This window comes from Vibrio phycocola, assembly GCF_053850235.1.
In genome coordinates this window covers 1-57,671 of the sequence record NZ_JBSQDJ010000006.1, presented here as the reverse complement: position 1 = coordinate 57,671, position 57,671 = coordinate 1, and the positions used below count along the sequence as shown (strand labels likewise).

Annotated in this window: 52 protein-coding genes (1 of these 52 running past the window's edge); 26 read left to right on the top strand and 26 right to left on the bottom strand. The window is 41.5% G+C overall.

Annotated features, from left to right (window positions below):
* Window positions 1-408, top strand: partial view of a carbohydrate kinase family protein gene (locus ACWU4D_RS09175; RefSeq protein WP_456051118.1) — the end only. It extends 483 nt beyond the left edge of the window; 408 of the gene's 891 nt are visible here — the last part of the coding sequence; its start codon lies beyond the left edge, outside the window; the stop codon is at window positions 406-408.
* 15 nt (window positions 409-423) lie between these two features.
* The gene (locus tag ACWU4D_RS09170; RefSeq protein ID WP_456051117.1) at window positions 424-2,379 is read left to right on the top strand and encodes an alpha-amylase family protein; all 1,956 of its coding nucleotides are present in this window, start codon (window positions 424-426) and stop codon (window positions 2,377-2,379) included.
* Between the two features lie 46 nt (window positions 2,380-2,425).
* Here the strand turns inward: ACWU4D_RS09170 and ACWU4D_RS09165 are convergent, their stop codons facing one another.
* The 3 genes from ACWU4D_RS09165 to ACWU4D_RS09155 form a co-directional block, all read right to left on the bottom strand.
* Window positions 2,426-2,905, bottom strand: coding sequence for a peptide-methionine (S)-S-oxide reductase (locus ACWU4D_RS09165; protein ID WP_456051533.1), 480 nt, complete (start codon window positions 2,903-2,905; stop codon window positions 2,426-2,428).
* Window positions 2,906-2,931: 26 nt separating this feature from the next.
* Complete coding sequence (locus ACWU4D_RS09160; RefSeq protein ID WP_456051116.1) at window positions 2,932-3,828, bottom strand: HAD family hydrolase; 897 nt, start codon at window positions 3,826-3,828, stop codon at window positions 2,932-2,934.
* 88 nt (window positions 3,829-3,916) lie between these two features.
* Window positions 3,917-5,317: an MATE family efflux transporter gene (locus tag ACWU4D_RS09155; protein ID WP_456051115.1), complete on the bottom strand. Its 1,401-nt coding sequence runs from the start codon at window positions 5,315-5,317 to the stop codon at window positions 3,917-3,919.
* A gap of 99 nt (window positions 5,318-5,416) precedes the next feature.
* Here ACWU4D_RS09155 and ACWU4D_RS09150 point away from each other — a divergent pair, with 99 nt between their 5' ends.
* The 3 genes from ACWU4D_RS09150 to ACWU4D_RS09140 all read left to right on the top strand — a co-directional run bounded on the left by ACWU4D_RS09150 (window position 5,417) and on the right by ACWU4D_RS09140 (window position 8,281).
* Window positions 5,417-6,286, top strand: a complete 870-nt coding sequence (locus ACWU4D_RS09150; protein WP_456051114.1) for a LysR family transcriptional regulator — start codon at window positions 5,417-5,419, stop codon at window positions 6,284-6,286.
* A 155-nt stretch (window positions 6,287-6,441) separates the two neighbouring features.
* On the top strand, window positions 6,442-6,861 hold the full coding sequence (gene zntR, locus ACWU4D_RS09145; RefSeq protein ID WP_456051113.1) for a Zn(2+)-responsive transcriptional regulator: 420 nt from the start codon (window positions 6,442-6,444) through the stop codon (window positions 6,859-6,861).
* Between the two features lies 1 nt (window position 6,862).
* Entirely contained in the window at window positions 6,863-8,281 is a 1,419-nt protein-coding gene (locus ACWU4D_RS09140; RefSeq protein ID WP_456051112.1) for an SO_0444 family Cu/Zn efflux transporter, read from the top strand.
* 79 nt (window positions 8,282-8,360) lie between these two features.
* Here the strand turns inward: ACWU4D_RS09140 and ACWU4D_RS09135 are convergent, their stop codons facing one another.
* The 3 genes from ACWU4D_RS09135 to ACWU4D_RS09125 all read right to left on the bottom strand — a co-directional run bounded on the left by ACWU4D_RS09135 (window position 8,361) and on the right by ACWU4D_RS09125 (window position 12,088).
* Window positions 8,361-8,879 (bottom strand): ankyrin repeat domain-containing protein, encoded by a 519-nt coding sequence (locus tag ACWU4D_RS09135; protein WP_456051111.1) that lies wholly within the window; start codon window positions 8,877-8,879, stop codon window positions 8,361-8,363.
* A gap of 75 nt (window positions 8,880-8,954) precedes the next feature.
* Complete coding sequence (locus ACWU4D_RS09130) at window positions 8,955-10,412, bottom strand: catalase (protein WP_456051110.1); 1,458 nt, start codon at window positions 10,410-10,412, stop codon at window positions 8,955-8,957.
* A 101-nt stretch (window positions 10,413-10,513) separates the two neighbouring features.
* Window positions 10,514-12,088: a putative bifunctional diguanylate cyclase/phosphodiesterase gene (locus tag ACWU4D_RS09125; protein ID WP_456051109.1), complete on the bottom strand. Its 1,575-nt coding sequence runs from the start codon at window positions 12,086-12,088 to the stop codon at window positions 10,514-10,516.
* A gap of 334 nt (window positions 12,089-12,422) precedes the next feature.
* On the opposite strand from ACWU4D_RS09125, the gene ACWU4D_RS09120 reads away from it, so the two are divergent.
* The 3 genes from ACWU4D_RS09120 (at window position 12,423) to ACWU4D_RS09110 (ending at window position 16,185) form a co-directional block, all read left to right on the top strand.
* Window positions 12,423-13,751 (top strand): anaerobic C4-dicarboxylate transporter, encoded by a 1,329-nt coding sequence (locus tag ACWU4D_RS09120; RefSeq protein WP_456051108.1) that lies wholly within the window; start codon window positions 12,423-12,425, stop codon window positions 13,749-13,751.
* A gap of 150 nt (window positions 13,752-13,901) precedes the next feature.
* On the top strand, window positions 13,902-15,506 hold the full coding sequence (locus ACWU4D_RS09115) for an ATP-binding protein (protein WP_456051107.1): 1,605 nt from the start codon (window positions 13,902-13,904) through the stop codon (window positions 15,504-15,506).
* The gene (locus tag ACWU4D_RS09110) at window positions 15,499-16,185 is read left to right on the top strand and encodes a response regulator (protein ID WP_456051106.1); all 687 of its coding nucleotides are present in this window, start codon (window positions 15,499-15,501) and stop codon (window positions 16,183-16,185) included. Before ACWU4D_RS09115 ends, ACWU4D_RS09110 begins: the two co-directional genes overlap by 8 nt.
* Before the next feature lie 57 nt (window positions 16,186-16,242).
* Here the strand turns inward: ACWU4D_RS09110 and cynS are convergent, their stop codons facing one another.
* Complete coding sequence (gene cynS / locus ACWU4D_RS09105) at window positions 16,243-16,683, bottom strand: cyanase (protein WP_456051105.1); 441 nt, start codon at window positions 16,681-16,683, stop codon at window positions 16,243-16,245.
* Window positions 16,684-17,011: 328 nt separating this feature from the next.
* Between cynS and ACWU4D_RS09100 the strand changes: the two genes are divergently transcribed.
* The 8 genes from ACWU4D_RS09100 to ACWU4D_RS09065 all read left to right on the top strand — a co-directional run bounded on the left by ACWU4D_RS09100 (window position 17,012) and on the right by ACWU4D_RS09065 (window position 22,937).
* The gene (locus ACWU4D_RS09100) at window positions 17,012-17,575 is read left to right on the top strand and encodes an isochorismatase family protein (protein ID WP_456051104.1); all 564 of its coding nucleotides are present in this window, start codon (window positions 17,012-17,014) and stop codon (window positions 17,573-17,575) included.
* Window positions 17,576-17,825: 250 nt separating this feature from the next.
* On the top strand, window positions 17,826-18,227 hold the full coding sequence (locus ACWU4D_RS09095; RefSeq protein ID WP_456051103.1) for a DUF2170 family protein: 402 nt from the start codon (window positions 17,826-17,828) through the stop codon (window positions 18,225-18,227).
* On the top strand, window positions 18,224-18,907 hold the full coding sequence (locus tag ACWU4D_RS09090) for a PspA/IM30 family protein (RefSeq protein ID WP_456051102.1): 684 nt from the start codon (window positions 18,224-18,226) through the stop codon (window positions 18,905-18,907). The genes ACWU4D_RS09095 and ACWU4D_RS09090 overlap by 4 nt, the downstream gene beginning before the upstream one ends.
* A gap of 103 nt (window positions 18,908-19,010) precedes the next feature.
* Window positions 19,011-20,036 (top strand): potassium channel family protein, encoded by a 1,026-nt coding sequence (locus ACWU4D_RS09085; RefSeq protein ID WP_456051101.1) that lies wholly within the window; start codon window positions 19,011-19,013, stop codon window positions 20,034-20,036.
* A gap of 8 nt (window positions 20,037-20,044) precedes the next feature.
* Window positions 20,045-20,677 carry a YjfK family protein gene (locus ACWU4D_RS09080; protein ID WP_456051100.1) on the top strand — a complete coding sequence of 211 codons (633 nt, stop codon included), beginning with the start codon at window positions 20,045-20,047 and terminating at the stop codon, window positions 20,675-20,677.
* Between the two features lie 42 nt (window positions 20,678-20,719).
* Window positions 20,720-21,136, top strand: coding sequence for a DUF350 domain-containing protein (locus ACWU4D_RS09075; RefSeq protein WP_456051099.1), 417 nt, complete (start codon window positions 20,720-20,722; stop codon window positions 21,134-21,136).
* A gap of 16 nt (window positions 21,137-21,152) precedes the next feature.
* Window positions 21,153-21,767, top strand: coding sequence for a DUF1190 family protein (locus ACWU4D_RS09070; protein WP_456051098.1), 615 nt, complete (start codon window positions 21,153-21,155; stop codon window positions 21,765-21,767).
* A gap of 3 nt (window positions 21,768-21,770) precedes the next feature.
* The gene (locus tag ACWU4D_RS09065) at window positions 21,771-22,937 is read left to right on the top strand and encodes a glutathionylspermidine synthase family protein (RefSeq protein ID WP_456051097.1); all 1,167 of its coding nucleotides are present in this window, start codon (window positions 21,771-21,773) and stop codon (window positions 22,935-22,937) included.
* A 131-nt stretch (window positions 22,938-23,068) separates the two neighbouring features.
* On the opposite strand, the gene ACWU4D_RS09060 is transcribed toward ACWU4D_RS09065, so the two are convergent.
* On the bottom strand, window positions 23,069-23,617 hold the full coding sequence (locus ACWU4D_RS09060) for a hypothetical protein (RefSeq protein WP_456051096.1): 549 nt from the start codon (window positions 23,615-23,617) through the stop codon (window positions 23,069-23,071).
* Window positions 23,618-23,857: 240 nt separating this feature from the next.
* Here ACWU4D_RS09060 and ACWU4D_RS09055 point away from each other — a divergent pair, with 240 nt between their 5' ends.
* Window positions 23,858-24,112 carry an AbrB/MazE/SpoVT family DNA-binding domain-containing protein gene (locus tag ACWU4D_RS09055; protein ID WP_456051095.1) on the top strand — a complete coding sequence of 85 codons (255 nt, stop codon included), beginning with the start codon at window positions 23,858-23,860 and terminating at the stop codon, window positions 24,110-24,112.
* Window positions 24,113-24,469, top strand: coding sequence for a type II toxin-antitoxin system PemK/MazF family toxin (locus ACWU4D_RS09050; protein WP_456051094.1), 357 nt, complete (start codon window positions 24,113-24,115; stop codon window positions 24,467-24,469).
* Between the two features lie 622 nt (window positions 24,470-25,091).
* Here ACWU4D_RS09050 and ACWU4D_RS09045 read toward each other — a convergent pair.
* The 3 genes from ACWU4D_RS09045 to dmeF all read right to left on the bottom strand — a co-directional run bounded on the left by ACWU4D_RS09045 (window position 25,092) and on the right by dmeF (window position 26,559).
* Window positions 25,092-25,202 carry a TMEM165/GDT1 family protein gene (locus ACWU4D_RS09045; RefSeq protein WP_456051532.1) on the bottom strand — a complete coding sequence of 37 codons (111 nt, stop codon included), beginning with the start codon at window positions 25,200-25,202 and terminating at the stop codon, window positions 25,092-25,094.
* A gap of 62 nt (window positions 25,203-25,264) precedes the next feature.
* Complete coding sequence (locus ACWU4D_RS09040) at window positions 25,265-25,681, bottom strand: MarR family winged helix-turn-helix transcriptional regulator (RefSeq protein WP_456051093.1); 417 nt, start codon at window positions 25,679-25,681, stop codon at window positions 25,265-25,267.
* Entirely contained in the window at window positions 25,678-26,559 is an 882-nt protein-coding gene (dmeF, locus tag ACWU4D_RS09035) for a CDF family Co(II)/Ni(II) efflux transporter DmeF (RefSeq protein ID WP_456051092.1), read from the bottom strand. Before dmeF ends, ACWU4D_RS09040 begins: the two co-directional genes overlap by 4 nt.
* A 904-nt stretch (window positions 26,560-27,463) precedes the next feature.
* On the opposite strand from dmeF, the gene ACWU4D_RS09030 reads away from it, so the two are divergent.
* Window positions 27,464-27,907 (top strand): MerR family transcriptional regulator, encoded by a 444-nt coding sequence (locus tag ACWU4D_RS09030; RefSeq protein WP_456051091.1) that lies wholly within the window; start codon window positions 27,464-27,466, stop codon window positions 27,905-27,907.
* Window positions 27,904-30,624, top strand: a complete 2,721-nt coding sequence (locus ACWU4D_RS09025) for a heavy metal translocating P-type ATPase (protein WP_456051090.1) — start codon at window positions 27,904-27,906, stop codon at window positions 30,622-30,624. The genes ACWU4D_RS09030 and ACWU4D_RS09025 overlap by 4 nt, the downstream gene beginning before the upstream one ends.
* A gap of 131 nt (window positions 30,625-30,755) precedes the next feature.
* Here ACWU4D_RS09025 and ACWU4D_RS09020 read toward each other — a convergent pair whose 3' ends face one another.
* The 12 genes from ACWU4D_RS09020 to ACWU4D_RS08965 form a co-directional block, all read right to left on the bottom strand.
* Window positions 30,756-31,388: a DUF2231 domain-containing protein gene (locus ACWU4D_RS09020; RefSeq protein ID WP_456051089.1), complete on the bottom strand. Its 633-nt coding sequence runs from the start codon at window positions 31,386-31,388 to the stop codon at window positions 30,756-30,758.
* A 19-nt stretch (window positions 31,389-31,407) separates the two neighbouring features.
* Entirely contained in the window at window positions 31,408-31,848 is a 441-nt protein-coding gene (locus ACWU4D_RS09015) for a DUF411 domain-containing protein (RefSeq protein WP_456051088.1), read from the bottom strand.
* A gap of 150 nt (window positions 31,849-31,998) precedes the next feature.
* Window positions 31,999-32,493 carry a copper-resistant cuproprotein CopI gene (copI, locus tag ACWU4D_RS09010; protein WP_456051087.1) on the bottom strand — a complete coding sequence of 165 codons (495 nt, stop codon included), beginning with the start codon at window positions 32,491-32,493 and terminating at the stop codon, window positions 31,999-32,001.
* 66 nt (window positions 32,494-32,559) lie between these two features.
* A complete protein-coding gene (locus ACWU4D_RS09005) occupies window positions 32,560-35,685 on the bottom strand; it encodes an efflux RND transporter permease subunit (protein WP_456051086.1) in 3,126 nt (1,041 codons plus the stop codon).
* Complete coding sequence (locus ACWU4D_RS09000; protein ID WP_456051085.1) at window positions 35,682-37,385, bottom strand: efflux RND transporter periplasmic adaptor subunit; 1,704 nt, start codon at window positions 37,383-37,385, stop codon at window positions 35,682-35,684. Before ACWU4D_RS09000 ends, ACWU4D_RS09005 begins: the two co-directional genes overlap by 4 nt.
* The gene (locus ACWU4D_RS08995; RefSeq protein ID WP_456051531.1) at window positions 37,382-38,716 is read right to left on the bottom strand and encodes a TolC family protein; all 1,335 of its coding nucleotides are present in this window, start codon (window positions 38,714-38,716) and stop codon (window positions 37,382-37,384) included. The genes ACWU4D_RS09000 and ACWU4D_RS08995 overlap by 4 nt, the downstream gene beginning before the upstream one ends.
* A 128-nt stretch (window positions 38,717-38,844) precedes the next feature.
* The gene (locus ACWU4D_RS08990; RefSeq protein ID WP_456051084.1) at window positions 38,845-39,225 is read right to left on the bottom strand and encodes a hypothetical protein; all 381 of its coding nucleotides are present in this window, start codon (window positions 39,223-39,225) and stop codon (window positions 38,845-38,847) included.
* 240 nt (window positions 39,226-39,465) lie between these two features.
* Entirely contained in the window at window positions 39,466-40,725 is a 1,260-nt protein-coding gene (locus ACWU4D_RS08985; RefSeq protein WP_456051083.1) for a sensor histidine kinase, read from the bottom strand.
* Window positions 40,725-41,399, bottom strand: coding sequence for a response regulator transcription factor (locus ACWU4D_RS08980; RefSeq protein ID WP_456051082.1), 675 nt, complete (start codon window positions 41,397-41,399; stop codon window positions 40,725-40,727). Before ACWU4D_RS08980 ends, ACWU4D_RS08985 begins: the two co-directional genes overlap by 1 nt.
* 183 nt (window positions 41,400-41,582) lie before the next feature.
* Window positions 41,583-43,568 carry an LTA synthase family protein gene (locus ACWU4D_RS08975; protein ID WP_456051081.1) on the bottom strand — a complete coding sequence of 662 codons (1,986 nt, stop codon included), beginning with the start codon at window positions 43,566-43,568 and terminating at the stop codon, window positions 41,583-41,585.
* Window positions 43,556-43,930 (bottom strand): diacylglycerol kinase, encoded by a 375-nt coding sequence (locus ACWU4D_RS08970; protein WP_456051080.1) that lies wholly within the window; start codon window positions 43,928-43,930, stop codon window positions 43,556-43,558. Before ACWU4D_RS08970 ends, ACWU4D_RS08975 begins: the two co-directional genes overlap by 13 nt.
* Window positions 43,931-43,953: 23 nt before the next feature.
* The gene (locus ACWU4D_RS08965; RefSeq protein WP_456051079.1) at window positions 43,954-45,552 is read right to left on the bottom strand and encodes a phosphoethanolamine transferase; all 1,599 of its coding nucleotides are present in this window, start codon (window positions 45,550-45,552) and stop codon (window positions 43,954-43,956) included.
* Between the two features lie 480 nt (window positions 45,553-46,032).
* Between ACWU4D_RS08965 and ACWU4D_RS08960 the strand changes: the two genes are divergently transcribed.
* Genes ACWU4D_RS08960 through cas6f form a run of 4 tightly spaced genes read left to right on the top strand, consistent with a single transcriptional unit; the run spans window position 46,033 to window position 50,780 of the window.
* On the top strand, window positions 46,033-47,217 hold the full coding sequence (locus tag ACWU4D_RS08960) for a TniQ family protein (RefSeq protein WP_456051078.1): 1,185 nt from the start codon (window positions 46,033-46,035) through the stop codon (window positions 47,215-47,217).
* Between the two features lie 5 nt (window positions 47,218-47,222).
* Complete coding sequence (locus ACWU4D_RS08955; protein WP_456051077.1) at window positions 47,223-49,121, top strand: type I-F CRISPR-associated protein Csy2; 1,899 nt, start codon at window positions 47,223-47,225, stop codon at window positions 49,119-49,121.
* Window positions 49,118-50,179: a type I-F CRISPR-associated protein Csy3 gene (gene csy3 / locus ACWU4D_RS08950; RefSeq protein WP_456051076.1), complete on the top strand. Its 1,062-nt coding sequence runs from the start codon at window positions 49,118-49,120 to the stop codon at window positions 50,177-50,179. Before ACWU4D_RS08955 ends, csy3 begins: the two co-directional genes overlap by 4 nt.
* 1 nt (window position 50,180) lies before the next feature.
* Window positions 50,181-50,780 (top strand): type I-F CRISPR-associated endoribonuclease Cas6/Csy4, encoded by a 600-nt coding sequence (gene cas6f, locus ACWU4D_RS08945; RefSeq protein ID WP_456051075.1) that lies wholly within the window; start codon window positions 50,181-50,183, stop codon window positions 50,778-50,780.
* A 436-nt stretch (window positions 50,781-51,216) separates the two neighbouring features.
* On the opposite strand, the gene ACWU4D_RS08940 is transcribed toward cas6f, so the two are convergent.
* Window positions 51,217-51,423, bottom strand: coding sequence for a helix-turn-helix domain-containing protein (locus ACWU4D_RS08940; RefSeq protein ID WP_456051074.1), 207 nt, complete (start codon window positions 51,421-51,423; stop codon window positions 51,217-51,219).
* Window positions 51,424-51,593: 170 nt separating this feature from the next.
* Between ACWU4D_RS08940 and ACWU4D_RS08935 the strand changes: the two genes are divergently transcribed.
* On the top strand, window positions 51,594-52,085 hold the full coding sequence (locus ACWU4D_RS08935) for a hypothetical protein (RefSeq protein WP_456051073.1): 492 nt from the start codon (window positions 51,594-51,596) through the stop codon (window positions 52,083-52,085).
* A complete protein-coding gene (locus tag ACWU4D_RS08930; RefSeq protein ID WP_456051072.1) occupies window positions 52,079-53,458 on the top strand; it encodes a DEAD/DEAH box helicase in 1,380 nt (459 codons plus the stop codon). Before ACWU4D_RS08935 ends, ACWU4D_RS08930 begins: the two co-directional genes overlap by 7 nt.
* Window positions 53,459-53,672: 214 nt before the next feature.
* Here the strand turns inward: ACWU4D_RS08930 and ACWU4D_RS08925 are convergent, their stop codons facing one another.
* Both ACWU4D_RS08925 and ACWU4D_RS08920 read right to left on the bottom strand, forming a co-directional pair.
* Window positions 53,673-56,501: a hypothetical protein gene (locus ACWU4D_RS08925; RefSeq protein WP_456051071.1), complete on the bottom strand. Its 2,829-nt coding sequence runs from the start codon at window positions 56,499-56,501 to the stop codon at window positions 53,673-53,675.
* Window positions 56,494-57,414 (bottom strand): SIR2 family protein, encoded by a 921-nt coding sequence (locus tag ACWU4D_RS08920; RefSeq protein ID WP_456051070.1) that lies wholly within the window; start codon window positions 57,412-57,414, stop codon window positions 56,494-56,496. The genes ACWU4D_RS08925 and ACWU4D_RS08920 overlap by 8 nt, the downstream gene beginning before the upstream one ends.
* Window positions 57,415-57,671: the final 257 nt, after the last annotated feature.

Genomic DNA, 57,671 nt, shown 5'->3' with positions numbered 1-57,671 from the left:
AGCTCGTTGCATTACGGACTGTTGGTGAAGTTGAGCCTTGAAGAGTTATATATATTGAGTGATGAGCCCGACCTTCCATGGGATGAGCAAGCGCTTCAATTAAAACGTTCTCTCGATATCGTCAACATCCTCATTACCCGAGGTGGTGATGGTGCCACATTATTTGATGCGACTGGCGAACGCCATGATACAACCAGCGACACTCAGATAGTAAGAACCATCAATAGTACTGTCGGCGCTGGAGACGCATTTACCTCAGTCATTATTCTCGGCATGCTGAATAATTGGTCATGGCATTATACTATCGAGTGTGCCCACCAATTTGCTGGGTATATCGTGACTCAGCAAGGTGCGATTGTTGAAGACATTACCATCTATCAAGATTTTATTAACTTATGGAATATCTAAGGAGGGGCTGAATCTATGTATGAACAAGTATCTCATACGATCCTTAACAAGATCCTCGATGACCTAGCTCCTTCGATTAAGAACAAACACCTACGTTTTTTCTATAGTCGATTAGGCGCAAACTTCTACGCTATTCACTCGCTATTTGAACGTCTGTATGGGGATAGAGAAGATTTCTACCCACAACTCAGCCGTTTGGTCGAAGTCCTTGCGATTAACTATATCAATCGTGATGTCTCTCTACGAGAAAAAGACCGACTACGTGAAGAAAACCACGAATGGTTCCTCGACCAAAATTGGGTCGGTATGGCACTTTACGCCAATGGTTTTGCGGGCGATCTAAAAGGGCTTAAGAAAAAGATAAATTACTTTAGCGAAATCGGTGTCAATCTGGTTCATATCCTACCCATTATGGAGTGTCCGATGGGCAAAAGTGATGGCGGCTACGCGGTGAGTGATTTCCGTAAAGTCGACAGTCGGGTCGGTAAAAACGAAGAACTTGAAGCTATTATCGACGAACTGGGCAAACAAGATTCTCTCATTGCGTTAGATATGGTGGTTAACCACACCTCAGATCAACACGAATGGGCGAAACGTGCTTTAGCGGGTGAAAAAGAATATCAAGATTGCTTCTATATGTTTGATAATCGAGATATTCCCGATATGTTCGAATACGCGATGCCCGACATATTCCCAGAGCAAGATCCAGGCAACTTTACCTACAACGAAGAAATGAACAAATGGGTAATGACCGTTTTTCATTCCTATCAATGGGATCTGAACTACACCAACCCTGCTGTATTTATCGAAATGCTCGAGAATATCTTCTTCTGGGCAAACAAAGGTGTCGATATCTTACGCCTTGATGCGGTCGCTTTTTTATGGAAAAAAATGGGAACCGCCTGTCAAAACGAAGACGAAGCACACTTGATTCTGCAACTGTTTAAAGATTGCTGTCAGGTCGTTTCACCTGGCTTACTCTTTATTGCAGAAGCGATTGTTGCCCCATCTGAAATCATTAAATATTTTGGTGAAGATGCCGTTGTCGCAAAAGAGTGTGAAATCGCCTACAACGCGACTTACATGGCTTTGATGTGGGATGCAGTAGCCACCAAGAATGCGAAGTTACTTAACCAAGGGATAAAAAATCTTCCTGGAAAATTGGATCGCGCGACTTGGTTAAACTATTTACGATGCCACGATGATATAGGTTTTGGCTTTGATGATAACGATATTCAATGGGTTGGCTATGACGCTCCGTCCCACCGACGTTTTCTAAAAGATTACTTTATTGGTAATCACGATACCTCAATTGCAACTGGACAAGTCTTTGGCCAAAACGACAAAACCGGTGATGCTCGTATTTCTGGGTCGTTAGCGTCTTTAGTGGGATTAGAGAAAGCTCTCGAGCTTGATGACAAAAAACTCATTGATGGTTGTTGCAACCACATTGTTTTATTGCATAGCTTAATCATGTCATTTGGTGGTATTCCACTGCTGTATTACGGTGACGAAATCGGAATGCTAAACGACTATTCCTTTGAGCTAGACGAACAGAAAAAGCAGGATTCACGCTGGTTACACCGCCCTACCTTTGACTGGGATGAGATGGAAGCAAGACGTCAACAAGGGTCAATTCAACATCAGATTTTCAGTGAAATACAGAAATTAATCTCCATTCGTAAAGAGACGCCCGCCTTTGCCGATTTTAACAACCGAGAAGTGATGGAGCTGGATAATGATGCTATGTTTGGCTTTATTCGCTATGACGTCGTCAATCCATCGAAAAAGGTGTTTGTGGTCGCGAATATGTCACCAGATCCGCAAAAAATTCCGCTTGAAAAAATCACTCAAAGTAGCTTTATACGTCCAACTGATCTCATTGACCTGTGGAGTGGTGGTTCACCCACCGCCTATGGTGATGAAATTATTGTTCGTGGGTTCCAGTTCTACTGGTTGACTCAAGAATAACCCAATGAGCGCCACGCAAGTTTGTTACTTACGTGGCGCTCATTGATTATGGTGATTTGTATTTGTGCAGAAGATTGATTGGGATATGACAATAATCATTCGGTGAATTGGTGAGTCTATCTTGGTGCTCATCGTCACTTTTTACGTAGTTCACAAGCGGAAGTACCTCGACGACAATCTTACTTGCATCCTCTCTTTGCTCGATGAATTGCTTAGCTTCAGTAAGGTCATCCGCTATTTTACTGTAAACACCTGTTCGGTATTTCCGACCGACATCTTCACCTTGCTTATTCACGCTGTAAGGATCGATGATCTCAAAAAAGTAGGTCATCAACTGCTCGATACTGACAAAATCTGAATCGTATTGTGTACGTACACATTCAGAGTAGTCGTCGTAATCGCCTTGGGTGGATGTGTTACAGGTGCCATTTGCCCGGCCTGCTTCTGTTGAGATAACACCCGGCAAATGTTTCATAAACTCCTGAACGCCCCACAGGCATCCTCCCGCAAAATAGATTTCCTTTATCATGCCTTCCACTTCTTATTACTTACTTAGTTCAGCATCCTATTTGGCGGAACATAATTTGTTAGCCAAGTGCTTTCTGAAACATGGGTTTCTGAAGCATGACTTTCTGATAAATGACCATCTGACAGCTGAATATCAACCTGCTTAGCTTCGAACCTATGAACTTCCGGTCGTTTAGTCTCGAATCTGTGTGTCTCTGCTCTGAGCGTATCAGGAAGATAAACTGGCGTTCTCGCAGATTCTGGATTCACAAACCGTTCGATATTCATTAATGATTCCGCTTGATGCTGAGCTCTTGGATCAGAGTTTCGTACCAATATTGCCGGCAGCCCCATCTCTTCAGCACCTTTAATATCGGTACCGTAGCTGTCACCTATCATCCACGCCGCATCATAACGCCCTATGAGCGATAATGCTCGATAAAAGCTGTTGTTATTTGGCTTTTCAAATCCGACATGAGCGGATGTGATGATCTCTTTAAAGTGATGCGCTAAACCAAGGTTAGACACGATAGACGACAGCTCTGGAACATTATTAGAAAAAATAAAATGGGTCCAGCCACTTTGAGTTAGTTCGGCTAACGTTTCTTCTACATCATCGTAAACAGACCAACGAGAAGGCTCAATATAAGCGTCACGTACTTTACTGGCTAATTTCATCGCTGAAGTGTCATCAAGACCGATCCCGCAAAAGGCGTTTGCAAAAATTGGGTGCAGTTCGGTCCACCATTGATCACTTCCCTTCACTCCATGAGTCACCTCTGGAGAGTGCCACGGAAAGCCACTTTGTAAATATAAGCTTAACGTCTTTCTATCTATTCCCGGCAAAGGACAATAGGTTTGCAACACGTCATACAACGCCCCAGACCACATCCCTTTTCGGTACGCTAAAGTCCCATCAAAATCCCATAGTAATGCTTTCATTTCTTATATACCTTTATCCTTATGCTCGTGATAGCGGTGCCATCATCTCAAAACGGTTTACGTCATTTAGTGAATAAGAGTTAATGAGCTAAGCCAGTATTTTCTCTTCATCATCTGACGCTTGATGATTCTTTTCATCTTCCTTTTTCAACATCGGTGGGACGACCCACATGAAATACGCGATCGCAAAAATAAGCGTGATCGAATTGGAGAAAAACATGGTGTACCAAATCCCATATTCAGCTACTGAAGGAATAAAATAGTAGAACATTAAAATACCCGGAATTCGCAATCCCCAAAGGCGAACAATCGTGATAGCAAACGAGAACATCGTTTTCTGAAAACTGTCAAAAATAGCTTGTAAGGTGTGAAAAATAGACCACGCAATAACAGTCCAACCCACAAGAGAAACATAGTTAATGACGTTGGCGTAGGTTTCTGGATCATCCGGTGTAAGGAAGCTTGCAATCGGGTATTTGATCAATTGAATCACAATCGCTGCAAAGGCTCCGAAGATAAGTGAGTAGATCAGACCCAATTTAATGGCTTCGCGTACTCGATCAATCGCTCCGCGGCCCCAGTTTTGCGCAAGTAATGGAATTAAGCCTGCTCCAATTTCTTTAGCTGGGAAAAAAAGCAAAGAGTGAATTCGATTACCAATCGCAAAGGCTGCAACCGCTTGGTGCCCATATTGGACGATAAAAATATTCAATACGAGAAACCCGAAATGCGTGCTGGCTTGAGAAAATGACAAAGGTAATCCAACTTTGAGAAGCTTCTTATGAATCGCCAATTTGGAAAATGTTTTTGAGGTGCTCCACTCCAACTTAAACTCATGGTTTTCTCGTTGGTACAAGAAAATCACAATCGCCAGCTGGATAAAATAAGTGACCAAAGTGGCATAAGCCAACCCATCGATGTCGTAATGGAATCCATAGATAAACACTGCGTTCATCACCGCGTTACATACGACACCTAAAATAGATATCTTAGAGACGATTTTCATCTTGCCTTGAGATTTAAAGAAACTCATATAGAGCTGAAATAACAAGACCAATGGAATCGATAGAAATAAAATCCGCGAATAGACAAGCGACTGTTGATATAGCTCGGAGGAAATACCCACGGCGCCAAGTATTGCAGGCAACAATATTATTCCTGGGACAACGAATACCACAGATAAAAATAGGATTAACAACCGTAACTGCGTGGCGTAAGCCGTTGCTTCCTCGGGTTTGTTCTGACCGAGTAAGGTGGCGATGATACTGATTCCACCGCGAATCACACCTACAGCAAGTGCTTGAAGCATAACGAATAACGGAGTTACAAATGCAACAGAAGCCACTTCAACACTTCCTAAGCGTGAAGCAAACACCATATCGATAAACCCATATGATGTTGTGACAAAGCCTGCCAACATTACAGGCGCAGTCATTTTATAGATAAGATCTTTTATCGGCTCATTATGTAAATCGACCTGTGGCTTCACTTTTTTTCCTATTATTTGTCTTCCTCTTAAGTATTATATTTATTTACACAATAATGATAATCTACCAAAAAAGTAAATTACTTTTACCAGGTGGTAATAATGAAATGGCAAGGAATTAATGAATTTGTATCGGTCGCAGAAACTCATAGTTTCTCGCAGGCAGCAAAGCATCTTGGGATATCGACTGCTCAGGTAAGTCGTCAAATTACCGCACTGGAAAAGCGCCTAAAGGTGAAACTGTTTTATCGCACCACCCGTCATGTTTCTCTCACCGCCGAAGCCGAACCGTTTTATCGACATTGTCGACAAATCTTAGACGAGTTAGATATGGCCGAACAAACCATTACAAATCTCCAAAGTCGACCGCAAGGCAAGATCAAACTGACTGCGCCTCCCAATTATGGCGAGCTAAAAGTCTTACCGTTAATCAACGATTTCGTTGTGAAATATAACGACATAGAAATTACAACCGAGTTAACCAACCGCGCTGGTGACTTAGTCGAAAACGGCTTTGACTTGGCTATTCGATTGGGAGTTCATTTGCAAGATTCCAGTTTGATCGCGAAAAAGCTTAGTAAGCGTTCAACCTTTTTATGTGCTTCACCAAACTATTTAAAAAAGCACGGCTACCCTCAAACATTAGCCGATCTTAAACATCACAATTGCCTGCGAGGATCGAGAGATTATTGGCGCTTTAAAGAAAATGGAAAAGAGAAGCTCATCAAAATCAAAGGCAGTTTATGCAGCAATAGTGGTGTCGGTTTAGCGGATGCAGCGATGAAAGATATTGGTATCGTGCAATTATCTGATTCGTACATACGTCCCTTTATTGAGTCAGGACAATTAGTCACCCTTCTCAATGACTTTTGGCAGCCAGAAGAAAATGTGTGGGCTGTTTATCCGCAAAATAAGTATCTTTCACCTAAGATTCGCTTATTGATCGATTATTTAGCCGAACATTTAAACTAAGCCTCTCACCATTGGTTAAAAAGTCGATGCAGTTTCTCGCCTGAAAAAACGGGAGTGGAACCATCAAATTTCGACTGTTTACATTCAACTCTTGACCCTGTAGTAATCTACAAGGTTTATAGTATATTGAGAATAGTGAGTAGAAGGAGTTGTCGATGGCGAATTTCACGCGGGGACAGTTGGCAAAACACTTTGGTATGACTACAGAAGCAATACGTTTCTATGAGCAACAAGAATTGCTCAAGCCTCATCGTGCAGAAAATGGGTATCGTCAGTACGACCAAGATTGTGTCAATAAGCTTGAGTTTATCCTCCATGCGAAAGAGCTCGGCTTTTCTCTCAGTGATATCCATGAATTGTTGTCGATTCGAATTAGCCCTGAACAGCACACTTGCCAAGAAGTTAAAGATATTGCGCAAACAAAGTTACGGGATATCGAACAACGAATAACGCAGTTACAGCACATGCATGAAGCGTTAAAAGTTGTCAATGAGCGTTGTTGCGGTGGCTCGCACTCTGCTGAGCATTGCACCATTCTTACTGCTTTAACCGACACGCAACAGAAGGAGGGCTAAGATGGAATTAGTCACCACATTTTTTAGTTCATTGCTTAGCCTCTGGCTCGACGCGGCATTTTGGATCATTTTTGGCTTAATCGTTTCTGGCATTTTGAAAGCCACACTTAGCAGTGACAAACTGGGTCGTCACTTTAGAGGATCTGGGCCTTTACCTGCGATTAAAGCCGCGTTAATGGGGATTCCACTACCTTTATGTTCATGCGGTGTTATTCCAGCTGCGGTAGGTTTACGACGTGCCGGAGCCTCTAAGAGTGCGACAACCGCTTTCTTAATATCCACGCCAGAAACTGGTGTCGATTCTATTGCGATTTCATACGCACTATTAGGCCCATTTATGGCGGTTATTCGACCTATAGCGGCCACCACCTCGGCCATTACTGCCGCGATGCTTGTCCTCGTTTCGGATAAAGAAGAGACTGAAAAGAAAAGCACTTCCGAGAAAGCAGCGAGTTGCTGCGGCAGCAAGCAAGAAAAGGACACGGTGGTAGAAACTCCAAAAACGACTGCATCAAGCAACTGTTGTTCAAGTAACAAAGAAAAAGCCACTTTAGAAGCGACTCCTCAAACAGCCCCGAGTAAAACAAGCAGTTGTTGCTCAAGTAACAAAGAAAAAGCCATTGTAGAAGCGGTACCTCAAGCGTCGCCGACTAAAACAAGTAGTTGCTGTTCAAGTAAAAATGAAGCAACAGCGGTAAATCTAGTAACTGCAACTAAACCAGCAGCATCACTAAACCTTGCCAGCTCACCAAGTTCAATGGGTGAAATAAAATCGGTCAAAACAGAAGAGACCTTAGATGAAGCCGTCGAAAAAGAATCGTGGATTCAAAAATTATGGCAAGGTCAACGTTTTGCGTTTACCAATTTGATTACATCACTATCTATGTGGTTAATCATCGGTCTTGTTATGTCGGCACTCGTGGTTACCTTTATTCCACCTGAAACATTAGCGGACATCAGTCGAGGCCCAATGGCTATGTTCCTTATGGCCATCATCGGGGTACCAATGTACATCTGTGCGTCAGCTTCAACGCCGCTGGCTGCTGGGTTTATGCTGGCTGGAGTCTCTCCGGGTGCTGTATTGGTGTTCTTATTAGCAGGTCCCGCATCGAATATGGCAACATTAGGTATCGTACAAAAAGAACTCGGAACGCGTTCTCTGATTAGCTATTTGGTCGGTGTCGTTGGTATCGCGATTCTATTTGGTTACCTAACCAATTTCCTCGTTGATCATTATGGCATCAACATCGACACTCAGTTAGCAAATGGAGGCGAGTTTGTTCCTTCTCCTTTAGCTTGGATTTCTGGTATCGTGTTAGCCGCATTGATTGCCTGGGATCTATTCAAAAAGTATCGTGCTCGTCCGTCAAAACCGTCTCCTGCACCAACATCAAGTTGTTGCAAAAGCAAAAGTGCCTAACCATCACTAGGGTATTGAAACTGAGATATAGAAAAGGGAAGTCATCACTTCCCTTTTTTAATGAGATTATTGGGTATGTTCAGTTGGTTGTCGGTTTTTTGTCCGCGTTTTTTGTTCGAAATAATAAAAAGCTCAACTTAATAAACCTAAGTATGTTAGTTAATCGAGAAGAGACTGCAATATTAAACGAGTTTTCATCGAGATACTGAACGACCTCTTTACGACCAAACATCTGAGCCCAATCTCGAACATTCATATTTGAATGGTTTTTGGCGTCTGTCTTCGCACCCCACTCTAATAACAGTTGGAGTATCTCAACATTTCCCTTAAACGCGGATGCCATTAGGACGGTGTTACCCATAAAATCCATCGAGTCTACATTGGCACCAAGCCGTAAAAGCGCTTCGCAATAGTCTTTCTCACCATTGTAAACCGCCAGCATTAGTGCTGAATAACCTCGAGCATTTCTCGCATCGAGATCGATATTAGGATCTTGCTCAACAATTGAAACCAATCCTCTCAAATCCCCATCCCGGGCATAATCGATAAGATCAGCTTCACTACGAAATGTCGTTTTATAGTCGCTCCAAGTTCTCATAACCTTGCTACTCCGTAAATTAAGTGAAAAAAATGCGGACACACAATAAGTGTCCGCACTTCCTATACAACTAAACTACAGCGCGACATCGGCTAAGTTAACACCAAGCGCTTTTGCAACGCCTTCGGCGTAAGCTGGGGATGCTTTATGACAATTAGAAATGTGGCGATGTTGTACTTCAATCGATGCACCACCGACACTTCGAGCCGTATTCTCAAATAGCACCTGTTGTTGTTCAGGTGTCATTAGATTAAACAGATCACGTGGTTGAGAGTAGTAATCACTGTCATCTTCACGGTAATCATAGTTATACGCATCGCCTTCAAGTTTCAATGCTGGTTCTTTTGCACTAGGTTGTTCCTGCCACAGACCCAAGCTATTTGGCTCGTAAGCTTTCGTGCTTCCGTAGTTCCCGTCAACACGCATCGCACCGTCGCGATGGTATGAATTTACAGGGCAACGAGGTTGGTTTACTGGGATGTGTGAGTGATTCACGCCCAGTCGATATCGTTGAGCATCGCCATAAGAGAATAAACGCCCTTGCAACATTCTATCTGGAGAGAATCCAATCCCAGGAACAATATTGGCAGGATTAAACGCAGCTTGTTCAACTTCAGCAAAGTAATTATCCGGGTTACGATTTAGCTCCATGACACCGACATCGATCAACGGGAAATCGGCATGTGGCCATATTTTACTCAGGTCAAATGGGTTGTACGACACTTCTCTTGCTTGCTGTTCGGTCATGATTTGAACTTTTACATTCCAGCGTGGGAAATCCCCTGCTTCGATCGACTCATACAGATCTTGTTGATGACTTTCACGATTTTTACCCACTAAAACTTCGGCTTCTTGATCGGTTAAGTTTTCAATACCTTGCTGAGTTTCTAGGTGGAATTTAACCCACGAACGCTCATTATCCGAGTTGATGAAACTGAATGTGTGACTTCCAAATCCGTGCATGTGACGGTAAGTACGTGGAATACCACGGTCACTCATTACAATTGTGATTTGGTGAAGCGCTTCGGGTAAAAGTGTCCAAAAATCCCAGTTTGTATTGGCACAACGTAAGTTAGTACGAGGATCGCGTTTCACTGCGTGGTTTAGATCTGGGAATTTAAGTGGATCTCGAAGGAAGAATACTGGCGTGTTATTACCCACTAAATCCCAGTTACCTTCTTCAGTGTAGAACTTAATCGCAAAACCACGGATATCACGTTCGGCATCAGCGGCACCACGCTCACCGGCTACTGTAGAGAAACGGACAAATAGATCGGTTTTCTTACCCACTTCAGAGAAAATATTCGCTTTAGTGAATTCAGAAATATCGTGAGTTACGGTGAAAGTACCATATGCACCCGAGCCTTTCGCATGCATACGACGCTCTGGGATCACTTCTCTATCAAAGTGTGCGAGTTTTTCAAGAAACCAAGCATCCTGCAGAAGCATTGGACCACGAGGGCCCGCGGTTTGTACGTTTTGGTTATCAGCGACAGGGCAACCATTTGCTGTGGTTAATTTATGTTTTGTCATAATGTTATCCAACAATTGAGGTAAAAGGCACTAATCATGCTACGTGATTGCTTTCTAATACAAAATTACTCTCTAACAATTAATTCAATCGGTAAATCCTATTAATCTCCTCGTTCATTCATATTAGAAAGAATAATTTTATCCGTTGAGAGTTGATCTTTCTTTAATGGTTTTTGAATCAGATACCCTTGCGTTAGCATTGGAGGGAATTGTCGCAGATACTTAAGTTGTTCTTTAGTTTCAATCCCTTCGGCAACAATTTCAATTTCTAAAGTGTTAGCAAGAGCGATCATACTTTCAAAAATTTTAGCCCCTTTATCATTGACCATGGCGTCAGATAAGAAGGATTTATCAATCTTTAGTTTGTCTATATCCAAGTCCCGCAATCGACCTAATGATGAATACCCAGTGCCAAAGTCATCGATCATTACATAGACACCCTTGAGCCTTAACTGATGAATTCTAATGGCCACTTTTTCAAAATCTTTAAGAATTGTACTTTCCGTAATTTCAAGATGAATAATTCTACCTTTCATCTTTTGGATGGTATTCATCATTGTTCTTAAAAAGTGATTCGATAGAAATTGCCGTATGGTGACGTTGACAGAAACAAACTGGTTAGGAGATTGAAAACTCTCACTTTCATCGGCAACGGCTTGCAATAACCATTGGAAAAATGCATCTGAAAGGCCCATATTTTCGGCAAGACTAATAATAAGTTCTGGATCGACATACTCTCCATCCAACTCCCATCGTATCAATGCCTCATATCCTACGACCTGGCTGTTATGAGTATTAACAATGGGTTGAAAAACTAAGTGGAATTCGTTGTTGAACAGCGCGTGCTTTAGGTTTGTAGATAAGCGCATGTGCTTTTTATGTCGTTCACCAACATCATCATTATAGTAAAATACAGGGGTGCTTTTGTTGGATTTCGCCTCATACATCGCCATGTCGGCGGCCACCAACAGTTCACTAATTGATTCACCATGATCTGGCGAAAGTGCAACGCCAATACTAAAGCCTACATTGACTGATTTTTCATATATATCAAAAGGTTCTTTTATACAAACTTGAATACGGTTAATAATTCTTTCGAGAGCATTTTCAGCATCGGCTCTTTCAACAATGACTAAAAATTCATCTCCTCCCAAACGTGCAGCCACCTCTTCACTTCGCACGATTGACGAAAGACGTTGACCCACTTGCTCCAAAAGTCGATCCCCATGGTCATGACCAAAAGAGTCATTCACAATCTTAAAATCATTCAAATCGAGAAAAATAACACCCACTGAGTAATTGTAACGTTTAGCTCGATGTAACATTTGAGTAAGTAAGAATTGAACAAAATCCCGATTTGGTAAGCCGGTTAAAGAATCGTGATTTGCATTGTATTCATTGCTCTTATTGAGATTGTTAATATCGATAATTCGTCGAATAGAATAGATACTCGCAACAACTGCTATCCATAAGAAACTAAAAATTATCTCGTCCAATTCCCAGTCTTCATGTGCACGAGTAAAGTCGTACAACGTTTCTACAAACTCGACCTCAAATGCTAACGAAAGAGCAATCAAAATCAATACAATGGTAATGGCATAAACTAATTCGACCATCGCGCGGCGTTTTCGCCAACGATGCAGGTTAAATCGAAAGTTGTAAAACCAATTAGTCATTAAATACCGCAGCCTTTGTAAACGAGATTTTTACACCAGTACTTAATATAGTTCAGTTTCGAATAACTCGTACCAAGATAACGAAATAAATACGACCAAGAGTTAATCTAGCAAATCTCCAGAATCACTAAGCCAACGACTCTGCTTTTCGTCACAACAGACTTCGCATGTGTACAAAAGTTACAAAACATTCAAAACTTACAATATTTTTCCACGCTCATTCTGTAATTCTAAGAATTGTTACACTGAAAACCATGAAACCTATGAGCTTTCACAGAAGCCATTTGGAAGACTGTCGTTTACAGCGAATCACAATAAAGGTGAGGGAAAAATCATGCTATACCTCGAGTTTCTGTTTCTATTAGTCATGCTCTATATGGGCTCGCGTTATGGTGGCATTGGGTTAGGTGTCGTCTCAGGTATTGGCTTAGTCGTGGAAGTATTTATCTTCCGAATGCCACCAACTTCCCCTCCTGTTACAGTGATGCTGATCATTCTCGCAGTAGTCACTTGTGCTTCAATTCTTGAAGCGGCAGGTGGACTGAAGTTCATGCTTCAAGTCGCTGAACGAATACTCCGAAAAAACCCAAAAAACGTTACGCTCATTGCACCGTTTGTCACCTACACCATGACGTTTATGTTGGGTACTGGTCACGCGGTGTATTCGATTATGCCGATTATTGGAGATGTCGCACTGAAGAATGGGATTCGACCTGAACGTCCGATGGCAGCCGCTTCTGTGGCATCGCAAATCGCCATTTCTGCCTCTCCTATATCTGCTGCAGTGGTATATTACCTTGCTCAACTCTCTAATATTCAAATGGATATTACACTGGTATCGATATTAATGGTCACGATTCCTTCTACATTGATAGGAACCTTATTGATGGCGCTTTATAGCGTTCGAAGAGGCAAAGAACTCGACGATGACCCAGAATATCAGCGTCGTTTAAAAGATCCGGTTTGGCGTGAGAAAATTCTAAAAACGACCGCGACAACACTGGATGAAACATTACCAGCCTCAGCGAGAAACTCAGTGCTTATTTTCATTACAGCGCTATTAGTCATCGTCGCAATTGCAATGATACCGGAAATTAGAACCGTGGTAGATGGCGGAAAGCCAATCAAGATGTCAGTAATCATTCAGATGATGATGCTCTGTTTTGGCGGAATTATCTTGTTAGCGACTAAAACCGACCCTCGCAAAGTACCAGAAGGCGTTGTGTTTAAATCGGGCATGGTCGCCGCCATCGCCATCTTTGGGATTGCTTGGATGTCTGATACCTACTTTAAGTTTGCACTTCCACAATTCAAAGAAGGCATCATTGGCATGGTAACCGACTACCCATGGTCATTTGCGTTGGCACTCTTTATTGTGTCGGTTGTGGTTAACTCTCAAGCCGCAACTGCTCGTATGATGTTGCCTGTTGGTATCGGCTTAGGGTTAGAGCCTGCATTACTGATTGGGATCATGCCTGCAATCTACGGCTACTTCTTTATTCCGAACTACCCTTCTGATATCGCAACCGTTAACTTCGACTCTTCAGGCACAACAAAAATCGGCAAATGGTACTTTAATCACTCGTTTATGTCGGTTGGTATTATTGGCGTCGTTTCCGCCTGTATTGTCGGTTATTTACTTGGACAACTATTCCTCGCGTAATCTTTGTTCCATTTCTCGATTTAGGGCTCATTTTGAGCCCTTTTTTTATGAAAATTCCTGATTCAAAGCAAACTGCGGCCCAAATAAATCCAGATATACTGTGTGAGCTCGTTACCATCAATTGAGTGACGCTACCGATTGAGATCGCACATGAAATTAAAAAGTTATCTGGCAATCACGACCATTTCAACCTCCACTTTTATGGGGCTCATCGTCACCCTTGCGATTCTAGTGTTACTTCAAAGCTCTCATCAAGACGGTTTTAAAGCTCGAGGACTCGAATTGGCACGAGTTCTCGCTCACAATCCGATTGTCATTAACGCAGTTAACGCTAAAAACCACAATCAGCCATATGCGCTACAAGACTACATAGAAAACATCCGAAAGAGCACCGATGCCTCTTACATCGTTGTGGTTGATAAAAACGCCATGAGATTGAGCCACCCCGTCATTGAGCGGTTGGGTAAACACTTTATTGGTGACGACATTTATCCCGCGTTAGAAAACGGAGACGAATACAGTAGCCTAGCATCGGGGTCACTAGGGGAAGCAATACGGAACTTTTCTCCCATTCGATTAAATGGCGAAGTGATCGGTGCCATTTGTATCGGCTATTTATCCCAAAAAACGTCGAGCCTACTGTGGCAGAAATTCAGTGATGTTGGCTTGCTGATTGGAGCAGTGTTTTTACTGGGACTAGCCACGATCATCGCCTTCGTTTACAAAATTAAGCGCACATTTTTAGACTACGAACCCGAATTTATCGTCAACAAGTTTCGTGAGCATGAGATGATCTTCGACAGTATTCGCGATGCGATGATAGCCGTCGATAGTGATATGAACATCACCACCATCAATGACAGCGCAATACAACGACTATCGATGGGAGTATCCGACCGCTATCATTACGTTAATCACCCTTTGTCTCGTTATTCTGCTGCGTTAAGCCACTTAGTATTATCAAAACAGCACCAGTTTCACCAAGGAGATTTCTCAATTGGTAAATTTTCTTATCAAGCCAATATCTATCCAATTGATACACCAAAAGGCCATCTGGGACACGCTATTGTTTTTTTCCCAAACCTCAAGCAAAACGAGCTAGAGAGAGAAATAAACTCACTTAAAAGTTATACCGAGATTCTGCGCAGTAAAACCCATGAATACTCGAATAAACTAAATGTTATTTCAGGGTTACTTCAAACTCACAAATACGATGCCGCCATCGACTATATCCAAATGGAAACCGACCGCTATCAACATGTCCTTGGAAGTATCGTCCTTTCAATTACCGATAGTACAGTGGCGAGCTTACTGCTAGCGAAGTTTAATAAAGCATCGGAAATCGGAGTTCGATACACCATTGATGGCGATTCGACACTCTCAAACTATGAAAAAGACACATCCGAAAAGCTCGTCACCATCATCGGCAATCTGGTCGATAATGCAATCTTAGCAGCGTGGCAAAATCGAGAAACATCAAGCCCAGAGGTCAATATTTACCTGAGCGACCGAAGTAGCCAGCTAATTATTGAAGTTCAAGACAGTGGTTGTGGAATAAGTTCCACCATCGCTGAACATATTTTGGAGTTTGGCGTCAGTTCAAAAACAGAAGATGGACAATGTGGTATAGGGTTGTACTTAGTTAAACAACTTGTTGACTACTTCAAGGGAAGCATTGAGTGGGAACGAACGGAAAACCAAACTACCCTTTTCAGTATTTATCTAAATAAGAGTGATGTTGAAAACCATGAATAAATACACAGTAATGATTCTAGAAGATGATGTTCGAGCCAGCTATACCCTCGAATCGACCATCAATCAACACGCGGAATTTCGAGTGGTTGCAATCAGTGAGCGCTGTTTTGAAGCTCTAGAGCAATTTAAGCTTTATCAACCTGATTTGGTTTTTATCGACATCACCTTACCCGATGGAAATGGCATTGATGTGATGCGCACACTTCGTGAACAGAATGCGGCATGCGACTTTATTATGACAACAGCAGAACGAGACACCGCTGTCATCGAACAGGCCGTTCACCTAGGAGTAAATGACTACCTAGTCAAACCCATACGAATGTCTCGTGTGCATCATGCATTAGATAATTTTTACCAATACAAACAACGCTTGACCACATCTGAAGCCCCTGATCAGGGCGCGATCGATCAAATTTTGGGGAAAGTTCCTGTAAGTTCTACCCGAACCACCCCAAAGGGCATCGACGCAACCACACTGGCATCAATGAGAACAATCATTAATAGTGAACAATTGGAAGAATTTTCTGCCAGTGACATTGGAGAACAAATGAATGTGAGTCGAGTTACGGCTAGGCGGTATCTAGAATTCTTAGAATCGCAAGGCGAAATTCAATTAGTCTTAAAATACAACACGGGCGGGCGTCCACAAAGGCTGTATCTGCCAACAGTACGATATTGACCTTTAAAGTGGTATGACTGCTCACACGCTACAGTCATACCAATACATTACGCTCAGTTACCACGCTTTGTAGGGTAGGAATTTACCGTTCATGGTAATCACAACACGATCACCTTTTGGGTCTTCAACTTTATCTACATCCATACTAAAATCGATTGCACTCATGATACCGTCGCCAAACTGCTCTTGAATAACTTCTTTTAAGGTATCACCATACACGCCAACGACTTCATATAGTCGGTATATCAATGGATCTTGTGGCACAGATTGATCCCAAGTCTTCGTTGGGTAAGCAGTAAGTGCTGCATTCGCTCCCTCCGGTAATTCAAGAAAAGCACAAAGCTTATCTGCAATATCCTTCGGCATACTATTCATTCCTAAGCACGCTGAAGTCACCCATACACATCCCATACCCAATTCATCAGAGATTGCTTGCCATGATAAGTTGCGCTCATGTTTAGCTATTACTATTGCCTCTACGACTTCTTCCTTTTTCATTTCATCTCCTTATGTATCAATACACTGATATCTAGTACCACCAAAAACCGAAGCAAACCACGTGCCATTTATAGGATAATAAAAGCTATAAATAACAACATGTTACATAGCAATAATGTGTCGTTTTGAATGAAAATTCAGAAGTTGGGCAATATTGCACTTTTATGGTCACAACGCGGTATAATATATTGCCAACGCGCCATGACAATGTGCTCTATTTATGGGCTAATCCTTCTCATGAAAAGTATGAGCTAGAGTCTATTAGTGAGGAGTTGGTTCCATCAAGCAACACCAATCAGGATATTCCTCAACTTCGGAAAAAACAGCGATGTTAGAAATTATGAAAGAAGAAAAAGAAGTCTTATTAATTATCGATATGCAAGTCGGATGTTTTAAAACGCCAAGGTACGACAGTGATGGGGTTATTTCTAGAATCAATCAAGTTTCGCAATATTTCCGACTAAACAATATTCCTGTCGTTTTTATCCAACACAATGGCGTTAAAGAAGACTATTTGTTGCCTGGAACAAACGACTTTGACATCGTTAAAGAACTCGTTATTGATTCCAAAGATTATATTATTGAGAAGAAAGCCAACGGTGCATTTTACAAAACAAAGTTAAAAGAGCTACTCGATGAACTCGATGTCAGTATGCTTTATATTACTGGACTAGCGACTGATTTTTGCGTCAATGCAACGATTCATTCCGCACTGGTAAGTGACTATAATATCGTTGTTATTTCCGACTGCCACACCACGGCAGACAAAATCGACTTTCAAGCCCGTGATATTATTCGTTATCACAATTTCATTTGGTCAAACCTCACGCCAACGCAAGGAACGATCCAATTAAAAAATCATCTCGACGTAATCTCTGCCTTAACTATTTGAGATTCGGTTAGCAACATTTCGTCATTTTCTTGCTCCATTTAGTTCACACGAATGAACCTGACATCGAAGCACATCTGTTTTAGAGGACAGTGATATTAGTAACTTAATAAGATTAGATATACCAGAGAACTAAGAACGAGATAAATCTGTTATAGGTAAGACAATTTCGACCTACAAGCTTGAATTTCCAACCTAAAATAACTATTTTATTTCAATAACGTACGTTTTTCACAATAGATATGGTGCAACTATGATTTGTCAATCTCCAGATCTAATCTCAGCGCTTAGTGAGCATGATGGTTGGGTAGTTAAAGAAAACGAAAATACAGTCGTCATTACCAACGAAGATAACATCGAGGCTTTCCTCGCCATATCAGGTGAGCAGATTCTCGTTGAGGTTCTTTTATTTGGTAAAGACCAAGTGAACAACCCTCAAGCACTTAACGATTACGTGCTAAAGACACATAAAATGTTCCCTCTTACCACCGTCGGCATCAACGAAATTGGAGGTGATGAATACTATGTTGCTTTTGGATCTCTTTCCTCTCAATCCAAACTAGAAAGTGTCGTAATTGAAGTCGCCACCTTGTTTCGTAACGTCGAAGCATTCATTGAATTATATCAAGAGTTTTTAACGGAGAGCGGGCAATGAGCGTTTGGAAAAAACTATTCTCTGCGGTAAAAGGCGGAGCAAATGAAGCAGCAGAATCGATAGCGGATAACCAAGCATTGCGTATTCTCGACCAAGAGATTCGAGAAGCAAAATCAGAGTTACGACGTTCAGATGAAGCTTTAGTTAGCATTATTGCTAAGCGTAAATTATCACAAAATAAAGTAGACGCGTTTACTCAAAGTATTACTGAATACGAAAACCACACCCGCTCAGCGATGGAAAAAGGTCAACAAGAACTGGCGTTAGAGTGTGCGCAAAAAGTGGCTAACTTAAAGAATGAACAAGAAGCCGAAAATACGTACTTAGAGCAGTTCAAGGCGTCCGCTGCCAGCATGAGTTCAAATATTGCACAAGCAAAAGATAAGCTGCGTCAATTAGAACAACAGGTTGATGTCGTCAAAGCAAACGAAGCGGTTCAGAAAGCTCAATCTGCGGTTTCCGCAACCAATGTGGGCGCGAATGCGAAAATGCACACAGCCGTAGAATCTCTAGATCGAATCAAGAAGCGTCAGGAAGAACGGTCAGCGCAACTTGAGGCCGCAGCTGAAATGGCCGACGAAGCCTCTGGCAGTTCTTTAGACAAGAAACTAGCAGAAGCGGGGATCACATCGAGTTCATCATCAGCAGAAGATGAGTTAGCTCGTATTCTTGGAAAATAAACTGCCGTTTGAGAAATGAGAGCGCCTAAACAGGTGCTTTCATTGATTCTACACATGCCATAAAAATGTTCCTATCGAGCGTTTTTTACAAGAGGGAACGGATATGTCGCTATGGTTGGCTGTTCGCCAATGGACGGTTCGTCACTTAGGTCAATTAACAGGAAAAAACCTTGTTATCTTGCTCGTGAGCTATATCTCTGCAAGTTGGGGATTACTGTACCTCACTGGAGAGTCAGACCTTACTCATTCATTCAGTGTTTTCATCTATTATTTAGTCGTAACGGCTTCTACGGTTGGGTATGGCGATTTTTCTCCCACCACCGACATGGGCAAATGGGTCACATTGCTCTTTGTTATCCCTGTCGGATTAGGAATATTTGCGATAGTTGTTGGTCAAGTTGCTAGTGTGTTAGTGGAGTCTTGGCGAAAAGGAATCAAAGGTAAGCGGAGCCTTAAAATGAAAGATCACATATTGGTACTTGGGTGGAACGAGAAGCGCACATTAAACATGCTCGACATGTTATTGCATGAAGAAAAAAATAAACGCCCGATAGTATTGTGCACCAACGCAGAAATAGAAAACCCGCTACCTGGTGTCATTGAATTTGTCTCTGTCCCAAGTTATGTCGATAGCACAGAAATGGCACGTTCAGGCATCGCTCACGCCAGTGTTATCATTATCGACACCCCTGAAGACGATGTAACATTGAGCGCTGCGTTATTTGTGAGCGGACAAAATACCAATGCCCATATCTTGGCATACTTCAACAACGAAGAGCTAAGTAATCTGCTCAAAACCCATTGTCCAAATGTAGAATGTATTCCTTCAGTATCAGTAGAGATGCTCGCTAAATCTGCGATTGACCCCGGGTCTAGCTCTCTTCATCAAGAGCTACTCAGTACGACGACCGGCATGACTCAATATTCAGTGGTTTATCCTGATAATGGTTCAACTACCTTCGACATTCTGTTCCATGCTTTTAAGAAGCAACATGACGCGATCCTCATTGCTGTAGATGGTGGGAATGGCCTTCAAATCAACCCTGGTTTAAGTACTGAGGTTAACCAAGGTATGACTCTATTTTATATCTCGGATGAACGTATTGCTGATGTCAATTGGCCGAAGTAGGAAAGACAATGTTTGATTGGTTGAAAAAGAAAGAACAGAAAACTCAGCCCGAAAGCGCGCCTGAAGTGCTCGGGATGCGTTTAGGTGGCGCGATTGAGCTCGACGATTTGAAATTTCGTCTTATTGAGGACTCATTAACGATTGAAGGTGCGGCTCGAACTCAGATAATTAAAGCCGTGGGCGTTGTCGAACTCGACGGGCAAACTCGGTTACTGCGTTATTATACTGATGACGATGGCTATTTTCAGGTTTTGCAAAACGGTACAACCGACGCTGATATCGTTGAAGTGAAATTGGTTTATTTTTACGAAACCAAGCCTATCGACACCGATACTCAGTGGGAAGCTTGGCTATCCACCCATTTAGTGGCTGCCAACCAATCTCTGGATGACCAAGTATTTTACAAAGCTTGGGATAATGAACGCCCTGTCGCGATGACAGAAAAAACATGGTTTGAAGATGGAAGCATAAGCGCCACCGATCAATTTGCAATGGTATATGAAAGAGAAGTTACCCCAGAGTTGTTTGAAGGGTTGCAAGTCATCGCTGAAGAAAAAGTTGAAAATAATCAATTACAAAGGAGCATCGTACTGAGCACAAGTATCGATGTTTCCCCAACAGATTTCAGAGTCATTGGTTAATAATGATTTTAGATTAAGACTACATTTATCAAAGGAGTTAGCATGCAATTACTCATAGATTCTATTGGGAACATCGGAGCATTTTTACTCTACTTTATTGTCTCATTGGGATTTTTATTACTCTTTAAAGTCGTTTACGTTCGCATCACACCGTACGATGAATGGGCACTGATTAAAGATGGAAAAAATATCTCAGCTGCCATTGCACTTGGTGGTTCGATCTTAGGCTATTGTTTGGCCATTTCTGGTGCCGCAAGTAACTCGGTCAATATTGTTGATTTTGCCGTCTGGGGTGTTGTGGCCTTACTGGCTCAAATTATGGCGTTCTTCATCGTTCGCTTTACGTTTATGCCTAAGATCTCTGAACGAATTGAATTAGGTGAAATCCCGGCGGGTATCGTCATGGCTGCGACATCAGTGTCGGTTGGATTATTGAACGCCGCCTGCATGACTTACTAATAGGGAGATTGTGAGGATGAAAAAAACCAAACACATTTCTCTCGATAGAATGCGCAAAACATGGCGTCCTTTCGCGCAGAACACACTGTCTGTCGCAGTTGTATCTGCAATGATCGCTGGTTGTGGTGACTCTGAAGAAGCAGTGATTTACCAACATGTCGATGATTGTATTAGTGATAACCCTGATTTTGCTCAACAATGTAAAGCAGCTTACGAATACGCGTTAGAAGAAGCCAGCCGAACTGGGCCAAAATACAATACTGAAAACGAATGTATTCAAGAATTTGGCAACAACTCTTGTGTTCAAGTTAACAACTCGAGTTGGTTCATGCCAGCCATGACCGGCTTTATGTTTGCTCGTATGATGAACAATAATCGCCCATATTACTCACAGCCGATGTATTACTCACGTTATCCCGGCAGTATTTTTTATGATCGCTGGGTCACGTCTGATGGATACGATTACGGCTCGAGTAAATCTCGCCGCTCGACCATTAAAATTGGCAAAGATCAGATTAAGCCTAAACCAACCACTACCCGAACCATGTCTCGTGGTGGATTTGGTTCAACGGTATCGGCGAAATCAAGTTGGAGCAGCAGTAAGTCGAAGAGCAAAAGTTGGGGTGGTTAATTTATGCTGAGAGTTAGCGCAAAAGAGAGAAAGCACTGGAAAGCGCTAGCCAAGGAGTATGGGTTTGGTTTTCATTCTGTTTACGAAGACCCATATTGGGATGAAACGGCCTACTATCAGTTTACGCTCGAACAAATCGAGAAAGACATTGAAGATCCAACTGAAGAAATCCACCAAATGTGCTTACAAGTGGTGGATAAAGTGGTCTCCGATGACTATTGGTTACAAAAATTCCAAATTCCAGAACCCATGTGGGAAAATGTCTTAACGTCGTGGAAACAAAAAGAGTCATCATTATATTCACGACTGGATTTTGCCTATGATGGAAAAGGCGCAGCAAAGTTATATGAAAATAACGCCGATACGCCGACCTCTTTATATGAAACTGGATTTTGGCAATGGCTGTGGCTTGAAGATATGGTCGACAGTCAGCAAATTAGGCGCGATGCTGACCAATTTAATTTGCTTCAAGAACTACTCATCGAACGTTTCCATAAGCTCGCACTGCAACAACCAGGTCAAACCCTACACTTTAGTTGCTGTAAAGATACCGTCGAAGACAGGGGCACAGTGCAATACATCGAAGACTGTGCCTTGGAAGCAGGCTTATCAACCGCTTTTGTGTTTACTGAAGATATCGGCCTCAATAATAAAAATGAATTTGTTGATTTGAATGATCATGCGATTCGTTGGATGTTTAAGCTCTATCCGTGGGAGTTTATGTTCAGGGAGCAATATGCATCGAACTTGAAAGAAGCCAAAGTCAATTGGCTCGAACCAATGTGGAAATCCATCATCAGTAATAAGGCGCTACTGCCGTTACTATGGAAAATGTTTCCAAATCACCCGAATTTAATTCCCGCCTTCTTCCCTGATGACAAGCAAATTAGCACCTTAGGTGACTATGTCATTAAACCACTTTTCGCACGTGAAGGGGCCAATATTTCAATTGTGGAAAAAGGAAAGAAAACGCTGGAAACCGATGGTCCATACGGTGAAGAAGGTGTGATCTATCAGGCATATCATCCATTACCAAAATTTGGCGACAGCTATACGTTAATCGGCAGTTGGTTAGTCAACGATAGACCAGCAGGAATGTCGATCCGAGAAGACACATCAAGAGTCACACAAGATCTGTCGCGTTATATTCCGCATATTATTTTAGATTAATGCTATCTCAGAGCATTCAATGTCGTTGAGTCCGAGAAAAATAAAGTTGGTTATTGATTTTAGTCGATTACCACAATGACCAACTTCACGGCTCAAATATAGTGTTCTCGTTAAGTGCCATGCTTTTTAGGTCACTCTTGAAGTGTCTTCTTAACGTAGATAGCGTATCCCCATGCTAAACTGCAAACCGAAAAAAACACAATTACTATCCAAGCAATAACGATGTGTCTACCAAAAGCGATCATCCACACTCCGCTCATCACAAACAATAAACATGCCACGTATCCAAGTACCAACATCGAAGTCTGATGTCGTTTGGCACCACTAACAAAAAAAGCACGAAACCTCAGGCGATCTGATTGGTTCAAATTGACTAAGTCTTTTCGAAGCGCAAAGTAACTCACACACCAACTCACAAGGGCCAGCAGTACCAAATACCCACATAACCAGGCGGCGTTGTTTTTCATTTCTGGGATAAGAGAAAAAAGAAAAGGTTGTCCGACGATAAGTGCGCTGAAAAAAATTCGATTCTTCCAAAGTTGTTTCTGGAATAGGCGCTTTTCGGTTACCACATCCGGTACAATGTAAGGTCGTGACCACGGGCCACTACAATAAAACAAACGTTTCCCATCTGGAGATTCGCCGAATGCTTGTTCAGTAATATAGGTAAAGTAACTCATTACACTTTCCTTTGATGGTCAACACCGAGTCGATGTTCTACCAACTTGATTGTTCATAAACTATCACAACCATATGAAAATAAAAGCACATAAAAGAGAAGTATATCTCTATGCTTACAGAAAATCGAGCGGTTGCAATTAGAAGTCTCATCGACTGTCGAACCAGCTCAGCATTATTGACACCTTATCGAATCAGCGTACAACTATCGTTATAACAATGTACCCACTCCAAGGTAATGTATGCGCACACAAATTAGAAAAATAGGAAATAGCTTAGGCAACATCATTCCTGCGGCTCTTATTCGTCATTTAAACCTTGAAGAAGGCACAGAGATTAATGTCATAGAGCAAAACGGTAAGATTGTTATCGAACCCATTAAAACCAAGAAAAAGCGCTTTCCATTCAGCGAAGCAGAATTGACGGCCGAAATGACGTCGTACACTGTTCATGCCGACGAACTAGCCGCGATTTCTAGTAAAGAGCTCGGTGAATAAATGGTAAAACAGTATACACCTGAACGAAATGATATTGTTTGGATCGATTTTGAGCCAACCAAAGATAAAGAGATTGGTAAATATCGACCAGCTTTAGTGTTATCCGGTAAGGACTATAATAAGAAAAGCGGATTGCTAATCTGTTGTCCCATAAGTATCAGCATTCGCGGTACAGTAACAGAAGTTGAAGTCGACAATCTCGATAAACCATCTGTAGTCGCCGCCAGTTTGATTCAAACTTTGTCTTGGCGTGAACGTAGCGTTAAAAAGATTACCGAGGCCGAACCTAAAGTGATGAAAAATGTTCTAGTTCGGATTATTCCACTTATCGGCGCAGATACATTATTTGAAGATTAATATGTCGACCCACCCATACCTTGATAAACGTACGTAACCGTTATTTGATTCAATACAATTTCAAGGTATGGTTGTGTTCACAACGCTTGTTGAAACAACCATATATTGATATTTACTATCTGAATAATTTCAAATGGTTATAAAAAAACAACCGTATGTTGATATAACCATAAACAACCATATATTGATATTTTTGTGAAAAACTCTTAATTTGCTGTAAGAAACTTTCTTTCAAATCATTTAGGAAATTCTAACATGTCACGATTGTCTACCACGTACCCCCCGAAAGTTCATTAATGTGAGGGCCACCTTTCTTCCCCTTTGACTTATGTCACTCCTAGCTAAGTTCCACCGAAAAGCAATTTAACAATCGAATATTCTAATACAGCCTATAAACTTATTTCTGAATATTTGTGTGTCAGTGATATTGCTAAATTAGCGTTCAACGGATTAGTCGTAGTAATGGAAACCAATCAAGATAATAATTTGTAGTTAGTTAGGCAACTCAATATAACTCCCAAATAAGCAAACCACTCACAGCAAGAAAAACGAGGCCACCTAATCTATGTAATAAATCTATGTTCCAACGAGATAACAGCTTACGCCCTACGTAAACTCCGATTCATGATGTCGTAGTTAACGCTAGGGTCGCCCCCAACCAAACTAGCATCGGAACTTGAGATGCACTCATGGTTACAACGGTAAGTTGAGTTATACCTCCGAGTTCTGCAATAAACAGTATTCAAACATAGACGTTGCAACGTCCGGAGAGAAGCTGATAGGCTTCGAAATTATTTAGAATTCTCTATTCATTTTCGTTAACGTTGCAATGAGCTTCTCTTCATCTTCTGACTCAACATTTATAGTTAAGTCTTTGACTAAGTCTAGGTGGAGTTGATTATGTCTCAGGTGTATTTGTTGGCCCTTATCAGTTAATGCCACAACAATAGCTCTACGATCTTCAAGGTGAGGAAGACGTTCAATTAAGCCTGCGGTTACCAACTTATCAACCTGAACAGTAAGTGTACCTGTAGTAATACCTAGTTTGTCTGCCAACTCTTTCATTCTCATCTGTCCATGGACACCGAGGACTTCTATGGTATGCACTTGCGCAAGAGTATAACCCGTTTCTTTTACAACTGATTGTTCCCACGAAGACATCTTGTCGTAGAATTCAGTAAGTAGCTGATTTAAGGTTTCTAGGTTTTTCATTTTTTATGCGCTTCTATGGTGAGATGATTAATCCTATCAAATCGAGATAGTTTTTGCTTAAGTTCATCTACTGAGAAAGTATCATTTAATGATATAGTCAAGGCAGCACTGTAATGATGACCACTTATCTTCCATATATGTAAATCACTCACCTCTCCATAATGCGATAACTCAATTAAAACTTGCTCACGGTATTCTTCTTCAATACTTTCATCTAATAGGATAGGACTTGTCTGACGAAGAAGATTGTACGTCCACTTGGAAATAACCAGAGCACCAACCATACCCATAATTGCATCTAACCAACTCCAACCATAAAACTTACCGAATAACAGCGCTACAATGGCTAACACAGAAGTTAGCGTATCAGCTAATACATGCAGATATGCTGCACGAAGGTTGTGATCATGATGATGGTGATGAGAATGTTCAGAGTGATGATCACTAAGAAGGAACATGCTGGCTAAGTTGACAACTAAACCAAGAAAGGCGACTAAGATAGCTTCGTTAAACTGAATAGCATGCGGATTAAATAAACGGTTCGCAGATTCAACAAACATCAGTATGGCAACAATGCCAAGAGCAAGAGCACTTGTATAACCACCGAGCACACTTACTTTTCCAGTACCAAAAGAAAATCGGCCACTGTTTTCATGCTTTTTGGCATAACTGTAAGCAAACAAGGTGATACCAAAGGCTGCTGCATGTGTTCCCATATGCCAACCATCAGCCAACAACGCCATAGAGCCGTAAACACTACCAGCAGTGATCTCAATGAGCATGGTTATGAGTGTAAGCAATAACACATAATAAGTACGCTTTTCGCCGTGATGGTTGTGCGCAGAAAATTGATGGTGATGTTTTAGTGAAGTATCCACAGTATTTCCAATTAATTTGATGACCAAACTATTTGTACATCAATGTAATTTGAAATTCAAACTATATTAACGCGTTTATTTACTCAATCACCACGAAACATACGAAACAAGTTTTTCCAATCCAAACTAGAGGGGGATGGAAAAAGCTATTTTTCTCTAACAATAAACGGGGTACTTCCGAGTTATGAAGTGCCAACTGTAAGGGTTCTGGGCAGAACAATGTTCAGTCACTTTTACCGCAGTGCTTGTTGCTGTGATCATCCCTTTTCCTCGTCCGGAAATTTATTCTGTATCGATAGACACACAAATTATTGCATTACAATCGAGTAGTGCTGCTTTCTTTTTTAGTTCATTCATCACTTGTCCTTTTAAGTATTCAAGTTTATTTATATATGTCTGGGATAACGTTACGGGATATAAGCATCGTTGTCGCTCAAACCCTGGCTGACTATGTTTGCAGGAATTCACTGCGAACAGCATTGATAAAATGGATAACTTTTAATAGGGCTAAAGTGTATGAACAGGATGTGAATGAGTAAAAGGTCTAACACATGAAGTGGGATTTCCGAGTCCGCTATACACAGTTGGACAAAAGCTTGTTAGTCAAATCCATTGCTCGAACTTGTCACTAGGCAATTATCATCTGGTAATTTTGCCAATGTAACAAACTACTCCTTGACCCATGTGTTACAAATAGGTTGTAGAATTAATCCAACTTGAGATTAAGGAAAGTACTATGGGTTGTTGTAATAAAGCACCGAATGGGGGAAGCAATAACCTCAAGCTATTAGTAAAGGTCACACTGATTATGTTTGCGATCATTTTTTTTATAGCTTTTTTATTAGGATAATTACCTCAGATAAATTCTACATCCGATACTTCAACACGGCCTGGAGAATTAAATATGTTAACAAAGGAAATTGCGAGAGTTGTGGGCGTTACTGCTGAAACCGTTCGCTTTTATACCAGAAGGGGTCTGCTGTCTGCCGAGAAAGACCCTAACAATGGCTATAAAATATATCAACCGAGTGCGGTAGATAGGTTACGTTTTATCACCCATGCTCGGAAAATTGGCTTTAGCTTAAATCAAATCGAAGAAATCATCGAGTACTCGCAACAAGGGAAAACGCCGTGCCCAAAAGTACGTAAAATGTTGAGTCAGAAGATATCTGAAACGAGGCAAAAAATCCTAGATTATGAAAAGCACCTTGTCTTAATGGAAGAAACTTATGCTGAATGGGAAAATGAACCCGATATGGTCCCAAACGGAAAAGCCATATGCTGCCTGATAGAAGGTTGGTCTGATAAGCATCCATTGACTGAAGAGCCCGAGGAAAAATCATCATGAAAACACAAGAATTTTCTCTCACGTTATCAGGTGTCAGTTGTGGGAAGTGTGTAGCAAAAATCATTTCTGCATTAAAAGAAAGTGATCCTGATGTTTCTCTAACGATAAATGAAAGTAAAACCAAAGCCCATGTTATCACGACACTGACACCAGAAAACACCATCAGGCTGGTCGAAAATACAGGGTATTCTGCTGCGATTCTTACTCGCCATCAATACGAAACATCGGTCGCGAACGTTGCTTGTAAAGGCTGCGCTAAAAAAATAACAAACGCAATTAAAGCCTTAGAAGCCAATGCAGATGTATCAGTAGACATTGAGGCCCAAAGGCTAGTTGTCACCAGTCATTTAAGTGGTGTCGAAATCGAAAAAGCTCTGGATGACTTGGGGTATAACGGCGAAGCCATACAACCAGAAAATGTTAAAGTTACCGCAGGTAACGTTGAAGATAGCGAACGTCAAAAGGCACAAGTCGCCGCTCACCATTCAGTAAATCTAGCATTGATGGGAGTTACGTGTGCCAGTTGCGTTAACACCATCGAGACCGCTCTTAACTCTCTGCCTGGTGTTGAATCAGTTGATATTAATTTTGCCAACCGCACCGCCTCCGTTCGGTCAGAACATTCAGTTGATTCTCTAATTCAGGTGATTCAAACGTCTGGTTATGATGCCAGTGAAATCGTCGATGAAGAAGTGGCAGGTGATGCTAAAACAGAACGAGAGGCCAAAGAATACCTGACAAAAATACAGCACTGCATTATCGGACTCGGGCTTGGCGTTCCATTAATGGGATATGGCCTGATCGGCGGCCCAATGAATGTCAACACACCATCACAACAAATCATTTGGTTTGGCGTTGGACTGCTCACCTTTTGGATATTACTAAAAGCAGGTAAACACTTTTTCACTGGTGCATGGAAAGCATCTCAGAACCGAAATGCCAACATGGATACCCTTATCGCACTGGGTACAGGTACCGCTTGGCTGTATTCAATGATAGTGGTTATCGGACCTGAGTGGTTACCCGAAAGCGCAAGGCATCTCTACTTTGAAGCAAGCGCAATGATCATCGGCCTAATCAACTTGGGCCAAGCGCTAGAACTTAAAGCCAGAGGAAGAACATCACAGGCCATCGCACGTTTACTTGCTTTACGAGTAAAAACGGCCATCGTCATTCGAGAAGGACAAGAAGTTTCACTTCCAATTGAACAGGTCATCGTTGGTGACAAGATTCGAGTCAGAGCAGGTGAAAAGATTCCTGTCGATGGTGTTCTGATCGAAGGCCAAACGACAATCGATGAATCGATGTTAACCGGTGAACCAATCCCAGTAGAAAAAAAACTGGGCAGTAAAGTATCGGCAGGCACCATTAACAACCAAGGTAGCTTCGTCTTTGAAGCTCAGAACGTTGGCAGCGATACCGTTCTAGCTCACATTATCAACATGGTCTCGAATGCTCAGAACTCAAAGCCACCAATTAGTCAATTAGCGGATAAAGTGTCGGCCATCTTTGTACCGACCGTGATGATTTTATCTATTCTTACCGCCTTAGGTTGGTACAACTTTGGACCGCAACCCATACTTATTCATATGGTTGTTGCCGCAACTTCCGTCTTAATCATCGCGTGTCCCTGCGCTCTCGGTTTGGCCACACCAATATCAATAATGATCGGTGTCGGAAAGGCGGCTGAAATGGGTGGACTAATTCGAAACGGTGAAGCACTTCAAAGAGCAAGTGAATTGGATGTCGTTGTATTAGATAAAACTGGCACCATCACACAAGGTAAACCTGAAGTTACTCATTTTTCTACCTTTTCAGAAGATGATGTATTACCTCTGGTTGAAGCATTGGAAAAAGGGGCTAACCACCCCCTTGCTAACGCGCTAACCAGTTATGCCCAAACTCATAAGTCACCTTCTCATACTGAGCATAAGATATCCGAATTTCAATCTGTAACCGGCATGGGTGTAAAAGCCTCATACAAGGGTAAAAAGTTGTTATTAGGAAATAAAAAGCTGATGCGTCAATACGGCCTAGACATACAAAATACGGCTAAAGATGCGATGCTATGGGAGCAAAATGCCAATACAGTGGTGTACTTTGCAATAGATAACACCATAAAAGCTTTGTTCGGTATCAGCGACCCAATTCGAGAGGATGCACAACGTGCGATTCAGCGCTTCCATGAACAAGGGATTCGTGTCGTAATGCTCACCGGTGACAATGAAAACACAGCAAAATCCGTCGCCAGTCTTGCGAACATCGACGAGTTCTACGCAGGATTGATGCCCGAAGACAAACTCCGTTGGATCAAAGAACTACAGAATAAAGGAAAGGTCGTCGGGATGGTCGGTGATGGCATTAATGACGCTCCTGCACTTGCTCAATCCGATGTCGGCTTTGCCATCGGCAGTGGCACAGATGTGGCGATTGAAAGCGCTGATATCACCTTAATGAGAAGCTCTTTGCATGGAGTGTCTGATGTGATCGATATTAGCAGCGCAACCATGAAAAACATCAAACAAAACTTGTTGGGAGCATTTTTATATAACAGCTTAGGGATCCCTATTGCGGCTGGGTTACTCTTCCCATTTACCGGCTGGCTTCTCAGCCCGATAATAGCCGGAGCAGCCATGTCTTTATCGTCGGTTACGGTCGTCACTAACGCGAATCGCCTGCGTTTATATGTGCCAAAGCAAGCCAAAGTTGGAGGTTAACATGTTGGTAAATATCATAGGGATCGTTACTATTTTACTTATCATTTGGTGGTTTTGGGGTAAATAGACCGTCAGCGATACCGCCAGCAACAGAGCGACTTGGAATCGAACACAAGCGCTCTGTTTAAGCCCTAATGGTGATGGTCATCGTTATGATGGTGATTATGTTGCTCTGTACTCTCAACTTTATTCTCAATAGATTGTTGTTCTATCTTATTCTTATGCGCATTGTTTGGTTCATCTAGAGCCATTTCATCCATTCTTTTTTCATGTAAATGGCTGTCAGTAGCATCCCCCATATCATGATGATGATCTGAACTGTTCGCCTCCGGTAAACTTAGTACTCCTAAACCATACCTATAAACCAGGTCGCCACCCTTATACGCTGTTACTGTGACTAGCCCCCACGATAAAACTAAAACTACACCGATAGGGAATAAGTATTTCTTTTTTAAAATTAAACTCAGTGTCGCCCCTAAAACAAAAACAAACGAAGTAATCAAAGCCCAATGTTGGTGATTTGACATCGCGGCGTGCGACACAGAGTCGTGTGTTACTGTGTTATAAGCATGATACCCAGTTAGCACAGTTGAGAATATGGCCAAAATACCTAAGATGTGAATCCATTTTCGAGTAAACCATAACGGACTAACATCGCTTGGTGCCTTTATCCAAATAATGCACTGAATGACGCCCGAGAGAGTTAATAACGTTACAGTAAAATGAACAAAAATTGGGTGCCAGTTCGGAATAATTTCAAACATAAACGCTCCTTTTTAAATTTTAATACTCGTTATATAGACTCATCTGCCCATCCTTATCAAAGGCGACAACGTTGAAGCCTTTAAAAGGCTGACCCGCAGGAGCCATACCAGGAGAGTGCTGAGGCATACCAGGTGCTGATAACCCTGAAATATTATCTGGCCGTTCAGCTAATAATTTTGCAAGATCTGCTTCGGGAACATGACCTTCGATCATATAGCCATCAATGACGGCGGAATGACACGAAACCAATTGACTCGGCATGCCAAACTCTTGCTTGACCGACGTCCAGTCACGTTGGTGATGAATGTTAACTTCATACCCTTTATCTTTCATGATGTTTGCCCATTCTGTGCAGCAGCCACAGGAAGGTGATTTGTATAATTCAATCGATGATTTAGCAAAAACAGATGTGTTCAGTATCATCGCTGATAAAACTAATGTTTTTATGTGGATGTTCATAAATTATCCTCGTGTTTCACGTATTTATTTATCATTAACTCAGAGAAAGCTAAGTCTAAGTAGTCACTTAAAAATTCAGTCCTGACTTTGGCAATATGTAGCCGTATGTCTGTATAAAAGCCCCAAAGAAGCCTTCTGGGGCTTTCATTATCAAAGTGTGATTTTTTTCACCATACCCGCTTCGGCATGACCAGGTAAATCGCATGCCAACTCTACGTTTTTATCGCCGTGGAAATGCCATAGTAACTGTCTCGCTTTTCCCGGTTTAACGACAACAGAGCCATCACTGTCATGAGCATTCATGTTTTTCATCATTTCACGAAGCTTGACGTGCTCCGCTGAACTGCCAATAGAAAATAGATGTTCAATCGAACCTGTATTCATGATGACAAACTGAACCACATCATTGGACTCAATCTTTACCTCTTTCTTAAAGCGGATTCTCTTATCATCTGACAATAGAACATGAACGACCTTATCTGGCTTAGCACCCATAGCCGGCATACCGACATCAGACATTCCTTCCATAGACATACCTGCATGATCCATTTTCATGTCGCTCATTTCAGAGTGGTTGTGCTTTTCATCAGCAATCGCAGTGCTAGAAAGTGTTACGAGTGCTAGAGTGATTAATGTCTTTTTCATAATAAACCTCAGTTTTGTATTCGTTAATTTTGTGCCGGCGATCAGGCGCATGTTGTATGTTGTTCGTTATTGCTTGTTAACTTCGCGCTGTTTCCAGAGCTTAAAGATGGCTGGAAGAACCAGCAGGGTGAGTACGATGGCCGAAGCCATTCCCCCAATCATCGGTGCTGCGATACGTTGCATCACTTCAGAGCCTGTTCCGGAGCCTTGCATAATCGGAATTAAACCGATAATGACCGTAAGAACCGTCATCATAATCGGGCGGACACGGAGCCCTGCACCTTCAACGATCGACTCTTTTAAGTCTTGTGACGTCAAAGGCTGCTTATCTTCTAGCAAGCCAAGTTTTCGGTGGTGCCATGCTTGATTGAGGTACACCAACATAATGACGCCTATCTCTACCGCAACACCAGATAAGGCAATAAAGCCCACACCCACCGCTATGGAGAAGTTGTAGTTGAGGTAGTGCATCAACCAGAGCCCGCCAACCATAGCCAAAGGCAGAGTGAGCATGATGATCATCACTTCACCAACACGTCTAAAGCTGAAATACAAAAGCAACATAATGATTGCTATAGTGACGGGAGTGACAACACTTAGCCGCGCCTTCGCTCTCTCCATGTATTCATATTGCCCAGACCAAGCAAGGGAGTAACCAGGCGGTAAAACCAATTGTTCAGATACTGCTTGTCTGGCTTCAGACACATAAGACCCTAGATCTCGGTCAGCAATATCAACAAATACCCAACCGTTCGGGCGCGCATTTTCAGTTTTAATCATCGGTGGCCCATCTTCAAAACGCACATCTGCAACATCCGCGAGTGCAATTCTGGCTCCACTTGGCGTAACAAGAGGAAGGCTTTGAAGTTTCTCTAAAGAATCTCGATATATCTGGGGATAGCGAACATTGATCGGATAACGCTCCAACCCTTCTGTTGTCTCTCCAACATTCATGCCACCAATCGCGGTTGAGATGACTTGCTGGACTTGGTTCACACTCAGACCATAACGAGCGGCTTGCTTGCGTTGAATATCAATGGTGACATAGCGACCGCCAGCTACACGCTCGGCATAGACCGACGCAGTACCTTCAATATTATTGAGAATCGGCTCCAGCTCTAAACCAATTTGTTCAATCACGTTAAGGTCCGAACCTGCTATTTTTATCCCGATCGGCGTTTTAATACCTGTCGACAGCATATCGATACGAGTTTTAATCGGCATGACCCAAGCATTCGTTAAACCGGGAAACTGGATCAAACTGTCAAACTCTTTCCGTAAGGATTTCGTTGTCACTCCTGCGCGCCACTCCTCCTTAGGTTTAAATTGAATGACAGTTTCAATCATGGTGAGTGGTGCCGGATCGGTTGCGCTTTCAGCTCGTCCTACTTTGCCCCAGACACTCTCCACTTCGGGGACTGTCTTAATCAGTTTATTGGTTTGTTGCAAAAGCTCACGAGCCTTACCAATTGAGATGCCAGGGTAGGTGGTTGGCATGTACATCAAGTCCCCTTCATCTAATGGAGGGATAAATTCGCTACCCATTTTAGTAATCGGAACATACGCCGATGACATCAAAGCGAGAGCGATTACCACCATAGTCTTTGGAAACTTAAGACTGACATTCAATACCGGTTTGTACATGGCAATAAGAAGACGATTCACTGGATTCTTGTGCTCAGGTAGAATGTTACCTCGAACGAGATACCCCATTAACACGGGAACTAGAGTGATCGACAATCCAGCAGCAGCAGCCATTGCGTAGGTTTTCGTAAACGCCAGTGGCGAGAACATTTTCCCTTCTTGCCCTTCTAGCGCGAAAACCGGAACGAAGCTTAGCGTAATGATCAGCAGCGAGAAAAATAAGGGAGCGCCCACTTCTTCCGCCGCTTTGCCAATCACCTGCCATCGATTTTTATCGGTTAATGGCGTTCGCTCGATGTGCTTATGTACATTTTCAATCATGACAATAGCACCATCAACCATCGCTCCAATGGCGATAGCGATACCACCAAGTGACATAATATTGGCATTGATACCCTGCCAATGCATCACGATAAACGCAGACAAAATACCGACAGGCAAGCTGAGCGCAATGACTAACGAGGAACGAATATGGAACAGGAAGAGAGCGCATACAATGGCAACGACAATAAATTCTTCAGCCAGCTTCTCCCATAGATTTTCTACCGCCTTATCGATAAGCGTGGAACGATCATACGTCGCCACGATCTCTACGCCTTCTGGCAAGCTTGACTGCAGTTCGGAGAGTTTCTGTTTTACGTTGGCAATGACTGAACTAGCGTTTTCACCAAAACGCATCACGATAACACCTCCGACGGCTTCTCCTTCGCCATTAAACTCAGAGATACCACGACGCATTTGTGGACCTAAGTTAATATCAGCAATATCACCCAACAATAAGGGAGTCCCCTTTTCCGTCACCTTGAGTGGAAGCGCCTTGATATCTTCGATCCCAGATAAATACCCTGTTGTTCGGACCATATGTTCGGCCTCTGCAACTTCGATTACCGATGCACCAGTCTCCTGGTTTCCCATCTTAATCGCATTGTTTACCTGCTGAAGCGTCAAGTCGTAGGCACGTAATCTGGCTGGATCGATTTGTACCTGATACTGCTTGACCATCCCACCGACAGTAGCAACTTCAGAAACGCCCTCAACCGTTTGTAACTCGTATTTTAAGAACCAGTCCTGATAACTGCGGAGTTCAGACAGATCATGCTGACCCGTTTTATCTTGTAGAACATAACTGTATACCCAACCCACACCAGTAGCATCTGGCCCTAGTGTGGGCTTAGCATTGGCGGGAAGGTTCGGGGTAACTTGGCTTAGATATTCCAGTACTCTAGAACGGGCCCAATACATATCCGTGTCATCATTGAAGATGATGTATACATAGGAGTCTCCAAAAAAAGAATAACCTCTCACCGTTTCTGCTCCCGGCACAGCCAGCATCGCCGTAGTCAGTGGGTAGGTGACTTGATCTTCAACAACTTGGGGGGCTTGTCCTGGATAATTTGTTTTGATGATGACCTGAACATCAGAAAGATCTGGCAGAGCATCAACAGGTGTATTTTTAACACTAAACAAACCAGCAAACACCAAAAACACCGTAAAAACTAAAACAATAAAGCGATTGTTTAGCGACCACCTTATAATGGCAGGAATCATTGTTTACCTCCTACCAATTCTAAAGCGGTTAGCTTGGGTTCATTGCCCGATTTATCAATTAGAAAACGAACCATTTGCCCTTCAGAAAAGGGGGATAAATCAACTTCGTGATCAACAGAAAAGTTCATTTCACCCGCTTGCCAGCTCCATTCCACTACAGGCTCATGACTTACTGTCAGCATATCGAAGTCGGCCATAAGCATACTGATCTCACCATTAACCCATAATTCATTGGCAACCACAGAATCATCGACTGTAAAATCCAGTATTTCATATTGACCAGAGTCGGTTTTCTGAATTTCGAACTCAATAGACTGGCCCGACTGAACAGTTTCAATATCGAGCCCTTCAGCAAAAGTAAAGTTCATGACCATGCCCGGCCATTGCCATTCTTCAACGGGCTGATGATTAATCGTTGCCATCCGATGTCCGACCATCATGTCGGTGATCTGACCTTTAGCCCAGACGCTTGGATTTTCAGCATCGACTCCATTGACCCGTTCAAGTTCGGCGCTCTGACTGGACTCAGAGTCGAGCATAAACTGAGCAGACGTGACAACACTATCTCCCTCTACAAGCCCAGCCAAGACTTCGATGAACTCCCCCGCTTCTCTACCTACTTCAATTCGCGCAGAGCGGTATTTTCCTTCCCCTTCAGATAATACTACTCGAGTCATTCCTCCTGAGCGAATAACTGATTCTCTTGGAATAGTCAGCACTGACTCATCGGATTCAGCCTGAAGAGTCACACTGGCAAACATGTTTGGTTTAAGCGCACCATCCTCGTTTACGAACTTTAAACGTACTCTCAGAGTTCGTGTTTTTGCATCAAGAATGGGATAGATGAAATCGACGTTCCCTTCCCAGTTTCGCCCCGGTAAGGCGCTTAAAACCATGTTGGCGTTACTCCCTACATTGATCCAATGAGACTGACGCTCAAACACCTCCACATCTACCCACACCTCATCTAACGGCCCAGCGCTTATCACGGTTTGGGCTGGAGAAATATAGCTCCCTTCTCGAATATTCAGCTGAGCAATTACGCCATCGTCTGGCGCTTTTATCGCAACATTCTGGTCAGCACGACCTTTTTTAACAATTTGATTAATTTGGCTTTTATCTAACCCTAAGGCGATCAAACGCTCTTGAGCGCCATTAACCAAACCTTTACGACCAGAGCGATAAGCATTGAGTAATTCTTCTTGTGCTTTCACCAATTCTGGAGAATAAAGAGTAAATAGCACGTCACCTTTTGATACCTGCTCACCAACCGTGCTCACATCCAACGTTTCGACCCAACCACTGACTCGACTGTTGGTTTGCCATAAGCGGCTTTCGTCAAAGTTGATGTATCCGACAGTATCAATTTTCGGTAGCAATTTATTTTGAGAGGCATTAGCAGTTTTTACCCCAAGGTTATTTTCAACGGCTGGGTCAATCTTGACCGTTCCTTTTTTCAGGTTGCCCCCTGAGTCCTCTTCATAGACAGGGATAAGATCCATTCCCATCGGAGATTGACCGGGTTCGTCTCTACGATAGTTGGGATCCATTGGTGCGACCCAATAAAGAGGTTCCTTGGCATCCGAGCTCATCGCTGAACTTGATGCCATCTCATGACTTCCCAATAAGTATTGATTCCCGGTAAAACCAATCACACCACCGATCAGCAGTGCTAGGGTTGCAATAGGGAGTGATTTCATAATTTATTATCCTCTAAGTCATAAGCTGCGCTGAGTTCAGTGACATTTTGGTCATACTGATTAAGTACATAAGCAAGTTCATTTTGGGTATTATTGAGATCAGCAACTAACCGAGCTTCTTCTTTTGCAATCATCAATTCATCTCTTAGCGCAGTAATAAGCTCACTAAACTGAACCGTGTTATTTTCGTACCCCCGTTCGGTCGCCTTAGTACGCTCTTTTGCTTGTTTAACCAATACGTTTTGATAACGTTGAATACGTTCCTCCAGATTGTGTTTATCCGAAATAAGCGTGTTTGCTCTAGCATTCATCTGAACTAAAAGAAGGTCTTTTTGCGACTTAGCCGCACCTGCCTGATGTTGAGCAGCGGCGTATTTTCGGTCCTGTTTTTTATCGGTGAATAAAGGAATGTCCATGGTCAGATACGCGCTGACTAAATCCGATGCTGGCTGACCATTCATTCCGTTTGCTTGTCTGTAGGCATACGCTACTTCAACACCAAATTGAGGCGTGTAAGACTGCTCAGCGATAGACACTTGAGTTTCTTTACGTTGAATATTTTGTTCCGCGGCTTTGACTTTCGGATGGGAAACCAGCAAATCATAAAATTCCGTTCCACCTGACTGCAGTGTTTTGTCCAGTTCAACGAGGGAGCTCCATTGAGTGCTTTTAGCATTACTCACATCTATCTGACGAACATATTCGGCTTCTACCCACTCAGAGAGTTGTGCACGAACACGCTGCTGCATTTGCCGATTTTTCTGGAGTTTCTCATCGAGTTGACTGACCTGAAGCTCCGCATAAAGCAAGTCTTGCGTCTCGCTTTTACCGAGAGAGTAGTTGGTCTCAATGAACTGGGTCATTTCTAGCATGAGTTCACGCATTTCTTCGGTAAGCTCATTTGCCCGGATCAGATATCTAAGCTCTATCCACAGTTGCGTAATGCTTTTTGCGATATCAAGTTTTCGCAGCTCCGCCTGATAACTGACGACCTGAGCCTGTTGCTCATATTGCTTTTTGGATAAATCAAGCGTCGCGCCACGGCTGAACTGCTGAGACAGCCCAACAGAGATATTGGTCATGGCATCGTCATCGAATTGAAAACTGTCGACAGGCAGGCCACCTACACCAAACTTTACCTTTGGATCCATCAAGGTTGCGCTGGCAACACCAGTTTCCTTAAGCGATAAGGCTTGTGAGTTAAGCTGAACGAGTCCCTGATCACGGGACACCGCGAGCTCAATAATGTTACTTAGAGTAAATTGACCTTCACTGGCATAGGAAGGTGTCAGCACGGCATTCAATGCAAGTGCTAACGCAATTGGTTTAATGTTCACTTTGAATTCCAATCGTTTACTGATGCAAACAGTTAGCCGAAACCAATAGTTTGCAAATAGAATAAGTCACACGGGAAAACCGCGTGAAACGAAAACGATGACCTTATGTCACCAATTGGAATTTAAACGATGGGGGGCCGAAATAAAGCGCTGGCGATAGAGCTAACGCGACTTCTTGATTCTTTCGAAATGAGGACAAGATCTGGGGTTTGTGATAATTCGTAGGCAGGAGAGCTAATAATAGAATAACTGGTGACACAGCTAGTGTAACAACACTGGTGATCTGACATCACACTGTCTTCACTACAACACTCTTGAGCGTTATCAACCACAATGTCATTAGCAGTGACGCAATGTGATTCGGCCATATGCATAGACATAGTGCCATGACTTTCAGTAAGCATTTGCAGAGGCATAAGAGGGGCACTACTTACTGCGCTAGAAAGCATAAAGGCTACTAACGTCAATATTGTTACCCAAACTGTGCGCATTCTTTGTTGCATCACAAACTCTTAAATTCTACTAAACACGGTAAATAGTCTATTAACACTTGCTGGTTGTCAAGAAAAAGCGGTTGCTGGAACTCGTAGGCTCAAAAGCAAAATGACGAACGGTCGATAATATTATTGAACTAACTTGGAAATGGACAGAAGCTTCTTAGAGTATCAATTTAAATTAGCAAAATACGGATAATTTAAATTGATACTCTACAAACCAAACATTCTAGCCGTGAACAAAAAAGATTACTGAAAAGTTATTAATGCTTCACAACCCGAAGTAGAGCGGTTACTAATTGAGAAGATCCAATGATATCTGCGACATAAATCTTCAACGATGAGTAATCCTAACCCATGTCCATCTTGGTTAGATGCTTCATTTAAACCCGAACCATTATCCCTAATAGCAAATGAGTCTACGGATACTTCTAGAGTTATTGTTCCCTCCGGAGTTGCGGCGATTGCGTTCTTCAATAAGTTTCCTACGACCATGTTAAGCACGGCTGACGCAGCCTTAATCGATGGGCTTTGGAGGAAAGTCAGTTCAACATCGATATTTTTATCTTTTGTTTGAGCACTGTTGAGTTCAATGATGTTCTCAAATTCGTCTTTGCTTACCTTTCTTTCAACGGTTTCATCTTCACTACGCTCATAGCGCACAAGCCCTAACAATGCATCAACCATCGTGGTCATCTGTAATGTAGCTTCATTGATACGAACCACCTGTCTCTTTTGAAATTCTTCTGACACCTTTCGCTCTAGCAATTTACTTGCGCCTTTCACAATGGTTAAGGGGGTTCTCAATTCATGGCTGGCATAGCGGGCAAATGCCTGTTCACGCTTTAACAAACTATGAATATCATGCCGATATTGATTAAGCTGATCTGCTAAAATCTGAAACTCACTGGCACCACCTGTAGGAATATAAAATACATGGGCGCTATTACCGCTTTGTTCGGTTAATTGTTCTATCAAATGATTAATAGGAGTTATCAGGCGTTGTGTTAAACGATTCAACAATAATCCAAAGACGAGCAGTAGCCCAGCAATACTAGTGACCACTATAAGACTGGCATACACTATGTCATATTTACCAAATTCAATTTGATTGATATCAGATAACAATATAACGGGTTTTCTTTCTCCATTATTTGTGTAGTAACCAAAGTAAAGCATGAGTGATTCGGTTCCATATCCGACTTCACCAACATAAGAATCTCCGCCTTTAAAGTACTTATGGAACCTTGAAGGAACCAAACTAATATCATTATAGGCATGAGTGAGAACGTCTATGGAGATTTCTCCATTTTCTCCATCCATAAATCGCTGTATTGCCTCATTCTTATCTAGTTCAATGCGACGCTCCCCAACTTTATCTTCAGACCAATGTAAGACAGCAAAAAATATAATGTAGCTGACTAGTCCCATGACAAGAGCGACAATCGTAAAAAATATCCTCAATTGATTCGTTAAGGTGCGAGTGCTGGTTACACCAGATTGCTTCACTATGCTTTCTCCAATCGAAAACCAACTTTGGGAACCGTAATCAACATGGAGGTAGCAAATGGCTTATCTAATTGAACTCGCAACTGATAGATATGACTGCGCAATATGTCATTACTAGGTTCATTGTCTTGCCAAAGCATATTGGTAATCTCATTACGCGTGACAACATCAGGAGCACGTAGGCAAAGAAACTCTAGTATTGAGTAAGCCGTTGGGTTTAAATTAAGCGCAATACCTTCACGATAAGCTTTATGGGTCTTCTGATCGATATATAAGTTACCAAACATTAATTGCGTTTCTGTCACTGTGCGTCGGTAGCGTTTGATTAACGCTTCTAATCGAGCGGCTAGAATGTCGAGATCGAACGGTTTAGTTAAGTAATCGTCTGCTCTATATTTAAAGCCATTTAACATATCATTCCGACTATCCAATGCAGTTAACATCAGCACTGGAGTTTCGTTCCCAGCATCTCTAAGCTTCTCGCAAACCGTTAAACCGTCCATGCGTGGAAGCATAAGATCTAGAATGATGGCATCAAACTCAATTTCTAAAGCGAGTTTAAGACCGAGTTCTCCATTGTCGGCATAATCAAGTTCAACTTCTCCACTTTCAAAGTAGTCAAACAAGATCCCAGCAACTTCCCTATTGTCTTCAACTATTAACACTTTTTTCATATCAACTCATTCTTTATCTTATGCATAACGGATAGTTATATGCTTAATTCTCAGAGATCTTGATAAACCTAAAATACTCGCACAGATCATGATTACTCGTATAGATACGATATATTGATAGGAATGGCCTTTTTAAGCAATTTGACTCGAAGCTTTTGTTCGGGCCATAAATGGGGCACTATTTCAACGGCCTTTACTTTCACTATTATTTATCGACATAGAATACCACCCTTTTTGATAAGCCATACTACCAAAATTAGCATAGGCATGCGCTTCCTTGGTCAAGGCTTGATCAAGCCGAGTCTCTATAAGTTGTTTACCTTCTACCAAGAAAGTTCTTGGTGTTTTATCAGGTTGAAAAATTACTGCCTTACCATTTTTAATATACGCAAAGTTCTTATCATATTGCAGCATTGCTCTCAATTGAGAATCATCTAATGGCTTAGTGAAGTCGTTACCCACCATTGGGTGTTCACCAGAAGCTCCTATCACTGACAGTAGTGTTGGGGCAAGATCAATCTGACTTGCTAGCCGAGCATCCTCTCTATGCTCCACATCGTTGCCAAAAATAACAGCAGGAATATGGAAGTGACCAACGGGGACTAAACTCGCACCAGACACACGGGAGTCATGATCAGCAACGACTACGAATATCGTATCTTTCCAGTATTCAGATTGTTGTGCCTTTTCAACAAATTTTCCCAAAGCATAATCAGAGTATTTAGCGGCATTGTTACGAGTTTGTTTTTGACTGTCGTACTGTGAAATTTTGCCATCTGGATAATCGTACGGAGAATGATTTGACGACGTAAATACAAGACTAAAGAATGGCTTACTTTGTTTATGTAGCTCGACGAACTCTTTATCCGCTTGAGCATATAAATCTTCATCAGATGCGCCCCAAGAACCGTTAAAATCTATTTTGTCGAAATCACTACCTTGAACAATATCTTGAAAACCATTACCTAAAAAGAATGTCTTCATATTGTCGAAATGCGCTTCGCCACCGTAAATGAACTGTGTGTGATATCCCTGCTCACCAAGAAAACTGGCTAAAGTAAAAAAGTTTTGCTGAGATTTACCTAACTTAACAACAGAGCGTGCCGGGGTTGGGGTAAAGCCAGTCACAACAGCTTCAATCCCTCTGACAGAACGCGTACCTGTCGCGTATAAGCGGGTAAAGTTCCATCCCTCATCCATAATTTTGTCCAGGTTAGGAGTCAGTGGTAATCCTCCCAATTTTCCTACGTATCTCGCCCCCAAGCTCTCTTGCAACAAAATAACTAAATTCTTCTTACGATTGGGAAAACTAGAGGTATGCATCGTTTTCGTTGGAACAAGAGGATCAGAGAAATCAGCATGTGAATTTTGTAAAGTGCTACGAACTTGATCAAGCAGCTCATCTTTCTCTATAGCGCCATAAAATTCAGCACTCGACATTTCATTTTTTGCTTGTTTCCACGCAAATGCTACTGAATAAGCAGAATTTAAGCTGAGATCATTTAACAAGTGATCCGTTGAAAATGCCACAAATGCAGGGTTTATCGGGCGGTGCTCCAACGTACCACGAGCACCTAGAATAAGAAGGCAAGCAACAGCAAGTTGAATCGTCACTTGCTGTAAGAGCGCTCCTTTGGTCTCTGTAGGCCAAACTATATCGAACATTTTACTTAACAATCGGGCTGCGATGAATAGCCCTGCTACGGTGACCAAAATTTCGATTTTGTAACCCGAAATCAACATCGAAAAGACTTCTTTTGGGTAGACCAGATAATCGATAAACAATCGGTTTGGACGCAAGTCATATTCAAGAATAAACGTGGGAGTAATCAGTTCAAAGAACAAAAACAACATGCTGCCACCTACTAAGTAAACTTTTAGAGGCACGCGAAGGTGGTGAGTTACTTTTAGCAATGTAGCCAGCAATATCAGCAATAATGCTGGTATTAGCAAATAACACACTGACGAAATATCAATGCGAAAACCACCGAGAAAAATTTGGCCATAGTCAACAGAAGCAAACGCACGCTCACTCTGCCATAACGAAAGCATCAATCGCGAAGTACTCAATAGTATTAAATCGATCAAAGCGAAATAAAGTAATGGCATAAGAGGGCCAATTTTAAATTTCGAAAAAATATTATTCTGTGCTGATATTAACGCAACCATAAAACCGTCCCCCAAATAGCCATCGAGCAAACCATGCTCAATAGTACTAAAGCAGAGCCAATGTTCTTAGCTACGCCAGATAACGAGTGATACTCCGACCCTATCCGATCAACCACAGCTTCAATTGCGGAATTTACCATTTCGGCAAGCAGTACTGACACCATGCCCAACATAACTAATAAGGTATGCATAGCTGGAAAATTCTGCCAAAATGCAAACACGGATAGAGGTACAAAAAGTATTAGTTCTTGTTGGAAGGCCGCTTCGTTTTTACAAAGCCATTTGAAGCCGTTATAGCTATGGACAAAGGTATAAATAATACGATGAATACCTTCACGTTTAATGATGATTTCTTGTTGCATGTTTACATTACTCTATAAAATGGTTATGAATCTAAGCGGCAACTGGATGTTATATCTAGTTCTGAATTTTGAACTTCTGTCTGAACGCCATACAACCCAAGCAAGCTATGAAATAAGTTATCGTGTGATAATGCGTGTTTCTGAGATTTTTCTTTAAGACATTGACTACTCAGCCTTTTTTGCTGAGCATACTCTTTTGGTATCCACATTAACCAAGGCACTTGTGTTTGCTCCTTCGGTGCTATTGCATAAGGTGTACCGTGCAAGTACAGCCCACCTTCTCCCAGTGATTCACCATGATCAGAGATATAAGTCATCATGATGTTATAATCGTTCGACACGGTTTTCAGTTCATCAATCACTTGGGATAAGACATAGTCGCTATACACCAGTGTATTGTCGTAAACATTAACGATTTGTTTGTCGTTACAGTTTTCAATGTCACTACGATTACATGCAGGTTGGAACGGTGCTTGAGCATCTGGATAGCGTTGCCAATAGGTAGGCCCATGACTACCTATCGTATGCAGGACCAACAACTTGTTATGAGAACCATCATCGATAAACTGTTTGGCATCTTTAAGCATGGCAACATCAAAACAAGTTGAACCGTTACAATCGTCATTTTTTAGCGATGGATCGATGGAAATGTAAGTTAGATTTTTAGCAACACCTTTATCTCCACCGTCATTATCAATCCACAAGACATCTACTCCTGCGTGTTGAAGTACATTGAGTACGTTATCCTGAGCAGCTGTGTGGGGTTTACTGTAAGAGTTGCGAGTCATATTGGAGAACATGCACGGAACGGACAAAGCTGTGTAAGTACCACACGAAGACACATCCTGAAAGGCGATTAAGTCCATATTTCTCGTGTACGGATTGGTATTCCGACTATATCCGTTATAAGCAAAGTTCATTGCTCGTGCAGTCTCACCTAAGACGACGACCATCAATGTTGGTTTTCCGTTGGCAACTTCAACTACCTTCGCATCTGTACCTAACTTTTGGTAAACCAGTTTAGTTTCGAAGTAGGTTTTCTTAAGGTATTTCGTGCCATTGTAGATGTGAGCAGGATTAATCATTTTGTTTAAGTAACTATTATTTCGACCTACTGAGGCGTAATCTTTGTAACAAGTCTCCGCAATAAGACCAATACCAACGACAGCTACTAGAACAAGACCTACTCTGGAGAGAAGAGCATACTTCCAATTTTGAAACGGTGTTATACGGACGGCGGCTATGAAGCCACAAGGTACGACACCAAAAGCAAATAAATAAAAGACTGTCGTATAATTTAGGTAGAAAAAGACTTCCGACGAATTAGTTTCAAAAACACTTTCCATCATAGTGGAGTCAAACATGGTCTGAAAATTTACCGCTGCGTACAATGCCCCAGCAGAGGTCAGCACTACAAAACACATAAACGGCTTAAAAATATAAGGCCAAGCAAATGCTGATAAAACAATAATAAATGCACAGGTCAGTAACACCGGTGCGGTATAGGGGAATACAGGATTGGAAACACCTGAGCTTAAATTAAAAATAGTTCTCAGCACGGGATAATTCATCACAGTACCAAAATATAAAGCACACAATATAACTAGTGTTGTTATATGCATCGAAATACGATATGAAAGCAATTTTTTTATTGGCATCATCAATTATAAGCTTGGTAATATTTCTTATAGATATAGGAACTTACTGATTTCAGAATTAGTGAATAAAATGGAATAGACTTTCACAATTCTGAGATGGGGTTAGTATTGCAATTGATGTGTGAAAAAATTGTCAACAACGGTATATCTGGTGCGCCAACCTGCATCGCGTCACTGGTATTTTTTGCTATTGCGACTTCGAATGTCTTACTGAGATATTAAGTGCCTGGCATTCAGGTAAGTTCTAGCCGACTCAATTAATGGGATGTTGGAGTTAGAAGATCACAACGGGTTTCACTTTCAAGAAGCGCCCTAATTCTTTGGCTGACAAACAATGGGGCAAAAGTGTGATTAACAACATGAGTTAGCAATCTTTTTCTAGAAAAAGCTTCACACCTTATCCTGTTTATTTTTACAGTAGTAAACAACTAAAGGGAGAGAGACATGTTTCTTCAGAGGCCCAAGCCATTTCCGGATGAATCATTGGAAAGCTTTTTCATCCGAGTGGCGAACAAAAACGGATATCAAGACGTACACCGTTTTCTCTATGCACTTAAGAACTATCTTCTCGACGTTGATTCCGACAAATATGATACCTTCCCTACTGACATCAAACTGATTAACCCTTGTCACTCAAAAAGTAACTCTACAAGCCGAATTCATGCACTCCAGGCCATCAGTCAATTAACCTTTAACGTTCCAGGAGATGTACTCTCCTTAGCTATTAATCGCTCATCAAAAAGATACTCCTCTGGTACTAAGGCACTTATGCGTGGTGCTGAGATAATTCCTCGCTCTCTTTTACGTAACGCACCTGCTCCGGTCTGTCCTTTGTGCCTATGTGAAACAGGATACGCAGACTATCGATGGCACTTTGAAGGCTATGATGTGTGTCATAAGCATGGTTGTAAGTTAACAGTTTCGTGTACATGTAGTGAGCCATATGATTATAGAAGCAATGGTCTTTCAGGTGAGTGTAGCTCTTGTGGAAATCCATTACCTATACACACTATTGATACGTTAAAACAACAATCCTCTATCTCGATCTGGCTCACTGGCTCCGATGACTCACTTCTACCAGACATCCCAATTAGCTATCGATGGGGACTGGTTCATTGGTGGAAGAAAGCAAGTCAATCAGAGTATTTTGATGCAATGAGTTTTTACCAGTTCTGGGAAAACTGGCCTGAATCTATAGGCCAAAAAATTCAAGACACTGTGGAATACAACCTTGAATACAGAACAGTAGGCGAAAATGAGTTAACACTACGAGATGTATTAGGGAACTTGTTGTTTTCGTGCATTTTGCTTCCCGACAGAAACTTAAAGTACAACCTCATTTTGAGAGAACTGTTCCACTACCTTGAACAGAGAGTCTGGGAAGATAACGGGCAGTTCGCTAACCTCCGGATGAACGCAATAGATGTCGCTATCCTTCTTAATACGGATATGGAGCAAATAGCCTCACTCGTTGACCAGCGGATCTTAGTTCCCTCAAGAAACATCAAAAATAACGAACCATTGAATAAAACCGCCAACCTTTTTTATCTCGGAGACGTCTACTGCCTTTGGCTAGCAGAGTTTCAGACAGATGAGTTCAATCGCTCATTTTATGTTTCAAGGTGGTAGTCTACATGAACCTGAAAGATGTTTTGACAAGTGATGCCGATGACCTAAATTCCGAATTGCGACGCGCATTCCGGCCACTGACTCCAGCGATAGTTATATCAGAAGAACTTTCTAAAGCTTTAATCATTTTGGTAAACCTTACTGATAAGGTCGACAAGCAGATTGATCTACTCAGCAGAGATAAATGCAAGAAAAAACTAAGAGATGAAAAGTGGTGGGCTCGTTGTCTTAATACCGCTAAATATCGCCAAAGTCACAATGTGAAATTTCCAGATATTCGGGCTACAGGCACCATACGGGCAGAAACGATAGGAGAGCTTCCTGAATACTTACTATCATCAAGTAAGTTGCCTAAAGCTGCATGGGCATATTCCAAAGATTCAACTGACGTTAATGTGTGTATGTTTTTATGCGCAGAATTTATTTGGGAAGGGAGTATCTCTTGTCTTGCTATACTACTTCAGGACTTCGACCACTCCATTTGGTTCGCACTAAAAAGATTGGGCTGCTACGAGAAATTTAGGAAGCTTGCGGTCAAAACACTAAAGAAAATCCCGTCACGAACAATAGATGTCACTCTTGCACCGAACTACCTTAAACAGATTAGCCTTCCTGATGGCAACGACTCGTACATATCACTATCGCCCGTAGCCTCACAAGCACTCCAATCTTACATGTATCAATCACTAGAAGCACAGCGTAATAGCCAAACATTTCGTGCTAGTCGCCCTGGGAACATGGGGTTATTACCAGCTTGTTGTGGCGGCGCATTTAGAATGCTTAAAACAATACCATTTATCAAAGACAGGAGACATCATTACCTAAATGATGAACCACGCTGGTTATCAACCGAAGCTATCCGCGCAATGTCTCAATACATGGAAGCTCCAAGTTGGTTATTACCGTCAAATCTGTATCAGAAAGAAATTGCACGAGTGAAGTTCACTATTGAAGAAATGGTGCAAAAGTGGATGAACAACCAAACCAATGTTGAAGAAACGTCATTATCGGCCCTTACAGAAAAGCTAAATACAGATTTAGCATCATCAAAATCTGGCCCTAGACTTAGTTATGAACCGAGATTGACCAAGTTACTTTACTATTTGATTAATAAACTACGGCAACAGGCAGCGGAACTAAAAGTTAAAAATGCAAGCATGCGGTACTTACTTATCCCAGAGATTCGAGTCTGCGCAGCCAGCGCACAGAGCTCCAGTGTAACCATTGGACTGCCCTCTATAATGGGATTGTTTGGTTTTGTACACGCTTTTGAAAGGAACATTTCGAAGCATTCACCGGGATTTAAAGTCAACAGTTTTGCTACCTGTATACATAGCTACCACCTGCAAAACCGAGGATTAACAAAGGAAGCAGTTAAAAAGCTTTCTGGAGAGATATCACCGCCAGCGATATACGACGATTGGCAGTGTGATTTAACGTTCAGCCTGTTACTTGATTGCGGTGACTTTTCAGAATCACTGCTAGAGCGAGTCCCGAAATTATTGCCTAAAAGGCTTTGGCGAGGTAAATCCTATATTGATATAGATGATATGCAACATATCTTAGTTTATTCGAAAGCCACTTCGGCAATAAGTGCTATTCCTAACGATTATGGCTTTTGGCTAGGCTTTGATAACCACACAGCTATTGAAGATATCGGTACTCTTGTTGAGCACTGCAGAACTAATAGGACATCATTAGTAACAACCGTTGGGTATCACCTATTAGAGCAGCCTAAAGAAAGAGCGGAAAGCCTGCGAGGCTACCCCCATGCGTTCTGCGAAACAGCGCTTGGGTTAATTAGACCTGTAACGGTCACCCGAGCAACTAATATCAATGAGATTTTCTGGAACTACACTGTTGATGAATATAATCCGCAGATATCACCAAGGAGTTGTCAATGAAACTTCCAAAGCAACTAGCTTATGAGAAATCAATAGAAGCAACGGACGTGACATTCGAAGCGATCTGGCCTTCCGGTGAAATAAAACCGCTTAAAATATTCAGCAGAATAGCCTTGGGAATGAAAGAAGGAACACATTCAGCCTGTAACAATGACGGAACTATTAAAGATAAGGTTGAGCCAACTGAACTTGCTGAAGGCAATCCGCATGAACTCAATGTCTGCCAAGTACCATACGGAATTGAACTATTACAATGCCGTTTTTCTGTTACTTTTTCATCTGAACTTCTTGAAGAATACAAGTGCTCCGATGCGCCAGTTCGTAAAACTATGCATGATTTAGTCGCACTGTATATACAAAAAGTAGGCTTAGAAGAGCTAGTCTCTCGGTATCTTGAAAATATCTTTAACGGGCGATGGCTATGGAGAAATGCTAAAAAATCATATTGCACCACAATTGAAGTTAAGCCTTGGCCTTGGGAAGACTCACTGATTGTTGCCCATGATATACGATCACTGAGAAAAAATGATCATTGGCTTCACGAGATAGAAGGCTGGGATCAACTGATACAACTGATTATTGGTTCCATGACATCACCAGATGATTACTGCATCTTAAAAGTATGTGCAAAACTACAACTTCCAGAGATGACACCTGTCTACCCAAGTCAGGCATTTAAAGATTCAAAACAGAAAAAAAGTGATAAACCAGATAGAAGAGAAGTCAACCGTATCTACCAGTCCACTGAAATAGATGGATATAATAGTCCAATATTTGGTTGCTACAAAACAGGAGCAGCGATAGCCACCATCGATGATTGGTACCCTAATGCAGAGAAACCACTGCGTGTGGGGCATTACGGTGTTCATAAACAACATGCCACCGCGTATAGGCACCCAGATACAGGTAAAGACTTCTTTAGTTTGCTAAAAAGAGCCGATGAATTTGTGAAGATCCTAAGAAAGGATGTCCCTATAGAACAAGAAATGATAAACGATCTTCATTTTATCATGGCAAATATCATCAAAGGCGGACTATTCCAGGAAAAGGGAAACTAATATGGCTTGGTACTATCGCAGCGTAACCTTTCTTCCAGAGCACAGAAATAATGAAGTTCTTGTTGGGAAGTGTTTAAAGAAGCTTCATGGTTTCTGCAATAAGTATCAAACGAATGCGATTGGCGTTTCATTTCCTTGCTGGACGGAAGCGACCATTGGTAACCGAATCACTTTTGTTTCACAGGACCCAATGAAGCTAGACTTTCTGCTTACTCAGACTTATTTTCGGGAAATGGTGCTTCTCGGGTATTTTGTTATCACCAGCTACACAGAGGTTCCCGCAGACTGTACATACGTTCTTTTCAGGCGAAACCAGATGATCGATAAAACCACTCCACTCGGCCAGGAACGAAACGCGAGAAGACGAAAAACCAGAGCTACTGAACGTGGAGTAGACACCTCTATCATAGAGAAAATTGAGCAAACTTTATTTACAGTTGAGCACTATCATTCCATTCCGATGAGTAGCAAAAGTACAAGCAACAAATTTCGGCTGAATATTCAAACGGAACTAGAAAGACCAAGTATTGAGAACGGGAGATTTACAAGCTACGGGCTATCTAATAGAGAAAACTGTCTACAGTCAGTACCATTGATTTGACCTTTTTTCAGAGCAACCTGATAACCAATTGATTTTGAAGAACCTATGTCTTATTCTAGAATTTGGGTATATTGCTCAATACAACACTAACTTATTGTGTTATGAGTATTATACTAAGAAATGTAACACCTTACTGCCGCACAGGCAGCTGATAATGTGAAGTTTAGGCGATTACATGGAAGGCTCTACCTTACTGCCGCACAGGCAGCTGATAATTTGATAACGTGTATCGCATCGCATGCTTTGAACCTTACTGCCGCACAGGCAGTTAACTAGTCACATCTTAATTCCTCGATTCACAAACAGCCTAATCGCTGTTTGCCTCTCCATCAAATGAGGACTATAATCCTCATTACTACTGCAAAAGTAGTTGATAAAAAACGAACCACTTTTATTCGAGTTCAAGATCACTCACTGCCGAACAGGCAGATTTCATTTAAGGAAGTAGTTCCTTGACATCACACTGTAGAACCGCGGCTATCTGGTAGGCTTTCTCTAGTGTGATGTTCACTTCTCCTCTTTCGATTCGACCAACGTAACTGCGATCAATATCAGCTGAAAGAGCCAGTTTGTCCTGAGAAATACCTTTGTCTCTACGCATATTGCGAATATTGACTCCGAATTTTTTCGCTAAGTCTTTCATATTGTTCGTACATTAAAAAGAAAGACTATCGGCTCTTGATGCGCACATTACCACGGACTATAATCCGCATCTCGTTAATATAAGTAGCTATCAATAGATAAGAGAGGGTTAAGGTGTCACAAATATTTACTCTACATCCCGATTTGTTCGCTGTACTCATGGATCATGAAATGAACAGTTTTCAAATACCTCAAATTCGAGATCTTCTTATGAGCAGATCGATGCAGGGAAAAAGCAACAGTACCGTTCGCTTGTTTGTATCAAGACACCTAAACGCGCTCGAAGCCCAGGGTCTATTAACTAGTAAAGGCAAAGGACGAAAAAAAATATTCAGCAAAACAGCGCTTTTCTTAGATTCTGACCTTCAGCCAAACCAAAAACCACAAAAATATATACCCAAAAAGGAAGACGCAAAAACAACCAATCGCAATGCGTGTATGCATGAACTAGTACAAGCTAAATTGACGTTAGAAGCTGAGTTAACCATTCTTCTTGCTGAAACCGAGGAGTATCAGTCAATAATGCTGCAATACCCTGAAGCTAAAAAACATGCTAAGAAACTTCATGAACAATCTACGCAACACTCAGCAGTGTTAACCGGAAAAGTAACAGCAATGACAAAAATAATAGAACTTGCAAAAGCGGAAGTAGCGCTATGTTAAGAACATGGCAAGCCGAGTGTATTGACAAAGCACTTCTCAAATATTCCGCTGGACAAAAGCACTTTCTGGCTCAAGCTACACCCGGCGCCGGAAAAACTATTTTTTCGGCATATCTCAGCAAAAAACTATTAGATTCTGGCAAGATTGATCTAGTCATTTGTTTCTCACCGTCTGTTACTGTATCGGCGGGATTTGCAGCTACGTTTTCACATATTTTAAAATGTTCTTTTAACGGAAAAGTTGGGTGTGTAGGTATGTCTTTGACGTATCAATCACTGCAATACTTAGATGATAATTTTTGGAAAACACTGTCAAAACACCGTGTTTTAGCAATTTTTGATGAGATTCATCATTGCTCCGGCGAGAATGTGCAGAATGCGAATTCTTGGGGTGAGCAACTCCTACTGAAAGTACAGCAATCGTCTACCTTTACCTTAGCCTTGACAGGAACACCATGGCGTTCGGACCGCATGCCGATATCTCTCAGTTCCTATAGCGATCCAGAGGGAAAGATCATTTGTGATTACCAGTACACCCTGCAGCAAGCAATTATGGACAATGTTTGCCGTAAACCCAAGCTAGTATTAGTCGATAACGAACAACTTAAAATAACAAATGGCAATAAATCAGAAAGTTACAACTCGATTAGCACCCTTTTCAAGGAAAACAAACTTGGCTACTCAAGTATCCTGCATGATACCAATGCTCTATCACATATTCTAAAGTTGGCGTGCAATAAGCTCAAATCAATAAGATCGACAAACTCCAACGCCGGAGGCTTAGTAGTCGCTTCCTCTGTTTCTCATGCGAAGCTCATTCAAAAGCTACTGACTGAAAAATTTAACCAATCCAGCGTTTTAGTCTCATATCATGACCTGTATGCACAAACGACAATTAACCGTTTTAAAAATAGCGATGTAGAATGGATTATTAGCATAGGTATGGTTAGTGAGGGAACCGATATACCCCGATTACAAGTATGCTGCCACTTAAGTAACGTCCGAACCGAACTGTATTTTCGACAGGTACTTGGAAGAATTTTGCGAATAACAAAACTGTCAAACCAAGAAGCCTGGTTGTATACCTTTGCGGAAGAAAGCCTTATCAGTTTCGCAGAACAAATTGAACAAGATATCCCTGAGTCATGCTTGTATATAAAACAAGATACCCCTAAACAAGATACCAGTGAAAATACATCAGCTAATTCACTGTCTAGCTTAAGTCATTCAGGATCTATTTCTGGCAACCAAGCCAAGCTTCATTGGGATAACAAAATTCTAAACCTTGGTGATACCACCAATGACTCACAGCATGAATCCTTATCTCTAGGGAAATTTCGAGAGCGTGTAATTCAAGCATTTTCAGCTTTGTGAAGATAAGTTTATTGTGCCCCAAGTGTAGTATCGGTGAACATATATGATTTCTATGTATAAGCGATAATATGCGCACATGACTATGTAACGCGTTTTTGGACAAAACTGAGTTTGCGGCTTTGATAAATTAGTGCTTAACGGATTTCCTAGGGTATTGGAAAACGTCTAACCTCGCGGCCAACCTCAGTGTTCCGCTGAACTACTAAGTTGATAACTATTCACCCTCAATTTCATTTACTACTTCTTGATATAAACTAACCTGCCTAGAGTCGCCTAATCTTAAATATTCATCAGCAATATCTTTGGCATAACGCTCACCATCTGTGCCCATGTTAATTAGATTAACAAACAGTTTTTTAACGCTTTCATCCGAATATATAGAACAAGGGCGAGAAAGCGCCTCCTTCCAAATTTCGTATGTATCCTGCGGATGCTTGTCGCTTAGACGCGCTAAATTTTCAACTAATGTATCAGCGTTGTAATCATACCCTGCATAAGGGGCAATGCTCATCAACCAATTTTTTGATTGCTTATCAATTTCGTCAATGAATTCAGACCACAATGACAATCTTGATGTAAATTGTTTCCCTTTATTCGTGTTAGGCTTTATCAGAGCAACTAATGAAGGGAACAAGGAGAACACTTTTTCTCTAATCTTTATTTCTTGATTATCTCTTTGTGTCCAAAAAAACCAAATCATCGTCTCCAATTCAGAGTAATTAGCTCGTCTTATCATAAGAGCAATCGCTCCGTTTTGGTCATCAACCTTTTCTAATTCATGAATACAAGCCACACAAATAAATTCGATATATCGATTTTTGGTTTCATCTTTAAGGTATTTGCTATCTAGAAGTAGTTCAAAATAATTATGCTTTCTAAATAGAGCATAAATTTCTGGCCTCAAGTGACTTACATAGCTGTAACCCTGTATCGCGCATAGCCAGCGTTGCAAATTCGATTGGTCAAATATCTTATCTAGATTTGTAAGAGTCCACTCTTCTGATAAATAGGTGAAGTTGGGAATATAGGTTCCTACAATCGCAGCAAACTCATACTCATTTACTGAGTCTGGTTTATCTAATTCACGAGCAAACATAGGTTCGTAGGTGCCCCATACTTCTGAATGTTGAGTTGTTTCTTTGTTTGAGTTTCTACACTCATATAGCGCTAGGTTGACATAAGCCTCTAAACAACGTCCCCGCGGACTACTGATAGCAATAGATACAGCATCTGAATCAAGATTAAACTTTTCCCCTGATTGGCGTTCTAAAATCAGTTCAAGAACACGTTTGGCACGACTAGATTTATCTATTCCGAAAGCATAGGAGTCACTCTTACATCCTGATTCAATCAATCTGCTTAATGTACCAATAACCCAATTAACATTACCGATGAAAGCGCCTTCGCTGTTACTGCCGTCATCATTCCAGAAGTGATCTGTTACCAATAATTTTTCTGAAAATGCTAAAATTTCATTCCATCTAGAATCCCAATCTAACGTTTTTTTAGCTTCCCAGAGGCTTGAATATACTGAAAATAGTTCATGTAAGTAATAAGACTTCAATTGAATCAAGTGTTCAGTATGACTTAAAATAGTATCGCATTCTAGCGTGACTAATTCGCCGAATTTTTTTACTAACCCCTCGATTCCAGGTTCACGAAAGTGCCCTTTAAATTTGTAATCATTAAGAGAATTCACCAGCTCCTCTGGTGTTTTCAGCAGTACTAATAGTTGATTAATCTCTATAGGTGACTCGTGTTGAACTGTTCCAACACTCATGTAACTTGAAAAATCAGGGTGATCAGGTTCTTTACCTGTTATTTCTGTGCATATTTCATATAAGATTTTGGCTTCTTCGTCTTGTTCTTTAATAGAATAATACCAAATAGACTGTCGATATGCCGTTGGCTTCGATTCGATACAACCCGATTCATCTGTATAAACCAGTTTGGATATCACATCGTGAACTTGTTTTTTTTCATCATCCGTCAAGTTAATGAAATTACAGTTTAAGAAATGCCAAAGTTCGTGACGATAGTGGTCACTGAAAAAGCCTTCATTAAGGAGCTTTCCTCTTAATTCTCTTGATAGTTTGATGAAAGATTCACCTGCAATGTAGATAGCAACACGTTGAATAGTTTGATATCTATTATCCAGCATACTGCAAAGCTTAATATTTACAGCTTCGTCATCGCTTACATTGCAGTAACCTAGTAGTGTATCTCGAAAAAGTTTCAGCGTAATTGCTTCAACATCATTACGACTTGAGTTTTGTTCATGCTCTTCAACAGCACGTCGCCAAATAACAGACCATTGGTCGTTTCCCTCAATATCAATAGCTTGTTTAAACTTACTTTCAAACAATTCAACAACTTCAAGCCCTAAAAGTTCCCCCGCTTTTTTCGCTAATTTTTCAGCGATCGAGTTGGCCGTGTAACCATCCATATTAAGCCTAGGCTCACTTTTTTCTGAAGAGATTTTGCTTTCTGTAGAAGAGATAGCAAATAAAAAATCAAAAATTTTAAGTGTAAGTTCGTTGTTATGCGCATTTGGTACTTCTAGTAAGTCAACGACCCAGTCGCCAATTTCTTTACTTACTAGTCGACTATCAAATCGATCAGAAAACCAGTAAGAGATAATCTCTACTTCCGAAATTGATATTAAATCTGACGGAATATTTCTTAATATCTTTGCAAACTGCCACCACGTACGATAGTTGCTAAAGCTATGCTCAGAAGCATATGTCGTTACATCTACAATTAACTGTAAATATAACTTGGCATAACCCTCATTATCCTGATCGCAAAGATGCTGGGATGAGGAAGCTAAGTATTGAGTAATAGGCCAAGAAGGAGTGTTCCAGTAATTTCCTTCGGTATTTACGGGACTAGGGTTTAGAGATGGGGCCAGTAGCCCTTTTTCACTAAAGACCTTAAACCATTTCAGGCTTTTTACCTTAGAGAAAAAATGCGGCTGCAATTCAGGCTTTGCAATGACTCGCCTTAGAACCATTAGTTCATCTTGTGATAGCTCACTAATCATTTAATATCCTATCCATCAACGCAATATCATCAACCAAAGCGGGTGGCTGAACACTTAACTTACTTGACCAATGCTCTACTACATGTTCAAGCTGCTGATAGTCTTTTTCATCTCTCGTATAACCAATCAGGTGAACACCAAATGACCTTTGATGGTAAACCTTTAACCTATCATAAAGAGGTTGTTCACTTCTGAAGAATGGTTGAAGCAAAAAACGTTGTCGTTTATTGTCCAGCTCTTTGATACCTGAACGCCTCAAAATATGCTCTAAAATTTCTGACTCTTCAAGACCATAGCCAATAAATAGCACCACATAATTTTCAAACAACTCTGCTAAGAAATGCTGTACATTCTTCTCGTCATAATGAGCGAGATAATCACGAGTCGTAACTATCATAGTTTCAGGTTTTTCAATATCACCATGCAAATGAATAACTGTCCCTGGTTCTTTTAGATCTGCCGCATTTAAATTTGCTACGCCAGACTTTCGATTAACCTTTTGTTTTGTCTCTTTTTCAGACTGTTCTTCAAGCGGATCAGGATTAAGTTCATGGTCATAATTCGTAGTGACACATGTGGCCTTAATTGAATTAATATTGGGGTAAATAGAGCTTTCAAATCGAGCTTTAAGGTTAGATCTAAGATCTAACTTTTGACCATTTTCTTGGCTAATGAAATCAGCGATGGAAAGCTGTTTCTTGGGGTCTAATTTCTTTAACTGTTCAAGCTCTGCATAATCAATAAATCCATTATCAACTAAGCTACGAAGGGCATCATTAGCAAGGCCTCCCCATGATGGCATTCCAACCATCATGGAAGCGCCAGCTCCAACAAAAAGTACTAAATTCCCATTTTGCGCGGCATTAACTATTTCATCTGGAACTGGAGGGAGGGGTTCTAGCTGGTCTGTCATTTTACACAAATCTTCCTTGAAAATTGAACTTTCAATTAGACCTTTTTAAAGGTTTGTCTAGAGTCAGGCTATTGTTTTTCTATATCTGTTAATAGCCACTATGTGCATAATGCAGGATTAGTAAAATTTGGTCAAAGAGCAGTTACTTGAAATGTTGCATGTGAAAGTTATAACACATTTTGGTCGAGTAGACGACACTTGTTACCAAGTGCCGCCCCTCTAAGAACCGTACGTGCAACTTTCACTGCATACGGCTC

What these genes read in the sequence shown, in the direction of transcription:
- ACWU4D_RS09170 (WP_456051117.1), top strand. Translation starts at nt 424, where the DNA reads ATGTATGAACAAGTATCTCATACGATCCTTAACAAGATCCTCGATGAC.
- ACWU4D_RS09160 (WP_456051116.1), bottom strand. Translation starts at nt 3,828, where the DNA reads ATGAAAGCATTACTATGGGATTTTGATGGGACTTTAGCGTACCGAAAA.
- ACWU4D_RS09150 (WP_456051114.1), top strand. Translation starts at nt 5,417, where the DNA reads ATGAAATGGCAAGGAATTAATGAATTTGTATCGGTCGCAGAAACTCAT.
- zntR (WP_456051113.1), top strand. Translation starts at nt 6,442, where the DNA reads ATGGCGAATTTCACGCGGGGACAGTTGGCAAAACACTTTGGTATGACT.
- ACWU4D_RS09140 (WP_456051112.1), top strand. Translation starts at nt 6,863, where the DNA reads ATGGAATTAGTCACCACATTTTTTAGTTCATTGCTTAGCCTCTGGCTC.
- ACWU4D_RS09135 (WP_456051111.1), bottom strand. Translation starts at nt 8,879, where the DNA reads ATGAGAACTTGGAGCGACTATAAAACGACATTTCGTAGTGAAGCTGAT.
- ACWU4D_RS09130 (WP_456051110.1), bottom strand. Translation starts at nt 10,412, where the DNA reads ATGACAAAACATAAATTAACCACAGCAAATGGTTGCCCTGTCGCTGAT.
- ACWU4D_RS09125 (WP_456051109.1), bottom strand. Translation starts at nt 12,088, where the DNA reads ATGACTAATTGGTTTTACAACTTTCGATTTAACCTGCATCGTTGGCGA.
- ACWU4D_RS09120 (WP_456051108.1), top strand. Translation starts at nt 12,423, where the DNA reads ATGCTATACCTCGAGTTTCTGTTTCTATTAGTCATGCTCTATATGGGC.
- ACWU4D_RS09115 (WP_456051107.1), top strand. Translation starts at nt 13,902, where the DNA reads ATGAAATTAAAAAGTTATCTGGCAATCACGACCATTTCAACCTCCACT.
- ACWU4D_RS09110 (WP_456051106.1), top strand. Translation starts at nt 15,499, where the DNA reads ATGAATAAATACACAGTAATGATTCTAGAAGATGATGTTCGAGCCAGC.
- cynS (WP_456051105.1), bottom strand. Translation starts at nt 16,683, where the DNA reads ATGAAAAAGGAAGAAGTCGTAGAGGCAATAGTAATAGCTAAACATGAG.
- ACWU4D_RS09100 (WP_456051104.1), top strand. Translation starts at nt 17,012, where the DNA reads ATGTTAGAAATTATGAAAGAAGAAAAAGAAGTCTTATTAATTATCGAT.
- ACWU4D_RS09095 (WP_456051103.1), top strand. Translation starts at nt 17,826, where the DNA reads ATGATTTGTCAATCTCCAGATCTAATCTCAGCGCTTAGTGAGCATGAT.
- ACWU4D_RS09090 (WP_456051102.1), top strand. Translation starts at nt 18,224, where the DNA reads ATGAGCGTTTGGAAAAAACTATTCTCTGCGGTAAAAGGCGGAGCAAAT.
- ACWU4D_RS09085 (WP_456051101.1), top strand. Translation starts at nt 19,011, where the DNA reads ATGTCGCTATGGTTGGCTGTTCGCCAATGGACGGTTCGTCACTTAGGT.
- ACWU4D_RS09080 (WP_456051100.1), top strand. Translation starts at nt 20,045, where the DNA reads ATGTTTGATTGGTTGAAAAAGAAAGAACAGAAAACTCAGCCCGAAAGC.
- ACWU4D_RS09075 (WP_456051099.1), top strand. Translation starts at nt 20,720, where the DNA reads ATGCAATTACTCATAGATTCTATTGGGAACATCGGAGCATTTTTACTC.
- ACWU4D_RS09070 (WP_456051098.1), top strand. Translation starts at nt 21,153, where the DNA reads ATGAAAAAAACCAAACACATTTCTCTCGATAGAATGCGCAAAACATGG.
- ACWU4D_RS09065 (WP_456051097.1), top strand. Translation starts at nt 21,771, where the DNA reads ATGCTGAGAGTTAGCGCAAAAGAGAGAAAGCACTGGAAAGCGCTAGCC.
- ACWU4D_RS09060 (WP_456051096.1), bottom strand. Translation starts at nt 23,617, where the DNA reads ATGAGTTACTTTACCTATATTACTGAACAAGCATTCGGCGAATCTCCA.
- ACWU4D_RS09055 (WP_456051095.1), top strand. Translation starts at nt 23,858, where the DNA reads ATGCGCACACAAATTAGAAAAATAGGAAATAGCTTAGGCAACATCATT.
- ACWU4D_RS09050 (WP_456051094.1), top strand. Translation starts at nt 24,113, where the DNA reads ATGGTAAAACAGTATACACCTGAACGAAATGATATTGTTTGGATCGAT.
- ACWU4D_RS09040 (WP_456051093.1), bottom strand. Translation starts at nt 25,681, where the DNA reads ATGAAAAACCTAGAAACCTTAAATCAGCTACTTACTGAATTCTACGAC.
- ACWU4D_RS09030 (WP_456051091.1), top strand. Translation starts at nt 27,464, where the DNA reads ATGTTAACAAAGGAAATTGCGAGAGTTGTGGGCGTTACTGCTGAAACC.
- ACWU4D_RS09025 (WP_456051090.1), top strand. Translation starts at nt 27,904, where the DNA reads ATGAAAACACAAGAATTTTCTCTCACGTTATCAGGTGTCAGTTGTGGG.
- ACWU4D_RS09020 (WP_456051089.1), bottom strand. Translation starts at nt 31,388, where the DNA reads ATGTTTGAAATTATTCCGAACTGGCACCCAATTTTTGTTCATTTTACT.
- ACWU4D_RS09015 (WP_456051088.1), bottom strand. Translation starts at nt 31,848, where the DNA reads ATGAACATCCACATAAAAACATTAGTTTTATCAGCGATGATACTGAAC.
- copI (WP_456051087.1), bottom strand. Translation starts at nt 32,493, where the DNA reads ATGAAAAAGACATTAATCACTCTAGCACTCGTAACACTTTCTAGCACT.
- ACWU4D_RS09005 (WP_456051086.1), bottom strand. Translation starts at nt 35,685, where the DNA reads ATGATTCCTGCCATTATAAGGTGGTCGCTAAACAATCGCTTTATTGTT.
- ACWU4D_RS09000 (WP_456051085.1), bottom strand. Translation starts at nt 37,385, where the DNA reads ATGAAATCACTCCCTATTGCAACCCTAGCACTGCTGATCGGTGGTGTG.
- ACWU4D_RS08990 (WP_456051084.1), bottom strand. Translation starts at nt 39,225, where the DNA reads ATGCAACAAAGAATGCGCACAGTTTGGGTAACAATATTGACGTTAGTA.
- ACWU4D_RS08980 (WP_456051082.1), bottom strand. Translation starts at nt 41,399, where the DNA reads ATGAAAAAAGTGTTAATAGTTGAAGACAATAGGGAAGTTGCTGGGATC.
- ACWU4D_RS08975 (WP_456051081.1), bottom strand. Translation starts at nt 43,568, where the DNA reads ATGGTTGCGTTAATATCAGCACAGAATAATATTTTTTCGAAATTTAAA.
- ACWU4D_RS08970 (WP_456051080.1), bottom strand. Translation starts at nt 43,930, where the DNA reads ATGCAACAAGAAATCATCATTAAACGTGAAGGTATTCATCGTATTATT.
- ACWU4D_RS08965 (WP_456051079.1), bottom strand. Translation starts at nt 45,552, where the DNA reads ATGCATATAACAACACTAGTTATATTGTGTGCTTTATATTTTGGTACT.
- ACWU4D_RS08960 (WP_456051078.1), top strand. Translation starts at nt 46,033, where the DNA reads ATGTTTCTTCAGAGGCCCAAGCCATTTCCGGATGAATCATTGGAAAGC.
- ACWU4D_RS08955 (WP_456051077.1), top strand. Translation starts at nt 47,223, where the DNA reads ATGAACCTGAAAGATGTTTTGACAAGTGATGCCGATGACCTAAATTCC.
- csy3 (WP_456051076.1), top strand. Translation starts at nt 49,118, where the DNA reads ATGAAACTTCCAAAGCAACTAGCTTATGAGAAATCAATAGAAGCAACG.
- cas6f (WP_456051075.1), top strand. Translation starts at nt 50,181, where the DNA reads ATGGCTTGGTACTATCGCAGCGTAACCTTTCTTCCAGAGCACAGAAAT.
- ACWU4D_RS08940 (WP_456051074.1), bottom strand. Translation starts at nt 51,423, where the DNA reads ATGAAAGACTTAGCGAAAAAATTCGGAGTCAATATTCGCAATATGCGT.
- ACWU4D_RS08935 (WP_456051073.1), top strand. Translation starts at nt 51,594, where the DNA reads ATGAACAGTTTTCAAATACCTCAAATTCGAGATCTTCTTATGAGCAGA.
- ACWU4D_RS08930 (WP_456051072.1), top strand. Translation starts at nt 52,079, where the DNA reads ATGTTAAGAACATGGCAAGCCGAGTGTATTGACAAAGCACTTCTCAAA.
- ACWU4D_RS08925 (WP_456051071.1), bottom strand. Translation starts at nt 56,501, where the DNA reads ATGATTAGTGAGCTATCACAAGATGAACTAATGGTTCTAAGGCGAGTC.
- ACWU4D_RS08920 (WP_456051070.1), bottom strand. Translation starts at nt 57,414, where the DNA reads ATGACAGACCAGCTAGAACCCCTCCCTCCAGTTCCAGATGAAATAGTT.